The 52381-nt window shown below is 64.3% G+C and carries 34 protein-coding genes; 10 read left to right on the forward strand and 24 right to left on the reverse strand.

Annotation, left to right across the window (positions count from 1 at the left end; genetic code table 11):
• Positions 1 to 37: 37 nt before the first annotated feature.
• From HL671_RS38095 to HL671_RS34205, 7 genes are all read right to left on the reverse strand, one after another.
• Positions 38 to 2710: a patatin-like phospholipase domain-containing protein gene (locus HL671_RS38095; protein ID WP_210264215.1), complete on the reverse strand. Its 2673-nt coding sequence runs from the start codon at positions 2708 to 2710 to the stop codon at positions 38 to 40.
• A 475-nt stretch (positions 2711 to 3185) separates the two neighbouring features.
• Positions 3186 to 7406 (reverse strand): sulfotransferase, encoded by a 4221-nt coding sequence (locus HL671_RS34180; RefSeq protein WP_172242735.1) that lies wholly within the window; start codon positions 7404 to 7406, stop codon positions 3186 to 3188.
• 264 nt (positions 7407 to 7670) lie between these two features.
• Positions 7671 to 9563 carry a hypothetical protein gene (locus tag HL671_RS34185; RefSeq protein WP_172242738.1) on the reverse strand — a complete coding sequence of 631 codons (1893 nt, stop codon included), beginning with the start codon at positions 9561 to 9563 and terminating at the stop codon, positions 7671 to 7673.
• 528 nt (positions 9564 to 10091) lie between these two features.
• Entirely contained in the window at positions 10092 to 13451 is a 3360-nt protein-coding gene (locus tag HL671_RS38100) for a beta strand repeat-containing protein (protein WP_012044384.1), read from the reverse strand.
• Between the two features lie 425 nt (positions 13452 to 13876).
• Positions 13877 to 16012, reverse strand: a complete 2136-nt coding sequence (locus tag HL671_RS34195) for an autotransporter strand-loop-strand O-heptosyltransferase (RefSeq protein ID WP_172242741.1) — start codon at positions 16010 to 16012, stop codon at positions 13877 to 13879.
• Positions 16013 to 16075: 63 nt separating this feature from the next.
• Entirely contained in the window at positions 16076 to 18061 is a 1986-nt protein-coding gene (locus tag HL671_RS34200) for an HlyD family type I secretion periplasmic adaptor subunit (protein WP_172242744.1), read from the reverse strand.
• A gap of 3 nt (positions 18062 to 18064) precedes the next feature.
• Complete coding sequence (locus HL671_RS34205; RefSeq protein WP_172242777.1) at positions 18065 to 19816, reverse strand: type I secretion system permease/ATPase; 1752 nt, start codon at positions 19814 to 19816, stop codon at positions 18065 to 18067.
• Positions 19817 to 20700: 884 nt separating this feature from the next.
• Here HL671_RS34205 and HL671_RS34210 point away from each other — a divergent pair.
• The 3 genes from HL671_RS34210 to HL671_RS34220 are packed head-to-tail and all read left to right on the forward strand — an operon-like array spanning position 20701 to position 23839.
• Positions 20701 to 20877 (forward strand): hypothetical protein, encoded by a 177-nt coding sequence (locus tag HL671_RS34210; RefSeq protein WP_172242747.1) that lies wholly within the window; start codon positions 20701 to 20703, stop codon positions 20875 to 20877.
• The gene (locus HL671_RS34215; RefSeq protein WP_172242750.1) at positions 20874 to 22805 is read left to right on the forward strand and encodes an ethylbenzene dehydrogenase-related protein; all 1932 of its coding nucleotides are present in this window, start codon (positions 20874 to 20876) and stop codon (positions 22803 to 22805) included. The genes HL671_RS34210 and HL671_RS34215 overlap by 4 nt, the downstream gene beginning before the upstream one ends.
• Positions 22805 to 23839, forward strand: a complete 1035-nt coding sequence (locus HL671_RS34220; RefSeq protein ID WP_012044378.1) for a 2Fe-2S iron-sulfur cluster-binding protein — start codon at positions 22805 to 22807, stop codon at positions 23837 to 23839. The genes HL671_RS34215 and HL671_RS34220 overlap by 1 nt, the downstream gene beginning before the upstream one ends.
• 52 nt (positions 23840 to 23891) lie before the next feature.
• Here HL671_RS34220 and HL671_RS34225 read toward each other — a convergent pair whose 3' ends face one another.
• Entirely contained in the window at positions 23892 to 24749 is an 858-nt protein-coding gene (locus tag HL671_RS34225; protein WP_172242753.1) for a VOC family protein, read from the reverse strand.
• Between the two features lie 149 nt (positions 24750 to 24898).
• Between HL671_RS34225 and HL671_RS34230 the strand changes: the two genes are divergently transcribed.
• Complete coding sequence (locus HL671_RS34230; protein ID WP_172242756.1) at positions 24899 to 26209, forward strand: NAD(P)/FAD-dependent oxidoreductase; 1311 nt, start codon at positions 24899 to 24901, stop codon at positions 26207 to 26209.
• Positions 26210 to 26272: 63 nt separating this feature from the next.
• Here HL671_RS34230 and HL671_RS34235 read toward each other — a convergent pair whose 3' ends face one another.
• The 7 genes from HL671_RS34235 to HL671_RS34265 all read right to left on the reverse strand — a co-directional run bounded on the left by HL671_RS34235 (position 26273) and on the right by HL671_RS34265 (position 35490).
• The gene (locus HL671_RS34235; protein ID WP_172242759.1) at positions 26273 to 27895 is read right to left on the reverse strand and encodes a dipeptide ABC transporter ATP-binding protein; all 1623 of its coding nucleotides are present in this window, start codon (positions 27893 to 27895) and stop codon (positions 26273 to 26275) included.
• A complete protein-coding gene (locus HL671_RS34240; RefSeq protein WP_012044374.1) occupies positions 27892 to 28722 on the reverse strand; it encodes an ABC transporter permease in 831 nt (276 codons plus the stop codon). Before HL671_RS34240 ends, HL671_RS34235 begins: the two co-directional genes overlap by 4 nt.
• A 3-nt stretch (positions 28723 to 28725) precedes the next feature.
• Positions 28726 to 29703: an ABC transporter permease gene (locus tag HL671_RS34245; RefSeq protein ID WP_012044373.1), complete on the reverse strand. Its 978-nt coding sequence runs from the start codon at positions 29701 to 29703 to the stop codon at positions 28726 to 28728.
• Between the two features lie 24 nt (positions 29704 to 29727).
• Positions 29728 to 31344, reverse strand: a complete 1617-nt coding sequence (locus HL671_RS34250) for an ABC transporter substrate-binding protein (RefSeq protein WP_012044372.1) — start codon at positions 31342 to 31344, stop codon at positions 29728 to 29730.
• Positions 31345 to 31660: 316 nt separating this feature from the next.
• The gene (locus HL671_RS34255; RefSeq protein WP_172242762.1) at positions 31661 to 33286 is read right to left on the reverse strand and encodes an ATP-binding protein; all 1626 of its coding nucleotides are present in this window, start codon (positions 33284 to 33286) and stop codon (positions 31661 to 31663) included.
• A complete protein-coding gene (locus HL671_RS34260; protein WP_041750789.1) occupies positions 33283 to 33984 on the reverse strand; it encodes a response regulator transcription factor in 702 nt (233 codons plus the stop codon). The genes HL671_RS34255 and HL671_RS34260 overlap by 4 nt, the downstream gene beginning before the upstream one ends.
• A 24-nt stretch (positions 33985 to 34008) precedes the next feature.
• A complete protein-coding gene (locus HL671_RS34265; RefSeq protein ID WP_172242780.1) occupies positions 34009 to 35490 on the reverse strand; it encodes a DUF4153 domain-containing protein in 1482 nt (493 codons plus the stop codon).
• A 208-nt stretch (positions 35491 to 35698) separates the two neighbouring features.
• On the opposite strand from HL671_RS34265, the gene HL671_RS34270 reads away from it, so the two are divergent.
• Positions 35699 to 37129 carry a glycoside hydrolase family 3 protein gene (locus HL671_RS34270; protein ID WP_172242765.1) on the forward strand — a complete coding sequence of 477 codons (1431 nt, stop codon included), beginning with the start codon at positions 35699 to 35701 and terminating at the stop codon, positions 37127 to 37129.
• Here the strand turns inward: HL671_RS34270 and HL671_RS34275 are convergent.
• From HL671_RS34275 to HL671_RS34285, 3 genes are all read right to left on the reverse strand, one after another.
• Positions 37094 to 37381 carry a hypothetical protein gene (locus HL671_RS34275; protein WP_012044367.1) on the reverse strand — a complete coding sequence of 96 codons (288 nt, stop codon included), beginning with the start codon at positions 37379 to 37381 and terminating at the stop codon, positions 37094 to 37096. The genes HL671_RS34270 and HL671_RS34275 overlap by 36 nt on opposite strands.
• A 131-nt stretch (positions 37382 to 37512) precedes the next feature.
• Positions 37513 to 37704 carry a DUF3072 domain-containing protein gene (locus tag HL671_RS34280; RefSeq protein WP_012044366.1) on the reverse strand — a complete coding sequence of 64 codons (192 nt, stop codon included), beginning with the start codon at positions 37702 to 37704 and terminating at the stop codon, positions 37513 to 37515.
• A 127-nt stretch (positions 37705 to 37831) separates the two neighbouring features.
• On the reverse strand, positions 37832 to 38131 hold the full coding sequence (locus HL671_RS34285) for a hypothetical protein (protein WP_172242768.1): 300 nt from the start codon (positions 38129 to 38131) through the stop codon (positions 37832 to 37834).
• A gap of 224 nt (positions 38132 to 38355) precedes the next feature.
• On the opposite strand from HL671_RS34285, the gene HL671_RS34290 reads away from it, so the two are divergent.
• Positions 38356 to 38916, forward strand: a complete 561-nt coding sequence (locus HL671_RS34290; protein WP_172242771.1) for a type 1 glutamine amidotransferase domain-containing protein — start codon at positions 38356 to 38358, stop codon at positions 38914 to 38916.
• 202 nt (positions 38917 to 39118) lie between these two features.
• Here HL671_RS34290 and HL671_RS34295 read toward each other — a convergent pair whose 3' ends face one another.
• The 3 genes from HL671_RS34295 to HL671_RS34305 form a co-directional block, all read right to left on the reverse strand.
• Positions 39119 to 40612 (reverse strand): HWE histidine kinase domain-containing protein, encoded by a 1494-nt coding sequence (locus HL671_RS34295; RefSeq protein WP_041751540.1) that lies wholly within the window; start codon positions 40610 to 40612, stop codon positions 39119 to 39121.
• A gap of 13 nt (positions 40613 to 40625) precedes the next feature.
• Complete coding sequence (locus HL671_RS34300) at positions 40626 to 47084, reverse strand: HAMP domain-containing protein (protein WP_417903711.1); 6459 nt, start codon at positions 47082 to 47084, stop codon at positions 40626 to 40628.
• A gap of 668 nt (positions 47085 to 47752) precedes the next feature.
• On the reverse strand, positions 47753 to 48289 hold the full coding sequence (locus HL671_RS34305; protein ID WP_246579764.1) for a DUF4142 domain-containing protein: 537 nt from the start codon (positions 48287 to 48289) through the stop codon (positions 47753 to 47755).
• Positions 48290 to 48384: 95 nt separating this feature from the next.
• Between HL671_RS34305 and HL671_RS34310 the strand changes: the two genes are divergently transcribed.
• Together HL671_RS34310 and HL671_RS38850 are read left to right on the forward strand one after the other, a co-directional pair.
• Positions 48385 to 48579 carry a hypothetical protein gene (locus tag HL671_RS34310; protein ID WP_012043972.1) on the forward strand — a complete coding sequence of 65 codons (195 nt, stop codon included), beginning with the start codon at positions 48385 to 48387 and terminating at the stop codon, positions 48577 to 48579.
• A 20-nt stretch (positions 48580 to 48599) separates the two neighbouring features.
• Complete coding sequence (locus HL671_RS38850; protein ID WP_256374713.1) at positions 48600 to 48731, forward strand: hypothetical protein; 132 nt, start codon at positions 48600 to 48602, stop codon at positions 48729 to 48731.
• 18 nt (positions 48732 to 48749) lie between these two features.
• On the opposite strand, the gene HL671_RS34315 is transcribed toward HL671_RS38850, so the two are convergent.
• On the reverse strand, positions 48750 to 49655 hold the full coding sequence (locus HL671_RS34315; RefSeq protein ID WP_374050130.1) for an SDR family oxidoreductase: 906 nt from the start codon (positions 49653 to 49655) through the stop codon (positions 48750 to 48752).
• Positions 49656 to 49964: 309 nt separating this feature from the next.
• Here HL671_RS34315 and HL671_RS34320 point away from each other — a divergent pair, with 309 nt between their 5' ends.
• Together HL671_RS34320 and HL671_RS34325 are read left to right on the forward strand one after the other, a co-directional pair.
• Positions 49965 to 50195: a DUF6894 family protein gene (locus HL671_RS34320; protein WP_246579765.1), complete on the forward strand. Its 231-nt coding sequence runs from the start codon at positions 49965 to 49967 to the stop codon at positions 50193 to 50195.
• A 270-nt stretch (positions 50196 to 50465) separates the two neighbouring features.
• Positions 50466 to 50843, forward strand: a complete 378-nt coding sequence (locus HL671_RS34325) for a PRC-barrel domain-containing protein (protein ID WP_172242774.1) — start codon at positions 50466 to 50468, stop codon at positions 50841 to 50843.
• 249 nt (positions 50844 to 51092) lie between these two features.
• On the opposite strand, the gene HL671_RS34330 is transcribed toward HL671_RS34325, so the two are convergent.
• Positions 51093 to 51368 carry a hypothetical protein gene (locus tag HL671_RS34330; RefSeq protein ID WP_012043976.1) on the reverse strand — a complete coding sequence of 92 codons (276 nt, stop codon included), beginning with the start codon at positions 51366 to 51368 and terminating at the stop codon, positions 51093 to 51095.
• A 287-nt stretch (positions 51369 to 51655) separates the two neighbouring features.
• Positions 51656 to 51811 carry a hypothetical protein gene (locus tag HL671_RS34335; RefSeq protein ID WP_012043977.1) on the reverse strand — a complete coding sequence of 52 codons (156 nt, stop codon included), beginning with the start codon at positions 51809 to 51811 and terminating at the stop codon, positions 51656 to 51658.
• Positions 51812 to 52381 lie beyond the last annotated feature (570 nt).

Consider the following 52381-nt stretch of genomic DNA (forward strand, 5'->3'; position numbering starts at 1 on the left):
CGAGAGGCCCGACGCCACTGACTTCTTCAACGGCCTGCTAGGGCTGCGGCGTCAGCAGGTTCTGTCCGATGGCGTGAAACCACGGTTCGATCCAGACCTCGGAGGAGCGCGACATGCCGGGTCCGACGATCGCAGACAGGAACAGCTTGTCCCCGACATGCTCGCCGAGACTGCGATAGGCCTCGAACTGGGCCTCGGTGAAGAACTGATTGGCGGTGGAGTGGTGCGGGAAGTCCGGCTCGTCCAGCCGGTAGCGACGAATGAACTCGCCTTCATTGCCGGTCAGCGACAGCTTGAGATAGATCAGATAGCCGAAGCTCTCGCTGCCGCCGCGTTCGGCGTTCGGATAACGGATGCGGCAGAAGGCGAAATGCGAGTGGCTGAGTCCGCTCGTCTTGCTCAGCCGCAGCGCATCCAGCCCGATCTCGATGGTGACACCGAGGTCGATCGCGGCCAGCCGCTGCAGGGTCGTCAGGCCGTGAAACGTCATCTGCGCGTCCTGCTCGCCGTCGATCGCGACGATATATTTGCAGCGCCGGCGCAGCAGCTCGTACACGCCGAGATTCTCGATGTGGCCGCCATCGGAGACGTTGAGGAAGGGCCTGGTCTCGTCGGCCTGGCCTAAGACCTCCTGCAGCAGGTAGGACAGGCCGGGCGGACCCACCTCGGCGGCACGTGCGTGGCCGGGATTCCTGATCCAATGGCCGAGCCGGATGTTGAACAGCGCCAGCCAGAAGCTGAGCGACTTGATCGTGCCAGTGCCCATCTGCGGCGCCGCAGCCGCGCCGGAGATCGCCATCGCCGTCCCAATGTCGAGATCGGTATTGAGACGTTCCCACGCGTCGGTCGGTTGGTGGCCGGTGAGGGGGCTGCCGCAAAAGTCCCTGCTGAACAGGAAGAAATCCGTCAACCGTCCCTGCATGCGGGACGCCTTGGAGGCGGGCACGTTCAGCGCGCAATTGATCAGATGATACGGGCCGCGCCCGGCTTCGTTGCAGCTCGAGAGAGGGACCGACACGTTCTGCCTGAGAGGACCGAGCGGGTCGGCGGGATCGGGCTGCACGAGATAGGCCTCGGCGAGCTTCTTCTTGTAGTGGCGGTGCGGCGCGGTGAAGTTGATGTCGAACAGGTCGCAGAACAGCCAGAAGCCGATCGCGACCAGGACGCCGGCGATGAAGATGTTGCTGGTTGCTCCAAGCACCGGCAACACGGTGTTGCCATCGAGCTGATCATAGATGATGAGCTCCGCTCCGACGACGACCAGCGGCAGCGCGACCCACGACACAATGTACAACAGGATGCGAAGCGGAGCCGCCATGCGGCCGGACAGCGCGAGCAGCGCGGAAGCAAGCAGCGGTGCGAGCGGGATCAACAGATAGAGCGGGTGCCATCTGAGGTTGTGGTGAAGCCAGCCGAGCCCATGCCATGCCAGCAGGACAATCAGGATCAGGCAGAGGACGAGCAGCAGCCGGTCGGCCATGCTGCGATGAGCCGGGCGCCGCCACAGCAGGGGCAGCACGAACGGGGTGAGCAGAAGCGCAGCGCCCGCGATCAATACGGGCGTGGGCCAGAACGCGGCCGGCGGCAGAGCAAGCCGCAGCATATACTCGACAACAGCGGCGATGGCCGCGAGGTAGATGACGCCGAGCCCGTTCATCACCATGCCATAGACCTGCGCGAACGCGATCTGCAGCCGTTCGACGCCGCTGCCGGTGGCGAGGTACTTGCTATGATGGCGGACATGTCGCAACGCGGCCGCCTCGCCATCCTCGCGCTGAAACGGCAGGTCGTCGCGTAGCAGGCCGAGCGGTGGCCCGGCTGTGGTTTCGCTGCTCAGGAATTGGCTGCTCAGGAAGGTCGTCATGAACGCGCCGATATAGCCGCCGCCCGAGACCGTGGAGAGATAATCGAATTGAAACAGGAGATTGCGCCGGGCGAGGGCGACCAGGACCCCGAGCGCAAAGGTCGCCGAGCGGATGCCACCGCCGGAAATGGCAAGGGCTGCGGCATGGGGCCGTTCCGTCCAATCCTGCTCGGGCGCTGTCCGTCCCTGCGCGGCAAGCCGCGCCGCATAAAGCGTGCGACGCTGCGCAATGGCGGCGCGCTCGGCGCTGTTGATGCCGGCCGCGACCCGCGGCGGCAGGCCGCCGAACTTTTCGTCGATCCCCCAAGGGAGTGATGCGTTCATCTCCTCCGCGATCGATTTGTTATGATCCATGGCGCCGTCGATGCCGGGCTCGGCAAACGGCGCGCCGTCGCGGATGGCGACGAGCAGCGCGTCCATACGCCGCAGGATCGGCTGCAATCGGGCCAACTCGTCCCGGAATGTGTCGGTCGCATCCAGCGCCTCGAGCGCACCGCGCTCGCTCAGGCGGTGCCATTTGGCGGTGAAGGGCCGGACATGGACATTGAGAACGTGCCAGACGAGGTCGTTCAGCAGCCCGCATTGCGGGTGCTCGTCGAAGATGGTCCGGGCCTCCTTGAACAGCTGATAGACGCTCGTGAGCGCCGCGACCTCCTCGCCATCCACATAGGGCAAGGCCTGGGTCGCGATGCGAGAAACCAGCTGAATATGCAGGCGGCCCGCCGCAGTCCGGTCTTCGTCAGTCGGGTCCGGCGCAGCTGCGGCGCGCGAGGGCAGGGGCGAATTGGCGAAGAGATGGGGCCGGCTTCGATTGGCCGCCTCCAGGAGCTCGCCCCAGTGCGTCATCGCAATCCTTTCCACGCATCGCGCCACCCTCGGGCCGTCGCGCAACGTTCGAAATTCGACCGGAAACACAATTGAATGAGGAAAGAAATCTCAACGAATATCTATAGTTGCGGTTGGATGGTTTGCCAAGTCGGCTCGCGCGGTCGCGCCCGCATGCTGCAGCACAGCATCGCCTGCTGGCGGCGAAACGTGGCCTCACGCGGGCGCTTGAGAGAGGGGCGGTCCATTCTTGACCGATCACCGGACACGCTAAGCGCGAGTAGTTTGCGTCAACGTAAGTTCAACTGGAGGTAGATTATAAAAAGCGCGCTGGTGCGTAGTTCAACTGACAGCATTTCGAAATAATGAGGATAAATTTTTAAAGGGATTGGAGCACTATGTTTGTGCCGCTCCGCCGCGCGGCCGGATAGCCGGGTGCCTCGCCTGTCACCGATCCCTGGGCCAGAGCACCCGGTTATTGCGGCGTTCTCCCTCGCTAGGCTGGCGGCGGAGACGCGATGCCGAGCGCCTCGTAGAGCGGCCCGAGATGCTTCTCATAACGGCGCCAGCTGCCGATCGAGCGGCGGTAGAGTGGTTCGCGCACCTGCATCAGGCTGGCCGTCCGCACCATGCGCTCGGTCCGGTGGAAGTCGAGGCACGCTTCTTCCCAGTCAAGGTCGCAATGGGCGAGCACGCGGCGCGAGACGCCCTCGAGATCATCGACCAGATCCTCATATTGGACGTCCATCAGGACACCGGGCGGCAGCACGGCGTGCCAGTGCTCCATCACGCGCTCATAGCCCCTGTAGTAATGGCCGAGCTCGGTCAGGTCATAGGCGAAAGGCTGCGCTCCTGTGAACAGCAGCGAGTAGCAGGAGACGCAATTGTCCAGCGGATCACGCCGGGTGTTGATGATTCTGGCGCGAGGGAAGGCGGCATGGATCAGTCCGACAAACAGGAAGTTGAGCGGCATCTTGTCGACAATACGCTCGGCCTCGGGGGCCAGGACGCGCACGCGGGCCGTATATTCCCGGCCGAGCGCGGTCATCTCCTCCGGCGGCAGCAGCGCGATCAGGTCGGGAAAGGCAGGGGGCACCCTCTGACGGTTGGCGCATTCGCCCACGAGCTCCTTGAACGTCTCGAGCTCGCCGGCCCCGAATACCTTCGAATGGCTCGATAGCACCTGTTCCATGAGGGTCGTGCCGGAGCGCGGCATGCCGACGATGAAGATCGGCGCCCAGGACTCGTCGCCATGTCCGACCACCGAACGGAAGAATTCCGGCGTGAAGCGGCTGGCCACATTCTTCATCATCGCAAGACGCTGCTCCGAATCGTAGTCGAAGCTCTGGCGCTTGAGCGTGTTCGCCTGGCGTAGATGCGCGAACGCAGCATCGTAGTCCTTGAGATCGGACAACGCTTTGCCGAGCGCGAAATGAGCGGCGATCTGCTTTTCCTGATCGAGCTGATCAGCACGGTCGACCAACGCCCGCAGTCCAGGCAGCCGCCGATCGTCCGGCTTGAACTTCGCCATGTTGGCGAGGTTGAGGTGGATCGGCGCATCGTCCGGCGCCAGCTCCAGCGCCTTCTCGAACGCTGCGGTCGCCTCCTCGAAGCGGCCGAGCGCCTGATAGGCCACGCCCAGATTGTTGTATGAGCCGAACCGCTCCGGCTTCAGCTTGAGCGCGAGCAGGTTCTGCTCGATCGCTTCTTCGAGGCGATTGAGCTCGAGATAGGCATTGCCGAGATTGCCATAGGCATCGCCATAGTCGGGGCGGCTCGCGATCGCCCGCTTGTAATGCTCGATGGCGCGCTCGCGATGGCCCTGGCGCAATAGCACATTGGCAATGTTGTTGTGCGTTTCGGCGTGCTCCGGGCTGAACTCGAGAACCTTGAGGTAGCACTTCGCCGCTTCAATATCCTTTCCGGCCGTGTAGAGCAGGTTGCCCAGGGCAAAATGGGCGTCGAGATGCTGCGGCTTGTTCTCGATGGCGCGCCGCAGCAGCACCATCGCCTCCTCGCTCATCCCCTGGTTCTGGCGCACCATCGCGAAGGCGTAGAGAATGCCGGGATGGTTCGGGGACAGAGAGAGCGCAGTCTCGTAATGGCCGACGGCCGCATCGTAACGTCCGGCCGAAGCCTCGACCGCGCCGATGCTGCCATGGGCCTCGGCGGATTTCGCGTTGACGGCGACCGCCCGCTGGAAGCAATCCTTCGCCTCGTCGAGCCGGCTGCTGCCGCTGCAGATCATGCCGAGCCCGACCAGCGCGTCGAACTGGCGTGGCTGGCCGGCGAGGATCAGCCGGAAGATCGCTTCCGCATCATTGTTGTCGCCGCGCCCCTGGAGCTTCCTGGCCACCGCCACCGCGCCGTCCGCCAGCGTCTGCAAAGCTCCGAGTTGGTCGGCATCGAAAAGCGGGGTGTCGCCGATCGGTGTGGCCACCGGCGGCGCGAGGTTCGTCGGCGACGGCTGCATCGAGCCGGAGATGGCGTCGGCGACGGGCGCCTGCACCTCGGCTGGACCCAGCGCGTCGAGCAACGGCTTGAGCCGGTCGCCATACAGCCGCCAGCGGCCGACCGATCCGGTGAACAGCGGCTTGCGCACCTGGACCAGGCTCGCAGTGTTGACCGGCCGCTTGGTCTCGTGGAACGAACGGCAGCGTTCATCCCAGTCGAGGCCGGCATGGGCGACGATCTTGCGCGCGTGGGGCTCGAAATCGCGCACCACGTCCTCGTAGGCCACATCGAGCATCACGCCGTCCGGCAGGATCGCGCGCCAGTGCTCCATCAGGGCCTCATAGGCACGGTAGTAGCGGCCGAGCTCGGCCAGATCGTAGGAAAAGGGCTGCGGCTCCGAAAACAGCTGGGAAAAGCAGGACAGGCAGGTGTCGATCGGATTGCGTCGGACGTGGATGATGCGCGCGTTGGGCAGCGCAAGATGGATCAGGCCCGCAAAAAGGAAGTTCGAGGGCATTTTGTCGACGATGCGGGTCACACCTGCGGGCAGATCGGTAAAGCGCGCGAGATAGGCCTCGGCGATCGAGCCAAGATCGGCATCTGCGAGCTTGGCCAGCATGTCCGGATAGTCGCCGCGTGCACGATCGGTGAACAGCCCGGTCGCGGCCGCGAAGTAGTTCACCTCACCGGCCCCGTAAGCCGCCGGGTGACTCGAGAGGATCTGCTCGATGAGGCTGGTGCCGGAGCGCGGCATGCCGATCACGAAGACGGGGGCGGTCGACGGGTCACCATGATTGGCGCGCGCCTGCAGCATGTCCCGGGAGAACACGTCGCGGATGCGCTCCATCTGACGCAGCGTCTGGTTCTCGTCATAGCTGATGCGGCGTCGCTCGAGCGCATTGCCGGCCTGAAGGTGCCGCAATGACTTTTCGCCGTCCTTGACGTCGGCATAGGCGCGGCCAAGCGTGAAGTGCAGCGCGATGCGTGCGTCGTCGCTCAGCGTCTCTACGCTCGCCGCCAGATCCTGCAGCGCCGGCCAACGCGAATCATCGACCGTGAACGGCTTGACGACGCCGTAATTGAGATGGACGCCGATGTTGCGGGGATTGATCGCCAGCGCCGATCGGTAGGCCTGTTCGGCCTCGTCGAGCCGGCCGACGATCATCAGCACGCCGGCGAGATGATTCAAGGTCGTCGTATCGGCGGGTTCGAGGGCGAGGGCGTCGTGATAACCGGCGATGGCCTCGTCGAACCGCTTCATGTTGCGCAGAGTATCAGCGCGGTTGCGGTGCGCGATTGCGTAGCTCGGCCTGCGGCGCAGCGCCTCGTCATAATGCGCCAGCGCCTCCTCATGCCGGCCGCGTGACTGCAGCGCATTGGCGAGATTATTGTGGGCCTCCGGAAAATCCGGCCGTTCGGCGATCGCGCGCTCGTAGTGGAAGACTGCGATCGGCCAGCTGTTCATCTCCAGATGAAGGTTGCCGAGGTTGTAGTGCGCCTCGGCGAGATGCGGGCTCAGGACGAGGGCGCGTTGATAGGTGCGGACCGCGGCCTCGGTCTGGCCGATGGCCTGCTGGCAGCCGCCGATATTGAGCAGGACGGCTGGGGCATTGGGCTGGAGCGTGAGAGCGCGCTCGTAATGGGCGATGGCTTCGGCATGCCGGCCGAGCTGGCGGCAGGCGTCTCCGAGACTCGCAGCGGCGGCGGCGAATTGCGGCCGGGCCGCGAGTGCCGCCTCGTGATGCGACATCGCGCGCTCGAATTGTCCGAGGCGCTGCAGCGCGAAGCCAAGGGTCTGATGGGCGTCGGCATCATCCGCGTCGGCCGCGAGCGCAAGCTCAAGGTGCCGGACTGCGCCTGCCGGATCTCCGAGGTTGGTGAATGCGCTGCCCAGCAGGATCCGGGCCTGGATCAGCGTGTCGTCGAGCGCCACGGCGCGCTGGAGATGGACGCTCGAGGTCGCCAGGTCGCCCAGGCCAGCGAAGGCCTTGCCGAGCATCAGATGAAATTCCGCGGAGTCGCCGGCCTCGCGCGCTGCCTGATCGAGCAGGGTGCGCGCTTCGTGGACGTCGCCCAACTGCAGCCGCACCATGGCGAGGCCGCACAAGGTGCGGAAATGGTGCGGTTGGAGCGCCAGCACTTTTCGGTAGGCCTGTTCGGTGATCCGCAAAGCACGTTCATCGATCGCCGTCGCCGAAGGCGCGACGGGACCGGTCGAGGCGTTGATACTCCGAGGACGTAAGGCGAAGGCGGGCTCGTTCATGATCTCAACTTGCTGGGATGCGACGAAGGCCGTTTTCCAGGCGGATTGAAGCGAAACAGAGGCCCGAGCAGGGCAGCGATGAATCGATGGTGTAGAAGCGTTCGAGTCTGTTTGGCCGCTACGCCCCCTCGTCGTGCTGTCCACGGAGAGGGCCGCGTCTCGCGTACCTAAACGTTCGCTCCCGTGCTGCGTCCTTACGCAATGAAGCCGGCGCAGACCTCGGGTCTGCGCCGGTCGAGATCGATACGTCGTTCGAAGGCGGGGTCAGCCCCACATGTGATGCATGGCGTGGTGATGCGACATGTCGGGGCCCGTCGCGGCCGCTGCAGCCGTGTTGGCGGCCGCCGCTGCGGCATGGTGGTCTTGGCTGTGATGGCTGTGGTGGCTATGGCAGTGATGGGTCGTCGTGGTCTGGTTGTTGCCGCCTGTGGTGCCGCCGCCATTGGCACCGCCGCCCGCGTTGCCCCCACCGGCGTTACCTCCACCGGCATTACCGCCGCCGGCGTTGCCACCAGCGTTGCCGCCGTCGGTGGCTCCGCCACCGGCTGTGCCGCCGCCAGTCGTGCCTCCGCCCGCGTTACCTCCGCCGGCGGTGCCTCCGCCGGCAGCGCCACCTCCGCCGGCCATGCCGCCGCCACCGGGGGTGGTCGTGCTCGCCGGTGTGCCGCCGGTACCGTTGGCGATGTTCGGGTTGGCGCCGGCCGGCGCACCCGTGCCCATAGCGATGCCGTTGACGGCTGTGGCCGTGATGAAGCTCGTGACCGAGTTGACGTAGGCTGATCCGCCGACCGCGATGTTGTTTCCGGAGATGTCGCCGGCATTGCCGATGAAGTTCGCCGCCGCAGCCTTCAACATTGCCTGATCCGTCGCCAGGGCGGCACCGGTGTCGCCGTTCATGATGCCCATGAGGGCCTTGGTCGCCATCGCGGAGTCCGCCTGCAGCGCTCCTGCGACGAGCTCATTGTCGAAACGGCCTTGGAATACGGCACCCTGCGCCTGATCGAACTTGACGCCGAAGTTCTGGTAGTTCGCGATCTGGGTGATGATGTCCTGTGTCGCGTTCGCGGTCCCGTTTGCCACAGCGTTCAGCTTGGCGCCGAGCGTGTTGGCTTCCGCCAAGAACGAAGCCCAGAAGTTAGTCTGCACCTGGTTGTCCTGGAACTTGGTGACCGTTCCGGTGAGGCCTCCCGGCATTTCGGAAAAGCCGCCGCCATGGCCCGGCATGCCGGTGCCGCCGGCGGCCTTGTTCAGGGTCGCGTCGTTCTGGAACACGTCGATCATATCCAGAATGTTGTCTGCGGTGCCGCGGAGCGCGGTCGGATTGGCCTGTGTTTCCGGGCTATCATATTTGTTCAACTGCAGACCGATCTGGCCGACCAAGGTCTGCAGATGCAGGGTCGTCGTCTGAGCATCGACTGCGGTCAGACCGGCTTCCAGCGCCGCCAGCTTGGCGGGGTCGTTGAGGATCGCCTGCAAGCCCTGCTGCACAGCGGTGAAGTCGGCCGTGACTTGTCCCAGATTGTTGGCGCTGATGCCACCGAGCGCGAGGTCGGCCACTGCGTTATAGACTTGGCCGATGGCGACGAGATCGCCGGCGGTGGCCTTGGCGAGATTGGCGGCGCCGTCATTGCCGGCCGGGAGAGACTGGAAGGCGACGTCCTGCGCGCCTGTGTTGGCCAGGAAGGTGAAGTTCGTCAGAGCCGAGGACAGATGGGCATCGCCCTGGATCTGCTGCAGGATCATCTGCTGCACGTTGTGGATGGTCTGGTCGGCCTCGGCCAGCGTGTTGGGATTGGTCGTGTTGGGCGCCGCGTTGATCAGCGTCGTGATCTCGCTCTGCACCTGCGTCAGCACCGCCGTGTCGGTCGCATTGAGCGTGAACGCCTTGCCGCCGAGCGTCACCTGGCCGGGATTGGCGAGCATGGCGGCGATGTCGTTCTGCACGGCATGCAGATCGGTCGTGTAGCTGGTGAGGAAGGGATTGGAGTTGCCGCTGTTCTGCGGCGTCGAGAACAGGCCGGTCGAGATGCGAACCGCGTCGTTGAAGACGACGCCGGCCTGAACGAGGTCGGTGGACAAGTTGAGCGCGTCGGCGCGGTTCAGCAGATTGGACGTGCCATTCGCCAGCGCCGTCGGGTTGAAGGTATTGGCTGCCATTGATCATCTCCCCAAGTTTCAACCCGGCGTCTGCTGCTTGGCGTCTCGGCAGCACGCGGGCGTTGATCGGGATGCGACGTCTCACTCACTCCTTTCGGAGCGGGCGATTTGTCGCAGCCACAGAGCACTTGGGAATTATTTGCTCCAATGGGGCCAAAAGAAGCGGTGCAGGGTCCTCAAATATGATGTTGTTCGGGCACAGGCGCGCTGTCGCCCGCAAGCCACGTCAGCCCTTGGTAATGTTCTAACTCGTTGATTTTAGTCGTGGCCCCTCTGCAACAATGCGTTGTAATCGATGGACCGATGCACGTTATCGACAAGAAGTTGCCCTGATCTGGCGATGGTTCCTCGGCCTCTCCTTGGAACCGTTCCAACGTCCCTCGACTCGGTCCGCTGGAAGATCCTGGTTTCGGCGGTGGCGCAAGCGGCAGCCGAGCGGGGTCGGCTGGGCTCGCACCGGCGCTTCCGCGGCGTGATCATGGCGAGCGGAGCAGCTCAGGTGACTGCTCCGCCGCTCGGTCACACACCTCACGCCCACATGTGATGCATCGCGTGATGATGCGACAGGTCAGGGCCGGTCATCGCACTCTGGGCAGTCACGTGTGAGCTGTGATCGTGATGGTGATCGCTGTGGTGTGCATTGTTGCTGCCATTGTTGGCAGTCTGTCCGCCGGTTGACGTCCCGCCATTGTTAGCTGTGCCTCCGCCATTGTTGGCGGTGCCGCCGGCATTGCTGGTTCCGCCAGCCGCTGCGCCGCCATTCGCTGTCGTTCCGCCGGCCGCGCCCGCAGCTCCGGCAGCCGCCCCGCCCGCGTTGGTCGTTCCTGCCGCCGCCGTGCCGCCGGTGCCGTTGGCGAGGTTCGGTGTGGCGGTGACCGGAATGGTGCCGTGAGCGGTGCCCTTGATGGACGTCGCTGCTGAGATGGTGGTCGCCGTGCCGACATAGGTGCCGCCATTGACCGGGATGTTGTTGCCCGAGACGTCCATTGCGTCGGCGGCAAAACCCTGTCCGGCCGCGGCGATCATCGCCTTGTCCGCTGCCAGTGCCGCGCCGGTGTCGCCGTTGAGGATGCCCTGCAGGCCCTTCACGGCGGCGGCCGTATCGGCCTCCAGCGTGCCGCTCAGGAGCTCGTTGTCGAAGCGGCCCTGGAACACCGCACCTTGGGCGGCATCGAAATTGGCGCCGAACTGCTGATAGTTCTGGATCTGGGTGATCAGCGCGGCGCTGGCTTGTGCTGCGCCGGTGGCGATCTTCTGCAAAGTCGCATTGATGGTATTGCCCTCGGCCAGGAAGGCAGCCCAGAAATTGGTCTGTGCCTGATTGTCCTGGAACTTGGTCACGGTGCCGGTCAGGCCGCCCGGATCCTCGGCAAAGCCGCCGGCATGACCCGCTTGGCCATTGCCGCCGGCCGCCTTGTTCAGATTGGCGTCGTTCTGAATGATGTCGATACTGTCGAGCAGATTGTCGGCCGTGCCACGCAGCGCCGCCTGGTTGCCGGTGGCGGCGGCCGCATCATATTTGTTGAGCTGAAGGTTGACCTGTCCGAGCACGGTCTGCAGGTGGATCGTGGTCAACGCGGCAGCGTTTGCGGTCTCGCCGGTTTCGATCTGCGCAAGCTGCGTCTTGTTATTGAGGATGGCGGTCAGCCCTTGCGACACCGCCGTCAGATCGGTGTTGATCTCGGCGAGATTGCCGGCGTTGACTCCGCCGGAGGCGAGCTCGACGGCCTTGTTGAACACCAGGCCGACATCCTTCAGGCTGTTGCCCGCGGTGGCCGCAGCAAGGCTCATGGGGTCATCCGCACCGGCGGGGGACGTCTGGAACGCCACGTCCATTCCTCCCGTATTGGCCAGGAATGGAACGTTGTCGAGCGCGTTCGTGAGATGCGCGTCGTTGTGGATCTCCTGCAGGATCTCCTGCTGCAGCGCGTGGATCGTCTGGCTGGCGGCTGCTTGCGTGTTGGCGTTCGCGAACTGTCCGGCGGCCTGGAGCAGCGTCCCGAGCTGGCCCTCGACATTGGTGAGGACAGCGGTGTCGGTGGCGTTCAAGGCGAACGTCTTGCCGCCGAGAGTCACCTGGCCTGGATTGGCCAGCATCGCGGCGATGTCGGTCTGCACCGCGGTGATGTCAGCCTGATAGCTCGTCAGGAAGGCCGGCGAGTTGCCGCTGTTGGCGAGGCTGAACAGACCGAGCGAGGCGCGCACCGCGTCGTTGAAGACGACGCCCGCCTGGACCAGATCCGTCGAGTGCTGGATCGCGGTGGCCCGTGTCAGCAGGTTGGATGTGCCATTGGCCAGCGCGGCCGGATCGAAATTCACCGGCGTGGTGTGCATCCCGCCCGTGCCGGTTCCTCCACCAGCACCGCCGCCGCCAGTGCTCGGCGGCGTGGTGGACGAGCCGCCGGTGCCGTTGGCGAGGTTCGGGGTCGCGGTGACGGGGATGGTGCCCTGGGCCAGGCCGTGCACGGAGGTCGCTGTCGACACCGTCGTGGCTGAGCCGACATAGGTCGCGCCGCCAATGGCGATGTTGTTGCCGGACACGTCCATCGCGTCCGCCGCGAAGCCCTGTCCGGCGGCTGCGAGCATCGCCTTGTCGGCGGCCAGCGCGGCGCCGGTGTCGCCGTTCAGAATGCCCTGCAGGCCCTTTACCGCAGCGGCCGTATCGGCTTCCAGCGTGCCGCTCAGAAGCTCATTGTCGAAACGGCCACGGAAGACATTGCCTTGGGCCGCATCGAAATTGGCGCCGAATGCCTGATAGTTCTGGATCTGAGTGACCAGTGCGGCGCTGGCCTGCGCGCCGCCGGTTGCGATCTTCTGCAGCGTCGCGTTGATGGTGTTGCCCTCGGCCAGGAAGGCGGCCCAGAAATTCGTCTGCGCCTGGTTGTCCTGGAACTTGGTCACGGTGCCGGTCAGCCCGCCCGGATCTTCCGCGAAACCGCCGGCGTGACCGGGCTTGCCGTTTCCGCCCGCGGCCATGTTCAGATTGGCATCGTTCTGAATGATGTCGATACTATCAAGAAGATTGTCAGCCGTGCCTCGGAGCGCGGCCTGGTTGCCGGTGGTCTCGGCTTTGGCATACTGATTCAGCTCGAGATTGACCTGTCCCAGCACCGTTTGCAGATGGATCGTCGTCAGAGCTGCGGCATTCGCGGTCTCGCCCTTCTCGATCTGTGCCAGCTGGGTCTTGTTGTTGAGGATGTTGGTCAGGCCCTGCGAGATCGCGGTAAGGTCGGTCGTCACCTCCTGCAGATTCGCGGTGCTGATGCCGCCGGAGGCGAGATCGACGACCTTGTTGAAGACGACACCGACGTCCTTGAGGGTGTTGCCCGCGGTCGCGGCCGCCAGACTCGCCGCATCGTCGGCGCCAGCCGGCGTGTTCTGGAAGGCGACATCCTGGCCGCCAGTGTTGGCGAGGAAGGCGACCTTGTTGAGGGCGCCGGAAAGATGCGCATCACCGTTGATCTCCTGCAGGATCTCCTGCTGGACCGCATGTACCGTCTGGTCGGCGGCCGTGATCGTTGCGGCGTTCGCGGTCTGCGGTGCAGCTGCGAGCAGCGTCGTGATCTGCGCCTGCACATTGGTGAGGACAGCGGTGTCGGTGGCGTTCAGCGTGAAGGTTTGGCCACCGAGGGTGACCTGTCCGGGATTGGCCAGCATCGCCGCAATATCGTTCTGAACGGCGTGCAGATCGGTCGTGTAGCTGCCGAGGAATGGATTCGAGTTGCCGCTGCCGGCCTGCGTGAAGAGGCCGAGCGAGGCGCGGACCGCATCGTTGAACACCACGCCCGCCTGGACCAGGTCTGTCGACAGGTTGAGCGCCGACGCCCGCACCAGCAGGTTCGACGTTCCGTTGGCCAGAGCCGTCGGGTTGAAGGTGTTATTCGCCATAGATCACTCTCCCCAAATTCATCCGCCCGGTGGGCCCCGTGCGTGACTGCCCAGCGCCGAAGCGTTGTCAGCTCGAGCCATGTCCAGCGTCGATCGCGCTCGCGCCGGGCATGCGCCAGTTTGTCGCACTGTGCTATTTGGTCGCAGCAATCAGGCCAAAAGAAGCGTGGGAGAGTCCGCGATTGTGTTGTTGTTCGGGCATCGCGGGTTCGTGACCGCTTGCCCCGGTGGTTTGCCAAGTGCTTGATTTCGACTGGCAAGCTCAAAAGCGGGCTGCGGCGATCTGACGCGAATTACATCTTCTCGTCAAGATGCTGCCCGCATCTTGCCGGGCGTTCAGCGGCGCGCATGCGCAGCGGATCAACGGTCCGCGATCGGAATGTCGTGCGACGTCGCGTGGAACTGTGGAGGGCCGCAGCCGGTGCTCAGGAGGCCGGCGCGCCCTGGCGGAGAAGCAGGAGTGTGTTCCTGATTTTCGGCAGCAGCGTGCGGGAGAGCTGGTTCCACGCCGGATCCTGGTTGTTGGCGCTCAACGCGCGCTGCACCAGGCCGAGGCTCACCCGATAGGCGGCGAGCGCGCCATGACCATGTCCGAGCGGAATGAGCGCATCGCCCAGGCTCTGATAGGAATTCGCCAGCGCCCTTTGCAGGTTGGACTCGCCCGGAGCTGCCGCGCACATCTGCGTCGTGAGGGCGGTATTGGCGCGGCGGTGATCGAAGGCCTCCTGGTGCCGGCTCTCGGCCGTGAGCACGTCGGCCAGCAGCGCATGGGACCAGGCGAGGTCACGTTGGTAGCCGGTATTGTTAGGATAGGCTGCGTGGAGCCGCTCGGCGACGGCGAGGCTTGCGCGATAGGTGGCGTGTGCGCGTTCGAGGTCGCGCTGCACAAACAGAATTGCGCCGATCCGGTTCAAGGCCACTGAGAAGTTGCGCTGGAAACCTGGATGGTCCGGATCGGCTTCGGTCAAAGTCCTGACCATGGCTGCGCTTCGCATGTAGCTCGCAATCGCCGCAGCCAGCTCACCGGCCGTCGCGGCGCGGTCGCCTTCTGCGATGAATTCTGCAGCCTGATCCAGCATCTTCCCGGCGCCAACGGTGAGGCCGACCGCCAACCCGCCGCGGTGAACATCGCCGAGATTGCGCTCGAGCAGTTCGCTGATCGCGAGCGGCTCTTCGTCGGACGAACCGTCCGGCTCGGCCAATGCGGCGCGCGCGTCATATGCATCGGAGGCGTCGGTCGGTTCGGCCACGCCGGAGGAGGGCAGTTGGGCCGAAGGCGGCAAGCCCTCGCCAAATCCCGGAATGCTCAGCAATGTCGCCTTGACATGATCCGCGGTGATGAGGCGCGTGCATTCGAATTGTCTCGGCGTGTCCTTCAGGCGCGGACACCAGAGAGCGTCAGCATGGTCGAATTGATGGCCCGCGTCGTTCCAACAGCCGTTGCAGGCGTGATAATTGATGACGCGGAAGGGTGTCGCAAACTCGTTGGTCGGATGAGTGAAGCCGCTGATCAGCACGACCGGCGTGCCGGAGGCCCATGCCAGCCATGACAGGCCGCTCGACAGCCCGATGAAGAAGGCGGCATGCCTGAGCCATCGGGCGCGCTCCTGCAACGGCCGATCGCCGGTCTGGTCCTCAGCCGCCGCCGGGATCTGCGTCCGATACGGATCACGGGTGGTGACGGGATGCTGATCGATGCAGACCACGCGATAGCCCCGTGCTCTCAGGAAGGCGACCGTGCGATCCCAGCCTTCTGGATTGTTCCAATGCTTGCATTGGGTGGTGGCCTGCACCGAGATGCAGACGTAAGGCTCGGCGATCGGGCGGCTGTCGTCCGCGAGCGCGACAAAGGGCGGCTGCTCGGCCGGGTCGACGCCGAGGATATAGGCCGCGGTCCGGTGCAGGCCGACCTGGCGGAAATCGCAGGGCTGATAGACGAATTCAGCGTCGTCGAAGAACAAGGCGACGGAGTAGGTCGCGTAAAATCGATCTGCCTCCACCATCTCATGAGTGACGAAGGTGATGTCAGGATAGGCGCTGCGGAACAGCGCGATGAGCGGCTCGCCCATGGCGCAAGTAAGCCGGCATTGGTGTACGTCCTTGAACTTCACCGCGTAGCTGAACCAGCCGATGACGTCGCCGATCGTGCCGACCGGAAACTGGATCAGAACGTCGCGCCCGCGCGCATCGTAGTCGTGACGGAGCACGCGCTCGTCGTCCGACCAGACCTCCAGCCTGAACGGGACGAAATAGCGCTTGGCGCTGTTGACGTGGCCCGACCGCAGATCGACGTCGAACAGCACGTTCCCGGTCTGACGATCGCTCAGCCGGACGCGCCAAGCCCGTCCCGCGTCGGGCAGCATGACGCGGCAGCCGTCGTTGAAGTCGAATCGGAGTCCAGCCGGTGCTTCCTGGGTCGGTGCCGTCGTGGGCCTCGGCAGGCGCGGCTTCGGCGCCAGTTCAGCCGATGGTGCGGCGCTGATCCCGGCGGTCGACGGTTCTCCTGCGCCCTGCCACAGCGGCGCAGGGTCGGAGGGACGCGGAAAATTTGCAAAGTTCATTTTGAATGGGACAGGCGGTCTGCGGCCTCCGCGAGGAGGAACGCAGACCGCGACATCGTGGTTCTACTGCTCGACGAAGGCGCGCCGCCACTGGTCGGTGATCGGCTTCATCAAATAGCTCAGCATCGTTCGGCTTCCGGTCTGGACGTAGACTTCGGCCTGCATGCCCGGCATCAGATTGACGCCGCCGAGCCGCTGCCGCTCCTCCTCGGACAGGGTGATCCGCACCGTGTAGAAGGTCGAGCCCGATCTCGGATCGTTGGTGATGTCGGGGGCGACGAATGAGACCTGACCGCTCAGCTGCGGCGTCGTGCGCTGGTTGAACGCATTGAATCGCACCATCGCGTTCTGCCCGGTGTGGACGTGATCAATGTCCTTGGGCTGGACGTGCGCCTCGACCTGAAGCTCATCGGAATCGGGGACGAGCTCCATGATGGTCTCGCCAGGCTTGATCACGCCGCCGATCGTGTGCACGGCGAGCTGGTGAATGGTGCCGGAGTTCGGTGCGCGCATTTCGATGCGGTCCAGTTGATCCCGCGCCGCAACGCCCTTCTCGACCAGATCGCCCTCCTTGGCCTGCGCGTCGCCGAGATCCTTGACGACTTCGCTGCGGAAGTCCTGATCGATCTTGACCGTCTGAAGCTCGGCTTCGCTGATCTTGGACCTCGTCTCCGCCACGCTCGACACCAGCTGGCCGCGCTCGCCGTCGATTCGCGCGGCTTCCCGCTGCAGCGTCGTCAATCGCGTGAGTGGGACGAGACGCTTGTCGTAGAGTTCCTGAACACCGGCCAGTTCGCCCTTGATGAGCTCGATCTGCTTGTTCTTCGAATCGAGCTGTGACTCCATGCCGCTGATTTCGTTGTTGAGCTGGACGATGCGGCCCTGCAGCAGTTCCTTCTGGCTCTTGCGGGTGGTCGCGCGCGCCTTGAACAGCGCATTCTCCGATGCGATCACGGCGCGGACATGTGCATCGTCCGGACGTGACGTCAGCGATGTCGGATATTCCGGCTGATCGAGGCCGTCGCGCTCCGCCGAGAGCCGGGCGATCTTGGCGCGCTGCTCGTTCAACTGCTTGGTGATCGCCTGCAGCTGCGCCTGGCTCTGCGTCGCATCGAGCCGGACCAGCAGATCGCCGGCGGTGACCCGCTTGCCGTTGTCGACCTTGATCTCGGCGATGATGCCGCCGGTCGGATGCTGGATCGCCTTGACGTTGGATTGCACCACGAGATTGCCCGGCACGACAATGGCGCCGGCGAGCGGCACCAGGGTCAACCAGCCGCCGCCGAGCACCGCGGCCACGAGCAGCACACGCAGGCCGAGACGCAACTCGTTCTCGAACATGCGGCCGACCCGTGGCACGAGCGGTTCGTCAGATGGGTCATCGAGTGCAGCCGCCGTTCCCTGGGCCGCAATGAACGTCATGCCTGTGGTCAGCGCCGTGCCGGCGGTGCCGACGATGCGTCCGACGCGGGTTTGCGGAACGGCGTATGCATGGTCGACGCGCGCCGGAACGTTATGCTGCGGCATCGCGCGCAGGGCTCCGCCGCCGACATTGCCGTCGCGATTGGCGTTCCGCAGGTCGAGCAGAGCTGCATCATTGGTTGGCGGGCGCGTCTGCTGCTGGCGTGGCGGCGGTGAGAATTCGGGTTCGCGTGATCGCATGGCTGGCGCGTGGCCGTGCACTTGGCCTTGCAGCTGGCCTTGGGCCTGGTCTTGCCACTCCATCTCGCGGATGCCGGACGCGCGTTGCGGTCGGGCGGTCGCGCTGCGGAAGCCGAGCAGCGACAGCGACGCCCCGAGCGCCCGTCCCATCTTGCCCGGCCGCTTCTTGGTGCGGGGTGATTTGTTGCGCACCGCCGATGGCGGCGCGCGCCGCTTCTTGCGGGATCCGCGATTGTCGCGCGGATCGGCATCCGAGCCTTCGTCGAAGGCACCCTGCAGCCGCTGCAGCTCGAGGATCAGGGCATCGCCCTGCGGTCCGACCGCGCGCGTCTTCGGCCGCACATAATCTTCGTCATCGAAGGGCCGGAAGTCGTTGATGTGTTTCATTGATCAAACGCTTTCTGCTGGGGCGGCGCGACGAAGCGATCTCACGTTCGGATTCGGAGCTGGCGCAGGGGCTGCGACCCTTGGCGCAGCCGCGGCGTGCGCGACAGCCGGTCCGGCCGGCGGCTTGGCCCCGGCGACGCGTGCAAAGATCTCCTGGCAGGGACCGAATGCGATCGCCTTACCTTCGTAAAGGACCAGCGCCATATCGAGCGCGTTCAGCGCGCTCGGGCGGTGCGAGATCACGATCACGATGCTCTGATTCTGCTGCCGCATGATCTGGATGGCGCGGCTCAGCGCATTCTCGCCGTCAGTGTCGAGATTGGCGTTGGGCTCGTCCAGCACGATGAGGAACGGATCACCATAGACCGCACGGGCGAGTCCGACGCGCTGGCGCTGACCCGCCGACAGCGACATGCCGCCCTGGCCGATGCGTGTCGCATAGCCCTCCGGCAGCCGCAGGATGATGTCGTGGACACCTGCGATCTGTGCCGCCTTCAAGATCGAATCCGAACTCGCATTCTCGTCGAAGCGGCAGATGTTGTCGGCGATGCTGCCGTCGAACAGCGCGACATCCTGCGGCAGATAGCCGATATGGCGGCCGAGATCCTCGTTGCTCCACTGGTCGAGCGCTGCACCGTCGAGCCGGACCGTGCCTTGCAGCGCAGGCCATATGCCCACCAGCGCCTTGGAGAGCGAGGTCTTGCCGGACGCGCTGGCACCGAGCAGCGCAAGCCCCGTGCCCGCCTTGATCGAGAACGACACATTATGGACGATCGGGCGATCGGTGCCGGGCGCGGCCACGGTCAATTCCTGCACCGTCAGCTCGCGATAGGGCCGCGGCAGGGCGACGGGCGGTGCCTCCGGCTTGGCGGTCGCCTTGCAGATGTCGCGCAGCCTGGCGATGCCTTGCCGCGCGGCAACGAGCTGCTTCCAGCTGCCCAGGGCGAGCTCGACCGGCGCCAGCGCGCGGCCCATCAAAATGGACGAGGCCATCATGACGCCGCCGGACGCCTGGTCCGACACCACGAGCGCGGCGCCGATGCCGAGCATGCCGGACTGCAGGATGAAGCGCAGCACCTTGGCTGCCGATCCGAGATTGGCATAGACGTCGCTCGCGCGGATATTGTCCTTCAGATAGCGCTCGTTGATAGCGTTCCAGCGTACCGAGAACCGATCCATCATTCCAAGCGCGCGAATCACCTCGGCGTTGCGCTGGGTGGCGTCGGCGAGAACTTGGCGCGCGGCGCTGGTATCGCTGGCCGATCGGCTCGCCTGCCGTGACAGCCGCTCGGTCACGAGCGTCATCGAGATGATGCCGACGGTGCCGATGATCGCGGTGACGCCGATCAGCGGATGAAACAGGAACATGCCGATCAGAAAGATCGGAATCCACGGCATGTCGAGGAATGCAGTCGGCCCCATGCTCGACATGAAGGCCCGCAACTGGTCGAGATCGCGCAGCGGCTGCTGCATCAGCATCGGCTTCGTCCCGCGCAAGGGCAGGGTGGCCAGGGCGTGATGGATGGCGTCCTGCAGGCTGGCGTCGAACACGGTCGCCACCCGACACAGCATGCGGGTGCGCAGGGCGTCGAAATAGCCCTGGATGATATAGACGAACAGAATCATCACCGAGAGACCGATGAGCGTCGCCATGTTCTTGCTCGGAATGACCCGGTCGTAGACCTGCATCATGTAGATCGAGCCGGACAGCATCAGGATGTTGATGACGCCGCTGAATACGCCGATGCCGGCCATGCGCCTGACCGCCTGGCGCAGACCCCGCGTCACGGGATCATCGCTCCCGGACAGGAGGTCATTGAGGGCAGCCGCGGCTTTCGTTCGCGGGCGGTCTTGAGCCAGACTCATCCAGGCGCGTCTCCCAAACGACAATGCTTCGATCACCGCTCTTGCCTGTCGATGCCGACGAATTTCCGGCAACAATGCGACACATGGGCATTTCTGTCGCAGCACGCGGCATATAGAGAAGCGGATAGCTGTAAACAGCGGTGCCGTTCGGCGCATCTGAATGGAACCGTCGCCGGCTGTCCGAGCGGTTCGAATTAGGACGCAGTTCTCTATAGTTGCGTGTCGATGTTGAGGCGCGATGTGCTGGGGGCGTCACACATTCGTCCGTCTATCACCTTGCTTCCGCACTCATTGGCCGCTGTCCGGGCCGATTGACGCCACGAAGCCGAATAAATCTTCCTGCGGTGCAACGGACTCGCGTTGTCATCTCGACGATGCGGTAATCCGTTGCGGGTGTGAGAGCGGAAATGGCGGCGGCAACATCCGAGCACACAGGTCTGCATCATGATGAGATGATTACGATCATTCATTATGGCCACGACAGGTCGCTGCCCGGATGTGACCGGAACTCTGCAAGCCAGCGGCCGATACGCACCGGGTATCCGGTCACAAAGAAAGACGAGACCAAATCAGGGAGGGCAAAATAGGCCAGTTCATTCGTGCTCCGAAGCAACCCGTCACCGGCTTTGGGTACAGCAACTGGTCTTTGATCGACGTGATCTTGAGGATCACGCCGGACGTAGTGGGGCAACGATCGAAAGGAGAGGGCGACGCCGCCGGCGTCGGTGTCGGACAGAGAGTTGCTGAGTGAAGAGTATCTTGGGGGACGAGAGTTGCTGAACTACATCACCATCGGAACATGCGATGCGGGACTCCTATCGCGTCGAGAGCAGAAGATTGGCGCCGCAGGTTCGGCCAGCCATGCTGCTGACGACCTGTTCAGCCTGAATGCGGTGACCGGATCGGCCGCGAGGGTTTGCGTCGGCGCCGGTCGGGAGGCGCACGCATGAAGGTCCGGAAGACGGATTACGGGACGATCATTCTGCACTGGACCCTGGTCGCGGCGACCGTGGTTGCGTTCCTGACGGGACTGCGCATGGCGACCGAGGCGCCGAATCATGCCTGGATCGCCAACAACCTCGATTGGCTGCTGCCGCGGCATCGGACCTGGACCTGGCACATGCCGGCAGGCGTCGTTCTTGCGAGCGTGGCCGTCGCCTACATGATCTACATCTCGAAGTCGGGCCTTGGTCGGCGCGTCACCATCGACAAGATGCGGTTCAAGGGATTGCTCGGTCGCCGGCCGGCGCGGCTCGGCTCAATCAGCGTCATGCTGCATTGGGTTCTGTTCATCGCAATGGCGATATTGATCGTCACCGGCGGCATGCTCTTCTTCGGTGTCGCGTCCGGCTATGTGACCATGATGATCCACTGGTATGCGACCTGGGTCATCCCGGTGTTCGTGGTGATGCACGTTCTGGTTCACTTCAGCATCGGCGGGAAGATGCAGCTGTATCGCGTGTTCCGCCCGGCCCCGTTGCCGCCGCCGCCGCCGAAGCTCGATCCGGTCGAACTGCTGACGATGCTGGTCGAGCAGTCGGAGAAGCTCGAAGAGGCGGAGGCGCCTCCGAAGAAGAAGCCGGCGCCCGCCGCGCGGCCACCGATGCGCGAACCCATGCCGGCGCCGCGACGGATGGAGGAGCCTCCGCGCGTCCGTGCGGAGACACGCCCAGCTCCGGGGCGAATGCGTGCGCCGGCGCCGACTAAAGGCAATTCGCGTCGTCGCAACCCGAGCTTTCAGGCCAATCCGTTCGTCGTCGCCACGGCTGCTGCGATCGTGATCGGCTCGGCGATGTTTGCGGCCGACTACTACGCCGAGGACACGGTGACGGTCTATCGGATCGCCAGCTCCGATGCGCCCACGCTCGATGGTGATTCGTCCGATCGGGTCTGGCGCAACATTCAGCCGCACATGGTCACGACCAACCAGGGCGACAATTTCGACGGCACCGGAGAATCGCGCGTCTGGATCAAGGCCGCCCATGATGGAACATGGGTTTATTTCCTGGTCATCTGGGAGGATCCGACCCGCTCGTTGAAGCAGCTGCCGTTGATCAAGAAGGCCGACGGCTGGCACATGCTGCACAACGGATTTGAAAAGGGCGACGAGAACGACTTCAACGAGGACAAGTTTTCGCTGCTGTTCACGACGCTGCCGATCACCTTGGCCGCTGACCGAACGTTCCACATGAGCGCGCAGCCGATGCCGGACAAGCCGGCGACGCTGTCGGGTCGCGGTATCCACTATACGCCGGCGCCGAATTTGTACGCGGATGCCTGGCTGTGGAAGGCGACCAGCGGCGGTCCGACCGGCTGGATGGATGATGATCATTTCGGTCCCCCCGCCGAGCCGACGCCCGATCAGGTCAAGGGGCTCACGCCATACAAGGGAGGCTTTGCGCCGGATCCGGGCACGGCGAACTATTCGGACAATTTCGTGATCGACCGGGAGGCGGCGAGGCTTGGCAATCGCGGCGTGCGACCGAAGCGCCTGCCCAAGGACATTGCGGCGATGACCGCGGCGATGGGCGAGATCTCGCTCGATCCGAATATCGGCGAGAGCGAAGGGGCACGATGGTTCATGACCGAGGCTGAATCCGTGCCGTATTCCGCGGAAGCCGACGCGCAGACGCCGATCGGAACGGTCGTGCCCGGCGTCATCGTCAATGGTGAATTCACCGGAGACCGCGCCGACATCCGGTGCGCGGCGCGCTGGGCCGCGGGTCACTGGACGCTCGAGATTGCCCGCAAATTGGACACACACAGCAAGTACGACGTTCCGATCAAGAATGGCGTCTTCATGCGGGTCGCGGCTTTCGACCATACCCAGATCAGACATACGAGGCAGATCCGGCCGATGCGACTTGAGGTGCAGTGATGGGTAAGATTTGCAAAATCCAGTACAACAGGGAAACGTTCTACGCGAATGTGGGCGATATCCTGCTCGACGGCGCCATCAATAGTGGCGTGGATTTGCCCCATGACTGCCGCAGCGGAATCTGCGGATCCTGCAAGGTGACTGTCGTCGACGGCAAGCTGTTCGGCGGCATGGAAGGCGACATGGCGCATGCGTGCCAGGCCCGGGTGGTTTCGGATCTGAAGATCATCACCGAGCCGGTGCCCGATACGGTGACGATGAATTGCGAGGTCGGCGATCTCGTGCGGCTCGCGCCCGACGTCGTCGGCGTCACCATCGAGATGCCGAAGCCGCTGCGGTTCTTCCCCGGACAATATGCCAAGGTGCAGTATCGCGGCTTCCCGACGCGTTGCTACAGCCCGACCTATCCGATGGTCGGCGCGCCCGACAGCCATCTGCTGTATCTGCACATCCGCATTCTGAAAGACGGCCTGGTGTCATCGGCACTCGGCCGCGACATTCAGGTCGGCCACCGCGTCAAGCTGACGGCTCCGCTCGGCACGGCATTCTTCCGGCAGAAGCATCGCGGCCGAATCATCCTGGTCGCGAGCGGCACCGGCTTTGCGCCGATGTGGGCGATTGCGGTCGCAGCGATCACCGAGAATCCGAAGCGGGAGATCGTCTTCATCGTCGTCTCGCGCACGCTGCAGTCCTTCTACATGCATCAGGCACTGTGCCGGCTGGCGCGCTTTCCGAACGTCAAGATCATCCCGATCGTGTCGGAGCCTCAGAACGTATCGCCGGCGATCCGCAGCGGCCGCCCGACCGAGCACATGCCTGAGCTCACGCCGAACGACGTCGTCTATACCTGCGGCGCGCCGGCGATGACCGAGGCCGTGGCGAAGATGTCGCGCGCCGCCGGCGCAAAGTGTCATTGCGATCCGTTCGTCTCGTCGGCGCAACCCTCGGAGCAGAGCGGCGGCCTGATGGACCGTCTGGTCGGCTGGCTCGACAGCCAGCGCGGACGACCGGCGATGTTCCAGCCGGCGGAATGAGTTCGCGCGGCCGCTGAGAATGCGGCCGCGCGATCCTGCTGATGCACGCTGATCAGCTGGCCACGAAGGCGAGCAGGGTGCCGGTGGCCGCTGCCGGCGGTACGACAAGGCTGGTGCCGCTGTGCACGGCAGCGGCGCCGAGGGCCTTTGCAGTGGCGGCCAGATCATACGAGGCCAGCACCAGGCCGGCACCGCCGCGCTCCGGCAGGCCAGACAGCGATACGCCGGGATAGCGCGCCGCGAGCTGATCCCGGGTCAGGAAGACGAAATCGGCGCGGTCGCCGCCCGAGGCCACCGTCACGGCCCCATCGCTCTCGGGGCGGCCGTCGCGGTCGATCAGGCGGGACAGATGCGCCGCGTCCTTCGCCGGGTCGGGCGTGACGATCAGGGCCTGCTTGAGTTGCTTGGCGCCGTTGGCATGGCGCATCAGCTCCGGGATCCACACCGTCTCGCGGGTCTTGTGCTGGCAGGCAAAGATCCGCAACCCGCCGGGGGCTTCAGCCACCGGCCATTGAAACACGCGGAACCGGGCCGCCGAGATCGTGCCGTCGGGGAGGGGGACCGGACGCTCGAAGTCGATCGGTCCGATCGGCTCGAAGCCCTTGGCCCGGATCTCCTCGGCGCCCGCAGCGGAATCGATCGCCGTGAAGGCGATCCGCTCGATGCCCTCGCCGCGCTGTGCGAGGAAGTTGCGCGTCGGGACATTATGATCCGTCTCGGCGAGAATGCCGAGCAATTCGATGTAATCCGGATCAAGCATGATCGTGTAATTGCCTGACCCCATCTTGGCGCTGTGGGTGCCGCGCGGCGACAGCGTGAAGCCCAATCGCTTCCAGGTCTCGGCCGCCGCGTCGAGATCCTTCACCACGACGACCGCGTGATCGATACCGATGACATTCTTGAGGGCCACGCATTTGTCTCCTTGCAGCGAACTTGGCATATTGCGGCCGAACTATGCCCAAACGACCCATGCGCCGCAACCGGCGCGGCCGGGCGCCGGGCGCAAGGCAAGATCGGTCTCCACGAGGCCGGTCGGTCAGCAAGGATGAGCCGTCCACGATGAGTACGACCACAGATATCGTTCAATGGCCTCCGTCCTTGTGGGCCGCACAGACTGCGCCTGGACCGAATCTGCCGGTGTTGCACGGCAACCAGCAGGCCGATGTCGTGATCATTGGCGGCGGCTTCACCGGGCTGTCCACTGCGCTGCATCTGCGTGAGACCGGGGTCGATGTCGCGATCGTGGAGGCGATGGAGCCAGGCTGGGGCGCCTCGGGCCGCAACAATGGCCAGGTCATTCCGACGCTGTCGCGGCCCGATCCCGAGGATCTCATCGCTCGTCACGGTGCGGCCGGAGAACGCTTTGTCGCGATGCTGCGTGACAGCGCCTCGAACCTGTTCGACACGGTGCGGCGCTACAAGATCGACGCCGAGCATGAGCAGAGCGGCTGGGTGCAGCCGGTGCATTCTCCCGGCCGTATCAAGATCGCTGAGCGCCGTTTCAAGCAATGGTCGAAATTCGGCGCCGATGTCGAACTGCTGTCGCGCGACCAGGCGCGCGACATGCTCGGCTCGGACGCGTGGCATGGCGGCTTCTGGAACAAGACCGGCGGCCACATCAATCCGCTTGCCTTGGCCCGTGGTCTTGCACGGACCGTGCTGAGCCTTGGCGGCCGCATCTACGCCCGCTCGCCGGTGATCGATTTCGCGCGGCGTGGCGACCGCTGGGTGGTGCGGACCGCGCGGGGCGAATTGTCAGCGCGTGCCCTGGTCCTGGCCAGCAACGCCTATACCGGCGAATTTTCCAAGGCGCTCGCGCCTGACCTGGCCCATGAGGTCATGCCGGTGCTGTCGTGGCAGATGGCGACGCAGCCGCTGTCGGACAATGTCCGCAAGACCATCATCCCCGCCCGGCAGGCGATGTCCGACACCCATGGCGAGCTCTATTTCGCGCGCTACGACGCCCGCAATCGCCTGGTGACGGGGGGCGCCGTGATCGGCCCCAGCAACAAGGCCGAGCGGCTGAAGGCGCGCGTCGCCAGCCGCCTGCAGCTTCTGTGGCCGCAGATCGGCGAGGTTCGATTCGACTACGTCTGGAACGGCTATGTCGGCATGACCACGGACTACATGCCGCGGATTCATCGCCTCGGCCCGGATGCCTATGGCTGGACCGGCTGCAACGGCCGGGCGGTGGCGCTGACGATTCCGCTCGGTGCCGAGCTGGCCAAGGCCGTGCGCGGCGTTCCGGACAACGAGCTGGCGCTGCCTTTCACCAATGCCGTCACCATTCCCGCGCATGCGCTGCTTCGGCCATTTGCGCCGTTGATGCTGCTGCTCTACCGCTACCGCGATGCCCGCGAGATTGCTTAGCGCGTGAGGCTTGTTCGAGCCTTTCGGAAAACGGGTTCTTCGTTCCGGATCATGCTGCAGAGCTCACGGATGCGGTGTCCGGGCGAAGTCGCCGCCCGGTATGGCGTCGAGCAGCGCCCGCGTATAGGCATGCTGCGGCGTGCCGAACGCCTGATGGGTGAGGCCGTGTTCGACGACCACGCCGTCCTTCATGACCGCGACGAGGTCGCAGATCTGCGCCGCAACCCGCAGATCATGCGTGATGAAGATGATGGACAGGCCGAGCCGCTCCCGCAAGCTGGTGAGAAGCCTCAGGACCTGCGCCTGCACGGAGACGTCGAGCGCAGACACCGGCTCGTCGGCAACCAGCACGTCGGGCTTCAGCGCGAGCGCGCGCGCAAGCCCGATGCGCTGGCGTTGGCCGCCGGAGAATTCGTGCGGAAGGCGATCCGCCGCAGACGGATCGAGCCCGACGAGCTGGAACAGCTCACGCGCCTCGCTGAGCGCCTTGTCGCGCGGTGTGCCATGCACGATCGGCCCTTGAGCCACCAAGTCGATCGCCTTGCGACGCGGGTTCAGCGAGGCAAACGGATCCTGGAACACCATCTGCATCTGCTGCGTCCGCTGCCGGATCTCGCGGCGTGACATCAGCGCCCAGTCGTGGCCGTCGAGCAGGATCGATCCCGCATCGGGATCGATCAGCCGGATGATGCAGCGGGCGAGGGTCGATTTGCCTGAGCCGGACTCGCCGACGATGCCGAGCGTCGCGCCCTTGGGCAAGGTGAGCGAGACATCCTTGACCGCATGGGTCACGCGCGCGCCACGGCCGAGAAAGCCGCCGGTGCGATAGGTCTTGACCACGCCCGACAGCGCGAGAAGCGTCTGGTCCGACAGTCGGCGCGGCGGCGGCGCGGCGACGGGCGGCACCGCGGCGATCAGCTGCTGCGTATAGGCATGTCGCGGGTTGCGGAGCACCTCGCGCGCCGTCCCGTGCTCCACCACCACGCCATGCTGCATGACGACCACCCGGTCGGCGATTTCGGCGACGACGCCGAAATCGTGGGTGATGAAGAGCACCGCGGTGTTGCGACGCTGTTGCAGCTCGCGAATGAGCTTGAGGATCTGCGCCTGCGTCGTGACATCGAGCGCTGTGGTCGGTTCGTCCGCGATCAGCAGCTTCGGATCGAGCGCGAGCGCCATCGCGATCATTGCGCGCTGCCGCTGGCCGCCGGACAGCTCATGCGGATAGGCCTTGGCAGCCCGCGGCGGATCCGGGATGTGGACGTCGCTCAGCAGCGAAAGCACGCGCGACCGGATCTCGGCCTTCGCGAGACCGGTGTGGATGTCGAGCACTTCGCCGATCTGATCGCCGATCGTGCGCAGCGGATTCAGCGCTGTCATCGGCTCCTGGAACACCATCGCGATCTCGGCGCCACGGATGCTGCGCATCTCGGCGGCCGATGCGACGCAAAGATCACGACCGACGAACAGGATGCGCCCATGGTCGGTGGTGACGCCCTGCGGCAGCAGGCGCATGATCGCATTGGCCATCATCGACTTGCCGGAGCCGGACTCGCCGACGATGCAGACGATCTCGTTTTCGACGACCGACAGCGACACCTCGGTGATCGCATGGCTGCGGTCGGCGCCCTTGGGGAGACGAACGCTGAGGCGGTCGACCGTGAGAATGGGGCCCGTTGAGCTCATCGCTGTTTCAGCCGCGGGTTCAATGCGTCGTTGAGGCCCTGGCCGACGAGCGACACCGCGAGCACGGTGATCAGAATGGCGACGCCGGGGATCGCCGAGACGTACCATTGCACCCGCAGCACATCGCGCCCGAGGCCGATCAGATTGCCCCAGGAGGCGACATTGGCGTCGGACAGGCGCAGAAAGGCGAGCGCGCTTTCCAGGAGGATCGCGACCGCCATCACGACACCGGCATAGACGATGACCGGTGGCAGCGCATTCGGCAGGATCTCGCGCAGGATCAGCTGCGCGTCGGGCATGCCGAGCGTGCGGCCGGCCTGGACGAATTCGCGGCTGCGCAACGAGAGAAATTCCGCCCGCGTCAGCCGCGCTGGCGCCGGCCATGACACGATGCCGACCGCGATCGTCACCGTCGTCAGGGTGGAGCCGAACACCGCGACCAGCACCAGCAGCAGCACGAAATTCGGCAAGGTCTGGAACGCCTCGGTGATGCGCATCAGGATGTTGTCGATCCAGCCGCCATAATAGCCGGCGATGGCGCCGACCATGACCCCGATCGTGACCGCGATCAGCGTCGCGACGCCGCCGATGAGCAGCGAAATCCGCGCGCCATGAAAGATCTGGGCGGCGATGTCGCGCCCCGAATTGTCGGTGCCGAGCAGAAAGCGCGGATTGGTGAAAGGCCAGACGAGAGGACGTCCGGCGAGCGCAAGCGGATCACGCGGATAGAGATAGCCGGCGCTGATCGCCATGCCCACGACGATCAGCAGCAGCACAAGGCCGAGCACCGCGGCGGGACTGCGGAAATAGCGTTTCAGGGCGTCCATGCGCTAGCTCTCGGCCGCGATGCGCGGGTCGAGCCGCGCGTAAAGCAGGTCGGTGACGAAGTTGACCAGGATCACCAGCAACGCGGAGACGAAGACGATTCCCAGCAGCGTGTTGAGGTCGCGCTGCACCACGGATTCATAGGCCAGGCGTCCAAGGCCCGGCAGCGAGAAGACGGTCTCGACCACGACCGAGCCGCCGAGCATGGTCCCGGCCTGCAGTCCGATCAGCGTCACCATCGGCAGCAGCGCGTTGCGCAGCACGTGGCGGGTGATGATCCTTGTCTCGTCGAGGCCCTTGGCGCGCGCCGTGCGGACAAAATCGAGATTGAGCACTTCGAGCATCGATGCCCGCATGATGCGGAGATAGATGGCCAGGAAGATCAGGCCCAAGGTCAGCGACGGCAGGATCAGATGGCTGGCGATGTCGAGCACCCGCCAGATCCCGGTCCTGATCGCGCCGATATCCTCGAAGCCGCCGGCGGGAAGCCATTGCAGATAGATCGAGAACACGACAATGGCCATCAGGCCGAACCAGAAGGAGGGCGTGGCGTAGAAGATCAGACCGACCGTGGAGATCAGCGTGTCCGGCCAGCGGTTGACGCCGCGCGCGGCGATCACCCCGAACACCAGGCCGAAGAAGAACGCGAAGGACAGCGCCGAGGTCATCAGCAGCAAGGTCGGCGGCAGCCGTTCGAGGATCACGGTCGCGACCGGCTTGCCGTAGATCGCGGAGAAGCCGAGATCGAGCCGCACCAGGCGCCACAGATAGTTGGCGAGCTGCATCGGGATCGACAGGTCCAGCCCGTAGAAGCGGCGGAGCTCACGCGCGGTGGCGGCATCACCGCCGCCCATCTGCGCCATCATCGCGTCGACCGTGTCGCCCGGCGCGAGCTGCAGCAGCAGAAAGACGCCGACCAGGATCAGGACCAAAGTAGGGATCGAGGCGGCGAGCCGCCGCCCCGCGAGGCTCAAAATGCGCATGGTCTCATTCTGACCGACTTCGGCTCAGGCGGAAAGCCAGAGATCATGCCAGCTCGACGATCCCCAGCGCGGCGTGTTGGAGTGGTTGCGCGCCTTCGCCGTGATCACGGTGACGAAGATCTGCTCGATTGGCATCCATACCGGCAGCTCGGTATTGGCCTCGCGCACGAAGTCGGCATAAAGCGCCTTGCGCTTGACCGGATCGACCTCGGTTGCCGCGTCATCGATGATCTTGTCGATCTTGGCATCGTCCCAGCCCCATTGGTTGGTCCAGGGGGCGCCCTTCGGCTGGCCGGAGCGGTACCACACCGTGGTGGAGACCGCCGGGTCGTTGCGGTACTGGTGCCAGCCGGTGGCGAGATCGAAGGCGTGCTCGTCATAGACCTGTTTGAGGAAGCCGCCGCCGTCATTGCGAACGATCTCGATCGCGATGCCGACCTCGCTCAGGGATTGCTGGATGAAGGTCGACCACAGCGAGATGTCCTCACCCCATGGCGCGGGCAGCAGCTTGAGCGAGAAGCGGGTTCCCCCGGCGCCGGGCTTGTAGCCGGCCTCGTCGAGCAGCGCTGCGGCCTTGGCCTTGTCATAGGGATATTGCGGCGTATTCGCGCCGGGATAGAAATCGGTCGAGGTCGACGGGATCGGCCCGGTGCCGAGCTTGGCGAAATCGCCGAGGAAATTCTCGATGAAGAAGGGGACGTTGATCGCGTGCGCGATGGCGCGTCGCACCTTGATGTCGGACAGTTCCTTGCGGCGAACGTTGAACTCCAGCGTATTGGTGCGGGCGTTGCCCTCATTGCCCTTGGTCGAGACGATGAAACGCTTGTCCTTGCCGAGCCGTGCCATGTCCGAGATCGTCAGCCCCGAGAACGGGCTGTAATGCAGCTCGCCGGCCTCGAGCTGCGCGGCGGCGGCGGCGCGGTCGGTGATCACCTTCCACACGATGCGGTCGAGATAGGGCGCGTTGGAACGCCAATAGTCGGCATTGCGCTCGGCAATGATGTATTGCCCGCGCTCATATTTGACGAACTTGAACGGGCCGGTGCCGACAGGGGCGAGGTTGGCGGGGTTCTGCCGGATGTCGCCGTTCTCATAGATGTGCTTGGCGGAGATATAGCCGAGATCGGGCAGCGCGCGCAGCAGCAGATTGAGCGGCATCGGGCGCTCGTAGCGGAAGATCGCGGTCTGCGGATCCGGCGTGTCCACCGCCGTCAGAAACAGCTGCAGCGTCGATCCGTAATTGAGGATCTTCTTCCACATGTTCATGGCCGTGAAGGCGACATCGTCGGACGTGAACGGCTTGCCATCATGCCAGGTGACGCCCTTGCGCAGCTTGAACGTGATCGTCTTGCCGTCGGGCGTGGCCTCCCAGCTCTCGGCGAGCACGCCGACCGGCTGACCGTTGGCGTCGAGATCGACGAGGTTTTCCTGGATCTTGCCGCCGATGATGTAGACACCGGTCGAGGCCTGCAGGCTCGGATTCAGCTGCCGCTGCTCGGCGCCGTAATGGACGTTGAAAACGCCGCCCTTGCGCGGGGTCTCCTGGGCGAAGGCCCGGAAGGGGTTGACCACGTTTGCGGCGATGGCGGCAGAGGTCAGAAGAGCGGTACGGCGGTTGATCTCGAAACGGCTCAAATTCATCAAGGTCTCCCGAAGGCCATGTCGACGCTGGCCGATGGTGCAATCGCGGCGAGATTACGCGGATCGAGAGGCTGAGTCATTCCCAATCACGCAGCCGGACCTTGGCTGCGGTGACCGCCGTGCCTGCGCCGCTGGGCAATGGATCGCTCGTATACAAACATTCGGCAGCATGTTTGAGCTCTCGCGCTGTGTCGCGATAGGTTTTGCGGCTAGGCGCGCGCCGGCTGACCCGCGTCCAGTGTGGATTGATCCCGCCATCCTCCACAGCAATATGGTCGTCGGCGTTCAACCTCGAAGGAGGTTGCCAACTCAGATGCTATTTGAGGTGTACGCGGCTGGCGTCTTCGGCGTCTCGGGCCGGCATTCGCAGCGCGAAGCTGACCTCGGTCGTGTCCGGCAGGAGGTCGATCGCGCCGCCATGGCTGGTCATGATGGCCCGCACGATGGCCAGCCCCATTCCGGTGCCGCCGCTGTCCCGGCGGGTGGTGAAGAACGCATCGAAGATCCGCTCGCGGTTCCCCGCGGAGATCGGATGACCGTCGTTGCTGACCCGCAGGATCAGCTGATCCCCATGCTCCTCCGCCGTCAGACGGATGGTCCGGGCGCCGTGACGCACGGCGTTGTCGGCGAGATGCGTCAGGGCTATCAGAAGCGTCTCGCCGGAGAGCTCGACGCAACGGCTCAGCGCGCCCTGCGTTTCGAGCTGCACCGCTGGAAACAGAGCTCGCAGCTGATCGACGACGTCGGCCGGGCAGCAGGCGTCGCTCTGCGGCAAGGCTTCCGCCCGGGCCAACTCGCGCAGCCGGTGCGCCATCTGTTCCAGCCGCTCGGTATCGCCAAGAATGTTGAGAAGAAAGCGTTCCTGCTCGGTCCTTGTGAGGTGATCCGACGAGGCCCGGAGCGAATCCAACAACAGCTCCGCCGCGCCCTTGATGGAGGTCAGCGGCGATTTCAGCTCATGCGTCAGATGCGCGGAAAAGTTCTTCAGGTAGCTGGAGCGCCGCGCCAGCTGCTCGGCCATGGCGAAGAAATGCTCGGCCAGCTCGGCGAAATCCCGCGTGCCGTAATGGGCCAGCGGCCGGAATCCTGCCGGATCGTTCCGGCCGATCCTGCCGGCGCGATCGACGAGATCGCGCATCGGTCGCGTGATCGTGCGGGCGACGATCAGCCCGACCAGCAAGGTCGTCAGGATGATCGCGGAGCCCGCCGCGATGAACTTGCCGCGCTCCTGATAGAGGTGTTCGAAGATGTTGCGCGGTGTTCGCGACGTGTAGATCACGCCGGCGACGTGATCGTTGACGATCACGGGCATGGCCGAGAAGACATGGACGCCGACTCCGCGGCTGATCGAATAGATCGGGGGGGGCGATTTGTCGGGAATGCGGATGCGCAGCGCGGCGCCGTATTTTCCGGTCAGAGCGGTGGCGACCTCTTCGATGTGAGCGAGCGACTTGCCCATCTCATCGCGGCCGGCGATCACCACCCCGTGCGGATCGAGTATACGAAATCCAGCGAGGGTGACCTTCTGCGTTTCGCGGACGACTGGCCAGAGCCGTTCGCCGATTGCGATATAGGCCGGGTCCGCAGGCCGGATGGCCTCGCGGGCGTCGGGGCGGCGGACGAACAGATCATTCCCCAGGAGATCGAGCAGGGGCCGGATCGGGGTGACCTCATCTGACGCGTCGGGCCTCGCCTCGGGCGGGATCTCGGCACCGAGCGCAATTCCCGCTGGGACGCGCGCCGCAACCTCCTCGGCAAAAATCGCGGCAAGCACGCGGCTCTGCGCGATCAGCTCGGCTTGCGTCTGACGGATCAGCTGGTTGTCGTAGATGCGGAAGAAGAACAATCCGACCAGCGGCAAGGTTGCGACCAAGGCCAGCACGCCGAAGACGATCTGTCCCAGCGACGGTCGCCATTTCTCCTTCGGTTTCGGCGCGATCATGGCGCGCCGCAGCGTCCGAGCCGGAAGCCGACGCCATGCACCGTTTCGATCGCGTCCTCACAACCGGCGGAGGCAAGCTTGGCGCGGATGTTTCGGATGTGGCTGTCGATGGTGCGGTCGGAGACCTGTATATTGAGCTGATAGGCCGCCGTCATGATCTGCTCGCGGCTGAATACGACCGTGGCGCGCGTCATCAGCGTACGCAGGATGCTGAATTCGAGCGCCGTCAGCGTCAGCGGCGTCTCGGCAAAGCAGGCGAGGTGCTGCTGCGGGTCGAGGCGAAGCCGGCCATGGATCAGCTCGTCGGGCTCGACCGTGCGATGGGCTCCGGCGGTCGCGACGCGGCGGAGAATGACATTGACCCGGGCCACCAGCTCGCGCGGGCTGAACGGCTTGGTGACGTAATCGTCGCCACCGATCTCCAGCCCAAGGATGCGGTCGATCTCCTCGTCCCGAGCCGAGAGAAACAGGATCGGCACCTGCGATGTCCTGCGGATGCGCCGGCAGACCTCCAGCCCGTCGAATTCCGGCATGCCAACGTCGAGGACGATCAGGTCTGGTCGCTCGTCGGTGAACTTGATCAGAGCGGCGCGGCCGTCGGCGGCTTCCGTCACCGCCATGCCGGCCTTGCTTAACGCAACGCGCACAACCTCCCGGATATGCGGGTCATCGTCGACAATGAGGATTCGGGGGGACACGGTCGGAGGCTCCGCGGCGACACATCAGCTGGGGTTCTGCAACAGGGGATGTGTATCGAGATAGCGCTGCAAGCGCCAGCCGCGAAAGCTCCAGGAGCGCCAGTCCGCCATGCGAGTTTGCTGCTGCAGGAGGAGGCGGTCTCGGTCCGCTGTCAGCCGCCGGTCGGATGGCGACATCAGCATGGCCCGGTCGATCGCCGGCAGCGCCTGCGGCCCGAGCCAGACGAGGTAATCGCTGTCGATGGACGGGCCGCTCCGCCCGGCCTCGCGGCTGTGGGCCACGTTGTAATCGGCGATCACGGCGTCAAGATTGACGAACGTGCAGGCGTAGATCGTGATCGAAAGCATCACCAGGTTCATGCGGATCAGCCAGGCACTCGGCTTGTCGAGGGCGATCCTGAGCACGATGAGAACGAGGCCCATTGCAACCAGGATCATCCAGATCAAGGCTGCGAGTCGCCAGTAGGTCAGGGCGTAGGTGTCGACGTACATGTGCAGCCGCTGGATCGAGGAGACGACCAGCAACACATTCTGTGCCACCCAGAGATAGATCAGTGGACGAATGAGCGGCGATCCGGTTGCCGTGATTTCGGAGCGGCCTGCGACGATGACGAAAACGGCTGCAAGCAGCGCCGTGACGATCAGCACATAGGCGCCTCGGTGCGCATAGGCCGCGTAGGTCACGCCGTTCGGAAGCGCAGCATGTCCCCACAGATAGGCTCCGTCGAGAATGGTCTGGATGGCAAACAGGACGTTGAACAGGATCAACGACCGGATCACGGTCGCGGGACCGAGCACGGTGGACAGCAGGGAGGGGGCCTGATCGGGCTCGCGGTCGACCGCCGGCTGCGTCGGTTCGACACGCTGGCGCCAGCGCAGGTGGACGAACGGCCATATCATCGACAGCGCCAATAGCCAGAAGATCGCACGCGCCGTCGTCAGCTCCGAAGCAGAGCCGTCGAAGCTGAAGACATCGAGCCATTGCGCGATGACCGGATTCGCGACCGCGAACAACAGGACGAAGACCCCGCCGAGCGTCAGTGGGATGCTCCAGACCAGCAGGGCGCGCGTGAGCGAATGATCGCGCAGCATCATGATGATGTCGGGCACGAGCCGGAATGGTCCGATCAGGAGCAACTGTCGGGCGGCGGTCAGCGGCAGCGTGAATCCGCGGGCGCCTGGATCGGTCGCGAACGCCACCGCCGACAGGATCATGACCAGCATGATGGGGAATGACAGCAGGCCCAGATTCTCGACGACAGGAGCCAAGCCGGCGACGAAGAGGGCGGTCGCTCCGATCAGCCGGGCGCGCGAGGTCATCGCGACATTGACGAGGATGCCGGCCGTGGCGAGCGCGGCGAGGAACAGCGGCAGGCCAAGGCCGATCGGGCGGCCGTCGTAAAGCAGGATGTCGGCCATTCCGACGAGGCCCAGAGCGATTGCGAGTTTGAGCCATCTGGAATCAGACGCGGCTGGGGTGGCCGTCAGCTCGGCGGAGGCGGTCATGCGAAGGTCCTCGATGGAAGCGATGCGGCCGGGATGCACCAGCCGATGAGCCACCATGACGCCGCCACGTGCAGCCGCTGACGAGCGGGTCTGCAGCATTTCAGGATTTGTTTGCAGATTTCGTGCAGAGGCGACTCCGCCGCTGGCGAAGGCGGATCGGCATTGTTACGCAAAAGCCGTCTTTCCCCTGGAATGATCGGCTGCACACATGCTCGGGCGTATCAGGACGGCAGTCCTCTGGAGCCTTGCTCTGCTCTTCATCTTCATCACGTTCAACAGTAACGAGCCGTATCTCGTTCGGCTCCGCGGCACGGGTCACGCCGCCTTGCTGATCGTCGGTCTGGCGGCTCCGCTTCTGCTCCTGCTCAGCGGACGCTGGCGGCACGGTCTCTCCGGGAGGCTGCTCGTCCTCGTCTGGTGCATCCCGCTGCTCGCGCTGACATCAACGCAATTCACGTTCGCCTGGCGCAAGTACGAGACGTTCGACACTGCGCCCGAGGTCGCGCGGCTGCTCGGACGGCATTTCATGGTCGGTTACACGTCAACGGCGGATGCTGCCGCGCTGGCGCGGCAGGGCCTGATCGCCGGCATCTACGTGACCCACCACAACATCGTAGGGCGAACCGCTGCTCAACTTCGTGCTGAGATCGCGCGGCTGCAGGCCGAGCGGGTCAGCGCCGGCCTGCCACCTCTGCTGGTCTCGGCCGATCAGGAGGGAGGCTCTGTCGCGCACCTGTCTCCGGCTGTGCCGAACATGCCCGCTCTTGCGACCTTGGCCGACCTGCCGGAGGCGCGGCGGATGCAGCGGGCGTTTGAGATGGGACAGAGCCAGGGACGGTCCCTCGCGGACGCCGGTATCACCTTGAATCTCGCGCCGGTCGTCGATCTGCGGCCGAGTTGGACGCACAACAGGTTCGATTTCCACACGCTGATCAGTCGGCGCGCGATCTCCAATGATCCGGCCGTGGTCGGCGACATAGCGCTCGGCTATGTGCGCGGTCTCGAGGCCAGTGGCGTTCGCGCCGCCGTCAAGCACTTCCCAGGTCTCGGGCGCGTTGCGGCCGACACGCATCATTTCTCGGCAGATCTCGAAACACCTGCGGAGGTCTTGGAACAGGCGGATTGGCGGCCCTTTCGACAGGTGCTCGACAATTCGGATGCGGCGATGATGGTCGGCCACGTCGTGGTCGATGCGATCGACCGCGAGCGTCCGGCATCGCATTCCAAGGCCGTGCTCGACGGTCTGATCCGGGGCCGATGGAACTACCAGGGCGTGATCGTCACCGACGACCTCGTGATGGGCGCGATCTACGGCCGCGATCTCTGCAAGGCTGTCGTCGAGGCTCTCAGCGGCGGCGCCGATCTGCTGCTCGTCGCCTATGATGGCACGCAGTTTTACCGCGTGCTGGCCTGCGCCAAGACGGCGCTGGCGGAAGGACGGATCGATCTGGCGGCCCTCCGCAGGAGCGATGAGCGTCTGCGGCGCTGGATGTCACGGGAGGAGGGGCCCCTGGCAGCGAATGCCTCGACAGGCGACATGGCCGCGCCGACCCGGCATCGCAGCCTGGCCGATGAGGACACTGGTCCAACAAACGGCGCGTCGTCAGCGCGGACCGTTGCCGGTCCAGTCGCGCCATGAGACATTGGAGAGGCTTCGCAGATCCGTGGCCAGCGGCCGGCGCGCCTGCTTGTCATATTGGCCGATGACCTGCTCCGACTCGCGGATCTTGAGCTGGAGCTCAGCCACCTGCCGCTTGGTCCGTTCGATCGCCTTGGCGTCGGCGCTTTCGCCGACTGTGAACCGCGCTGTCTCGATTTGCTTCAAAGCCGCGCGGTACTTCTTGAGCTGAGCGCGATGCCAGGCAACCTTGCTGTCACTGTCCGCAACCATGGGGTACTCCCGCGAAATGCGGCAAGACTAGACGACCGAGTCCTGATTCGCGACCTTTTCAGGCTATTTTAGCCTGTCGCCGAAGCCACTGGAATACCGGTCCCGCTACTTGGTGGGCAGATCGAACGATCTCAGTCCAGTCCCGCTGCGCGCCGCATCTCGTCGATCAGCTCGGACGCTTCAGCCTTGGTCCGCACGTCCTTCGTCGGATCGGGCTGGCCTGCCTGCTCACTCAGGGTCTTCAAGTAGGAGGCTTGCGCATTGGTCACCGGATCGTCTCCCGACGCCCAATCCTTCGGATCCTTTTCAATCTTCTCGGTCATGCCGATTTCCACTCTTGGCTGCATCTCACGTGGTTGAGTCCCATGAGGTGCCAACGCGGATGATCGTAGAATGTTCCGTATATGTTCTTTGTACGAAAAGAAGGCTGGTCGTGCCAATTGCCCGTGCTCATGAGGACGTCTCTGCCGCCGTCTTCTTTCCCGTAGGCGACGGGCGTTGCTCCGCGCCGTTGTCAAGAGTCCGGTCAGCGCTGCGCGCGTCTGGAAAAACGATCTCTTGGCCAGGAGCTCCAGCAAGCTCGTCCGCCGTGGCTTCGCAAGGTTTGATCTCGAAATTGTTGTCGAGCACCTTCTCGCCGTGCGTATCCAAGGTCACGAGATCTGCACGCTCCGCGGCCTCCCAAACCTCGCGCTCGGTCCGAAACGGACGGGTCATTTGTTCGTCGTTTTCAAAGAGTGCATAGGGCACGGGGAGCTCCAGATCGGAATCCGTCGATGGAGCGTCCGGCTGGTCCGCTTGGTGAGGGCGGACAGACAGGGGCTGCTCCCGCATACAAACTGCGGCAGAGCTTCGCTGTTCCATGGCGAGCCCCCCGCGCTCGATGAGTTGTGACGATCAGTCCTGACCTGCGGCGGGAACGATGGTCGCGCCGGTCGGGTTGGCCAGCGTGTCCGTCTGAACAGGAGAGCACCATGGATATCAAGGGAAAGAAGATCGCCATTCTCGCCACGAACGGCTTCGAACAAGCGGAGCTCGAAGTGCCGCGCGATCGCTTGAAGCAGGCCGGGGCGACCGTCGACGTGATCTCGCTCGCCGCCGGCCAGATCAAGGGCTGGGACCAGAAGGATTGGGGACGCCCCGTCAAGGTCGACAAGACGCTCGACCAGGCATCGGCATCGGACTACGACGCCATCGTGCTGCCAGGCGGCCAGATCAACCCGGACCTGTTGCGCCTCGAGCCGAAGGCGCTGAAATTCATCAAGGACATCTTTGAGGCAAAGAAGATCGTGGCCGCGGTCTGTCATGCGCCATGGCTGCTGATCGAGACGGGCATCGCGAAAGGTCGCAAGATGACGTCCTACAAGTCCATCAAGACCGACGTCGTGAATGCCGGTGCCGATTGGCAGGATGCGGCGGTCGTCGTCGACCAAGGTGTCATCACGTCGCGCAATCCCGGCGATCTGGAAGCCTTCAGCGCCAAGATCATCGAGGAGGTCAAAGAGGGCCGGCATCTGCAGCGGAGCGCCGCTTGAGGCGGCTGCCAGGGCCGGGAAGGCCGGCTGAACCGGCATCTCGGCCCGAACGGGCCCAGCGCTCGAAGGGTCGAACGCTGGGCCGCAGTCCACACGGAGTTGCCTTCGGCGCGATGGGGGAATGCCGCCGGAGACAGAGGGAAAGACGTCGGCTGCGGCGCGTCGTTCCTAATTTCGTGTCACCGGCGTCGTCGGCTGCCGATCAGCCGGCGGCCCGCTGTCGGGCTGCCTTGGGCGCCGCGCTCGTGAAGGCGCTGGTCATTTCCGGCGGCATCGCGCCCGGACGCAAGGGCACGATCAACCGACAGACCAGCCCTTCGGGCCGCCAGTCAAACAAAGCCCGCCCGCCGAGTTGGCTCTCGACGCTTGCCATCAGGCTGCGGGTCCCAAATCCGCGGGAGGTCGGCACGTGGACCCGCGGCCCGCCGGTTTCGATCCACACGATCTCGAGAACATCGTCCTCGATGGTCCATTTGACCGAGAGATGACCAGAGCGGACCGACAGGGCGCCGTATTTGGCCGAGTTCGTCACCAGCTCGTGCAGGGCCAGCGCCAGGGTTTGTGCCGTCGCCGGCTGTAGCTGGAGTTCGGCACCGCCGAACGCCACCTGTCCGCCGGTCGCATAGGGCGCGAGCTCCTCGCCGATCAGCCGGCTGATCTCTGCGCCCTGCCAGCTCGAAAGCGAGAGAATGGTGTGAACGCGTGCGAGCGCGCTGATGCGGCCCTCGACTGCGCTGACATAGGTCCGCACGCTGTCGGCCTTGGTGAGCCTCACGATCGACTGCGCCAGGGTCAGCGCGTTCTTGGCCCGGTGATCGACCTCGCGGGTCAATAGGTTCTGGCGCTCTTCGGCGCGCTTGCGCTCGGTAATGTCGATGGTGACGCCGCTGACCCGGATCACGCGTCCAGCCTTGTCGGTCGTCGCCGCCGCCGTTCCAACGCACCAGCGCTGTTCGCCATCGGGCCTGTTGATGCGGAACTCGGCCTCGCAGGACGTCGTGCCCCGACCGAGCTCGGCGACCACCTGCCGCGCACGCTCGGCGTCGTCGGGATGCAAGAGGCTCATGATGTTGACGTTGTTGAGCTCGAAGGTCTGCGGCGTGACGCCGAAGATGCGGTATTGGCCTTCGTCCCACATCCAGTCGCCATTGATACCGTCCCAGTCCCAGGACCCCATCCTTCCGGCCGCGATGGCCATGCTGCGGCGCTGCTCGCTCTCCAGTAGCTGGGCCGTGGATCTTTCGAGCTCTGCGGTGCGCGCGCGAACGCGGTTCTCGAGCTCCTGGTTCAAATGTTCCAGCTCGCGCGTCTTGCGATAGAGCTCGGTGAACACCTTGATCTTCGCGCGCAAGACCTCCGGCACGACCGGCACCGGCACATAGTCGACCGCGCCCATTTCATAGCCGCGCAACCGGTCGAAATCGCTGACTTGAACCGCCGAGATGAAGATGATCGCGATCTTCTGAAACCGCGGATGCTCGCGGATCATCTGCGCCAGCTCGAAGCCGTCGAGCTCCGGCATGCAGACGTCCACGAGGATGACCGCGATCTCGTTCTTCAGGAGAATCTCAAGCGCCGCGCGGCCTGACGTGGCGACCACGAGGTTTTCGCCGAGTTCCTTGAGGATGACCTCATAGGCCAGCAGCTTCGCGGGCTGGTCGTCAACCAGGAGGATGTTGACCTTTTCATGTTCCATGATGATGCGCCGTTCAGCGGTGCAGCCACATGCGGATCGCAAGAAGCAACTGCTCGGTGTTGACGGGTTTTGCGAGATAATCGGAAGCGCCGGCTTCGAGGCACTTCTCGCGATCTCCCTTCATGGCCTTCGCGGTCAGCGCGATGATCGGGAGCCGGGCAAAGGCAGGGTTCTGCCGGATGACGCCGATCGTCTGGTAACCATCCATCTGCGGCATCATGATGTCCATCAGCACGATCGAGATCGCAGGCGTGCTCTGCACCAAGTCGATCGCTTCGGCGCCGGTCGTCGCGGTCAGCACCTTCATGCCGCGGCGCTCCAGCACGCTCGACAGCGCGAAGATGTTGCGGGCGTCGTCGTCGACCAGCAGAACCGTTTTTCCGACGAGGTCTTCGTCGGAACTGTTCAGCTTTTCGAGCATTCGCTGCTTTTCTATCGGCAGTTCCGTGATGACGCGGTGAAGGAACAAGGCTGTCTCGTCGAGCAGCCGCTCCGGCGACTCCACGCCCTTCACGACGATGCTGCGGGCCATCGTGTGTAGTTCCGCGTCCTCCTCGGCGGACAATTCACGGCCGGTGAAGACGACGACAGGAATGCCTGACAGGGTTTCGTCCGAACGCAACTGATCGAGCACGTCGAATCCGCTCATGTCCGGGAGGCGGAGATCGAGAACGACGCAATCGCAGGGCGTGCCGCGCAGCGCCTCCAGCGCGCCCGCACCGGTGTCCGCTGCGAGGATCTCGATGTCGTCATGATCAAGCAGCTGACGGATGCTTAGCTGTTCGGCCGCATTGTCCTCGACGATCAACAGGCGCTTGCGGCGCGGCTGCGCGTACTCCTTGATCTGGCTGAGCGCGGCACTCACGCCCTCGGTGGTTGTCGGCTTGTTGACGAAGGAGAACGCTCCACGCGCCAGCGCATGCTGACGGTCCTCGTCCAATGTGATGATCTGCACCGGAATGTGCCGGGTCAGAGGATTGTGCTTGAGCTGGCTCAGAACCGTCCAGCCCAGCATGTCCGGCAGGAACACATCCAGGGAAATGGCTGCGGGCTGGTACTGCTTGGCGAGGTCGAGGGCTTCCGCGCCGCGGGTGGCGACCAGGATCTTGAAGCCCTTGTCGCGCGCGAGATCGATCAGCACGCGGGCATAATGCGGGTCGTCCTCGACGATCAGAAGGGTCGTGTCGCCGGGGGCGAGCTCGAGCCTGTCGTCGGCCAGCTGTTCGGCGACGCGGTCGGAGGCCGGAGGCTGCTGAGCCGGCAGCAGCGGCGGAGTGTAGGACGCAGCTGGTGTCGGGCTGATGCGCGGAGCGACGGCCGGACCGGAATATTTCAGCGGCAGGTAAAGTGTGAACGTGCTGCCCTTGCCGGGGGCGCTCTTCAGATGAATTTCACCGCCCAGCAGGTTCGCGAGCTCGCGGCTGATGGCGAGCCCGAGCCCGGTGCCGCCATATTTGCGGCTGGTCCCGGCGTCGGCCTGCTGGAAGGCCTCGAAGATCAGCTTCTGCTTGTCCTGGGGAATGCCGATGCCGGTGTCGGAGACTTCAAAGGCGATGACGGCCGGCGCGGTGTTGAGGACCGGATGCTCAGCGCTCCACCCGCCAAGTGCAGCCGAGACTTTCAGCCGGACGCCGCCGTCCGCAGTGAATTTGAAGGCATTCGAAAGCAGGTTCTTCAGCACCTGCTGCAGCCGCTTGGAATCCGTGACGATGCTTCGCGCAAGGTTCGGATCGACATCGATATTGAAGGACAGCAGGCGGTTTTCCGCCTCGTGCCGGAACGGACGGCCGACCGTCTCCAGGAGGTTGGCGGTGAGGATCTCCTCGGCGTCGACGGTCACCGTGCCGGACTCGATCTTGGACAGATCGAGAATGTCGCTGATCAGGTTGAGAAGGTCGGTGCCTGCGCCATGAATGGTGCGGGCGAATTCGACCTGCTTCATGGTGAGGTTGCCGTCGGGGTTTTCGGTCAGCTGCTGGCCCAGGATCAGGATGCTGTTGAGCGGCGTGCGCAGCTCGTGCGACATGTTGGCCAGGAACTCGGACTTGTACTTGGAGGTGAGGGCAAGCTCCGTTGCCTTTTCCTCGAGCGCGCGCCGGGCCTGCTCGATCTCCTGGTTCTTGCGTTCCACCTCGACGTTGCGCTCGGCCAGCTGCTGGGCTTTCTGTTCGAGCTGCTCGTTGGTCTGTTGCAGCTCGCGCTGCTGCGCCTGCAGCTCTGCCGCCAATTGCTGGGACTGTTTGAGCAGGCCCTCGGTCTGCATGGTGGCTTCGATCGAGTTGAGCACGATGCCGATGGAATCGGTGAGCTGCTCCAGAAACGTCATCTGCGACGTCGTGAACGGGCTGAGCGACGCCAGCTCGATCACCGCCTTGACCTGGTTCTCGAATAGCACAGGGAGCACGACGAGGTTCTTAGGGACGGCGCGAAGCAAAGCAGAGCCGACCGGAATGACGTCGGACGGAATCTCGGAGATCAGCCGTTGCCGCTTGTCGATGGCGCACTGGCCGATCAGCCCTTCGCCGAACTGGACCGACTGGCGATGGGGATACACGCCGTCATCGGCGTAGGAGGCGAGCAGGCGCAGCTGCGGCGAATACTCGTTCTCGACCTGGTAGATCACGCCGCGATGCGCATTCACGAGCGGCGTCAACTCACTGAGCAGCAGGCGGCCGACGGTTGTCAGGTCGCGCTGCCCCTGCAGCATGTTGGTGAAGCGGGCGAGGTTCGTCTTCAGCCAGTCCTGCTCGGTGTTGAGGTCGGTCGTGAGCCGCAGGTTGGTGATCATGGTGTTGATGTTGTCTTTGAGCTCGGCCACCTCGCCGCGCGCATCGACCTGAATGCTCCGCGTGAGGTCGCCCTTGGTCACGGCAGTCGCGACTTCGGCGATGGCGCGGACCTGCGAGGTCAGGTTGGCCGCGAGCAGGTTGACGTTGCCGGTCAGATCCTTCCAGGTGCCGGCCGCGCCAGGCACGTTGGCCTGGCCGCCGAGCCGCCCTTCGACGCCGACCTCACGGGCCACGCTGCTGACCTGATCGGCAAAGGTCGCGAGCGTCTCGGTCATGTTGTTGATGGTGTCGGCGAGGGCTGCGACCTCACCCTTGGACTTTACGGTCAGGTTCTGCTTGAGATCGCCATTGGCCACGGCCGTGACCACCTTGACGATGCCGCGGACCTGCTCGGTCAGGTTGGCCGCCATGAAGTTCACGGTGTCGGTGAGGTCCTTCCAGGTTCCGGCGACACCTGGCACCTGGGCCTGGCCGCCGAGCTTGCCTTCGGTGCCGACCTCGCGGGCCACGCGTGTCACCTCGCCGGCGAAGGCGTTGAGCTGATCGACCATCGTGTTGATGGTGTTCTTCAGCTCGAGAATCTCGCCCTTCACGTCGACGGTGATCTTGCGCGACAGGTCGCCGCGCGCAACCGCCGTGGTGACCTCGGCGATGTTGCGAACCTGCGTGGTGAGATTGGCCGCGAGCAGGTTGACGTTGTCGGTCAAATCCTTCCAGGTGCCGCCGACGCCGGGCACCACGGCCTGGCCGCCGAGCCGGCCCTCGGTGCCGACCTCGCGCGCCACGCGCGTCACCTCGGCGGCGAAAGAGCGCAACTGCTCGACCATCGTGTTCAAGGTGTCCTTGAGCAGCAGAATCTCGCCGCGCACGTCGACGGTGATCTTCTTCGACAGGTCGCCGCCGGCGATGGCGGTCGCGACCTCGGCGATGTTGCGGACCTGCGCCGTCAGGTTGGAAGCCATGAAGTTGACGCTGTCGGTGAGGTCCTTCCAGGTGCCGGCGACTTCAGGCACCTCGGCTTGGCCGCCGAGCTTGCCTTCGGTGCCGACCTCGCGGGCGACGCGCGTCACCTCGGATGCGAAGGCATTGAGCTGGTCGACCATGGTGTTGATGGTGTTCTTCAGCTCGAGAATCTCGCCCTTCACGTCGACGGTGATCTTGCGTGACAGGTCGCCGCGCGCCACGGCTGTGGTAACCTCGGCAATGTTGCGGACCTGGGCGGTGAGATTGCCGGCCATCGAGTTGACGCTGTCGGTGAGATCCTTCCAGGTGCCGGCGACGCCGGGCACGTTGGCCTGGCCGCCGAGCCGGCCCTCGGTGCCGACCTCGCGGGCGACGCGCGTCACCTCGCCGGCAAAGCGGTTGAGCTGATCCACCATCGTGTTCAGCGTTTCCTTCAGGCTCAGGATCTCGCCGCGGACGTCGACCGTGATCTTGCGCGACAGGTCGCCACCGGCGATGGCGGTGGCCACCTCGGCGATGTTGCGGACTTGGGCGGTGAGATTGCCGGCCATCGAGTTGACGCTGTCGGTGAGATCCTTCCAGGTGCCGGCGACGCCCGGCACGTTGGCCTGGCCGCCGAGCCGGCCCTCGGTGCCGACCTCGCGGGCGACGCGCGTCACCTCGCCGGCAAAGCGGTTGAGCTGATCCACCATCGTGTTCAGCGTTTCCTTCAGGCTCAGGATCTCGCCGCGGACGTCGACCGTGATCTTGCGCGACAGGTCGCCACCGGCGATGGCGGTGGCCACCTCGGCGATGTTGCGGACTTGGGCGGTGAGATTGCCGGCCATCGAGTTGACGCTGTCGGTGAGATCCTTCCAGGTGCCGGCGACGCCCGGCACCTCGGCCTGGCCGCCGAGCTTGCCGTCGGTGCCGACCTCACGGGCGACGCGCGTGACCTCGCCGGCGAAGGCGTTGAGCTGATCGACCATCGTGTTCAGCGTCTCCTTCAGCTGGAGAATCTCGCCTGACACATTGACGGTGATTTTCTTGGAGAGATCGCCCTTGGCGACGGCGGTGGCCACTTCGGCGATATTGCGAACCTGGCCGGTCAGGTTGGAGGCCATCGAGTTGACGCTGTCGGTGAGGTCCTTCCAGGTTCCCGCAACGCCGCGCACCATGGCCTGGCCGCCGAGCTTGCCCTCGGTTCCGACCTCGCGGGCGACGCGCGTGACCTCGCCGGCAAAGGCATTGAGCTGGTCGACCATCGTGTTGATGGTGTCCTTGAGCTCCAGGATCTCGCCGCGCACGTCGACGGTGATCTTCTTCGACAGGTCACCATTGGCGACAGCGGTCGTCACCTCGGCGATGTTGCGCACCTGCGCCGTCAGGTTCGAGGCCATCGAGTTGACGCTTTCGGTCAGATCCTTCCAGGTGCCGGCAACGCCCAGCACATTGGCCTGGCCGCCGAGCCGTCCTTCGGTTCCGACCTCGCGGGCGACGCGCGTGACCTCGCCGGCAAAGGCGTTGAGTTGGTCGACCATGGTGTTCAGCGTCTCCTTCAGCTGAAGGATCTCGCCGGAAACGTTCACGGTGATCTTCTTCGACAGGTCGCCGCTCGCGATGGCTGTCGCCACGTCGGCGATATTTCGGACCTGCGCCGTCAGGTTCGACGCCATGAAGTTGACGTTGTCGGTCAGGTCCTTCCAGGTGCCGGCAACGCCGGGAACCTTGGCTTGGCCGCCGAGCTTGCCTTCGGTGCCGACCTCACGCGCCACGCGCGTCACCTCGGACGCGAAGGCATTGAGCTGGTCGACCATCGTATTGATGGTGTCCTTCAGCTCCAGGATCTCGCCGCGAACGTCGACCGTGATCTTGCGCGAGAGGTCGCCGCGCGCGACCGCCGTGGTCACATTGGCGATGTTGCGGACCTGCGCGGTGAGGTTGCCGCACATCGCGTTGACCGAGTCGGTGAGATCCTTCCAGGTTCCGGCGACGCCGGGGACAATGGCCTGGCCGCCGAGCTTGCCGTCCGTGCCGACTTCGCGCGCGACGCGCGTCACTTCTGAAGCAAACGATCGCAGCTGGTCGACCATCGTGTTGATGGCCTCCTTCAGCTGCAGAATTTCGCCGCGGACATCGACCGTGATCTTCTTTGACAGGTCGCCATTGGCGACCGCGATCGTCACCTCCGCGATATTGCGGACCTGACCAGTCAGGTTGTTGGCCATGGAGTTGACGCTCTCGGTCAAATCCTTCCAGACGCCTGTCACCTCCGGAACCTGCGCCTGACCGCCCAGCTTGCCTTCGGTTCCCACCTCGCGCGCGACGCGCGTCACTTCCGAGGTGAAGACGCTCAGCTGCTTGATCATTGTGTTGACGATGTTGGCCGACTGGAGAAACTCACCGCCGAGCGGCCGGCCGTCGACATCGAGTTTCACCGTTTGCAGAAGATCGCCTTGGGCCACCGCGGCAACGGCGCGCGTGACCTCGCGGGTCGGCCAAAGAAGGTCATCGATCAAGGTGTTGATGGAGCTTTCCATGTCGGCCCAGGAGCCGCTGGCGATGCCGAACCTCACGCGCTGGCGGGTCTTCCCCTCGCGACCGACAACCTGGCCGACGCGCTCGAGCTGCTGCGCCATCCGCTCATTGGCGGCGATGATCTCGTTGAACGTATCCGCGATCTTGCCGTCGATCCCGAGATAATCGCCGCTCATGCGCACCGAGAAGTCGCCGGAGCGCATGGCCTGGAGAGCCCGAAGCAGATCCTGACTTGCATCAGCGCTCTCGGTCCCCTGGCCATTCCGGCCGAAGCCTTGTCGCTGCGGCAACGGATTGTCGGCGCTATCGAGATCGCTCATCAAGTTCCCCCGAGGAAGAAACAACCACTCGCCGTATCCGAGACTCGCATAGTCGCAGAATAGAAGCCGCGGCAACTCGCCAAATCAAGCCAGATACAGATAATCCCTCTGATGGAACCGCACCGATCCGGCACAAGCGGCTCAACTTCTCTCCACGAATAATGTTCCAAACATTTTCGTCCTCCATGTGTAACGGCATTGGAACAGGCGCTGCTCCACGGGTTTGATTGACGAGGAGGAACTGATCATCAGGCCCCTCGCGATCAGTCTTGTTATGTTCCTGTCACTCGCGTCGACGGCAACAAGCATGGCTCGATCTGGGCAACCCAGCGGACCTGGATCCGTTACCGGAGACCCAGCAGCCGGCTCGGCCAATCCGCGATCCGCGCCACCCATCAGCGCCGGGCAGGGAAGTCGGAGCGGAAGCGGCACTTCGTCGTCCGGTGGCCGCGATGACAACGGCGACCAGGGCCGGGACAAGATGCCGGAGAGCAATTCCCGCGTCAGGTCGCCGGAGCAGCAGAACAAGACCGGCCGTTGACACGATCGGACTATTTCGTCGCAAGAGCCGCCTTCATGTCGGCCAGCTCGTTCTGCAGCAAGCCGAGTTCGGCTGAAACAAAGCGCTGAAGCTCGGCATTATCGGGTGACTGAAGGTACTTCGTCAGGATGGTGATGGTTGATTCATATTCTGCGACTTGCGCGGCGTAGAACTGTCGTACGAAACTGGGGCCGTCGGCCGGGTCGACGCCGGTCAACATGGTCTCGCGGCCGAGCGACTGCTTCGATGCTGGCTCAGCCTTGAGGCCTGTTCGGGTCTGGAGTTCGACCAGGGCGCGGGCTCGTCGCGTGGCGGCATCGGTCCGCATCGCCGCCGCGCTCGTCAAATCGGCGCGGCCGAACGCGGACGTCCGGTCGCTGGCGGATTGCTGAAACGCATCCAATTCGTTCAGCTTCGCGATGACCTGAGCCGCGCCGGGCAAGGGTGATTCCGCGAGCCTTCCCGCTTCGCTCTCGGGTTGAGCAACGCTCGGCGCGACGGATGTCAGCAAAAGCGCACTCGCGAAAAGGGTGACGATGCGAAGCATCCCTCGACAATAACGAAACCGTCTGCAGGTTCCAGGCTGCATTAATATCGCGTAACGCGGTTGCGTGCGTCGGGCAGGCTTCCCAAGTCATCGAAATGAAGCAATCAGACATCTTCAGAGAAAACGCCGACAATTGTCTTCACCTTGCGGAGCGCGCCGAAAGTGATCCGGCATTCCGCCGCTTCACGCGGATGGCTCACGGCTGGCACGCGCTTGCCCACGAGCAGGATTGGCTGGACGGTGAGGTCGCGCCGGTGACCGCCCGCAAGGCCGAGCCGCTCGGCGATTAACCTGCGAAAGGAGACCCGCGATGACCCCACGTACCGTGCTCATAGCGCTCCTGACCGCCTTCAGCTTGGCCTCGGCGGTCGCCGCATTCACGACGATCCGCCAGGTTCATACCGAAGCGTATTCGCTTCCGCAGCCGGTCACCCATATCTGATCTGATAAGGTCGCCGTGTCAGGGTTGGCCGGATCCGCCGGATGCGCCGTAGACCTGACCATTCGCATAGCTCGCGTCGGCTGCGGCGAGCTGAACGTAGATCGAGGCCAGCTCGGCCGGCTGGCCCGGGCGCCCGAGCGGCGTGTGGCCGCCGAACTTCTCCAGCTTCTCCATCGTTGCTCCGCCCGAGACCTGCAGCGGCGTCCAAATCGGCCCGGGGGCGACGGCATTGACGCGAATCCCCTTCGGTCCAAGCTGCTTGGCCAGTGATTTTACGTAGTTCATGGTCGCAGCCTTGGTCTGGGCGTAGTCATAGAGATCTGGCGACGGGTCATAGGCCTGCTCGGACGAGGTGCCGATGATCGCAGAGCCTGGCTTCAGGTGAGGGAGAGCGGCCTTGATGATCCAGAAGGGTGCATAGATATTCGTCTTCATCGTCGCGTCGAAATCCTCCGACGAGACGTCGAGGATCGACTGACGTGCCTGCTGCCGCGCGGCGTTGCTGACGATGATGTCCAGCCCGCCGAGCGCTTCGACAGCCTGCTGCACCAGCTGCTGGCAGAACCGTTCGTCGCGCAGATCACCAGGGAGCGCGATTGCCTTTCGTCCCTCTGCCGTGATGAGCCCGACCACCTCCTGCGCATCGGCCTCCTCGGTCGGATAATAGTTGATGGCGACATCGGCCCCTTCGCGCGCATAGGCGATCGCCGCCGCCCGGCCCATCCCCGAGTCGCCGCCGGTGATCAGGGCCTTGCGGCCGGCAAGGCGCTCGGAGCCCTTGTAGCTGGTCTCGCCGTGATCAGGTCGCGGCGACATCTTGCTGGCAAGACCCGGCCAGGGCTGCGACTGCCGTTCAAATGGCGGCCTGGGATAGTTGTTCGTCGGATCGATAAGCCCTTGAGGGGCCCCGGAGTCACCCGCCATCCTGCCTCGTTCTGTCGCTGCAGCTGAGGTCAAAGAAGCAGCTGCGAGCGTTGCCGTGCACCCAACCATCCGGCGTCGGGATATCGAAGATCTGTGCTCATCGGCCATGCGCTTGCTCCTCATGATGGTGCTCACCAACCAGTTCTGCCGACGAACGTTTCGACCCGGTATTGGAAATTTGGCATGCGTAATCGTGGATGAGGTGAGGCCAATTGGCGCGATGCGGATCGACCGGGGAACGAATGCCGGCTGGCCGCGTCGTGTCAGATCACGGCTGGACACACATCGGGCGAGGACACGAAGCTGAACATGGGCAATGAGATGCCATTCTATCAATTTGATTTGACAAACAACGAGTCGGTCGCGGCAGAACGCGACGTCGAACTGCCGGGCGACGTCGAGGCGATGGATTCGGCGGACGTCATCGCGCGTCAACTGATCGCCGTTTATCCCGAACTCCGCAGCCAGAATTACGCGCGGCTGGTTACCAACGAGGAGGGAGACGAGATCTGTCGTGTCCCGCTCGCCTTGCTTCACTAAGCGAACCAAAAGGAGACACGCAGATGACCCGAGATAGCCAGGGGATTGTGAGAACCGAACGCGGCGAGGAGCAACCGGCCGACAAGGAGCGGGCTCAGGCAGCTCACCAGACAACATCGCCCCAATCTCCCTCCCATGAGGCGACGCGTCATCCAGAGCGCAAGGACGATACGACAGCTTGACGTAAAGAGCTGCTTGAAAAGGGCCGGAACATCGCCCCGCAGGGGGCACGTTGCAGGTCTTCGAAGTTCTGAAGAACGGAGGTTAAGGATGACGCTCGACACGTCCATGTTGGACCAGCGCGAATATGGCAATCTGATCGGGAGTGATAAGGTCGAAGGCACCGCCGTCTATGGCGCTGACGACAGCAAGATTGGCACGATCGAACGCGTGATGATCGACAAGCTGAGCGGCCGGGTGTCGTATGTTGTGTTGGCTTTTGGCGGCTTTCTCGGCTTGGGCAACGACCATTATCCGCTACCCTGGCAATCGCTGAAGTATGACACCCGTCTTGGCGGCTATGTGACGGGCGTGACCGAGGAGCAGCTTCGTGGTGCGCCGAAATATTCCGACGAGCGCGAATGGGACTGGGGCGACCTCGCGACAGGTCGCAAGGTGGACGATTATTACGGGATCAAACTCGCTTAGGTGATGTGCGCGGCGTCATCGCCCGGGAACGAAGCGTCGGGCAGTTCGCTACGCTGCGCATGCGCCGCGGCATCTGCAAACCGCACCAGCGGTTCGACAGGAGTCGGCCGATGGACGACGCTGCGCCATCTGCGCTGGCGCTGCTCGGCCTGCTCACGGTCCCGGTGGTGCTGGGTCCGAAGTCGATCCAGCTCCGTGCACCCCAGCGCGGACATGAGGTGCCCCGGGAAACGTCCGAGACAGCCGGCCTCAGGCGGCCGGCGACGATTGTAGACCGCTCTCGGGCGCCGCGCCCACGAGGCTCCGCTTGCTCGACAGCCAGACCGGAATCTCGCGATAGCAGGTGCCCTTCTCGTTCATCTCGGCGACTGTCCAGCGGCTCGGGTGCCGCTCCTTGCCGACGAAGACCCAATCATCCGCCGATGGCGGCGGCTCATTAGGCCGGGTTCGCAGCCAGGCCGAACGGGCTCCCTTGGGCAGGCGGTCCTGCTTCATCTGATAGAGATCATAGACTGGCGAACGCATGACGCTACTCGTCCTCAAGCAACCGACTCACCTGCTGAGCGTGTCGAGCGGTCGCGGCGAAATTGTGGGAGCGTTGCGACCACCTTGTGCATAACTCGCATGGTAAAAAAACGCGCACGCGCTGGTGGGCTGGTCCACGCCGCCACCGTACCACGCATCATGGCAGATCGATTTGAAAGAAAGACGACGCGCGGGGTGGTTGAACAGCCCCGCGAGCCGAATTCTGCAAATTAAGATGGTATCGCGCAATGGATGACCCGCCGGGATCCCCAGCGGGGGAGCTTGCATCAGAAGAAAGCGTAGCTGAGATCGAGTCCGTAGGTAGCGTGAAGAATGAAGCCAAATGCAGTGGCGCCGCATAGCATCAGGATGGTCCGCAGCTTCTCGGAGTCGATGCGGGTCTCTTCGAGATGGGTCGGGAGAGCCTTGGTCAGTGTTGTCATTGTGGACCTCTGTACGCGAAACGAAGACTGAGATTGAGGCACGAAAAGAATATACGGAGATGATTAGAAGCCCTTTCGGGGCGAGTTCATGTTGAACCCCAGAAGAGCTCTAATTGTGAAAGTGGAACCCAGCATCGTGCAGAATTTGGGGCAAAGTTGCGGAAAGTAAATGATCCGCAAACTAAATCTCAGGTTGCTATTAGTTGCGCAAAGTATTGTTGCACGTCTCGGCTGTCTAATAACGGCGACAGGTTGTCGAGCGGTGAGGCTGCACCCTTTTAGGCTGAATTCCGATGGAAAAGCTGCTGGACGAGTCAACGCCTGCTTCAATCTGGCCGTTGTGACAACTGCTCGAAAGGTGTCGAGGCGCCCGGTTGCAAAAGCAACTCGAAGTATAGGCCCAGCGCGTCCCGGCGTCGGCCAATTTGCGGCGAAGCGTGGGCGAGTGTGGCGATCTCGCCACGGGTTTGCAGAGGTTGATGGCCTGAGCGGTATTATATGAAGGATGGTGGCGGAAGCCTCCCGCCGAGTGCAGTGAGACCGAACTTTGGACCACCCATAACTAGAGTT

The organism is Bradyrhizobium denitrificans (assembly GCF_013179005.1).
Classification (GTDB): Bacteria; Pseudomonadota; Alphaproteobacteria; order Rhizobiales; family Xanthobacteraceae; genus Bradyrhizobium; species Bradyrhizobium denitrificans.

Excerpts from the sequence above, each read along its gene's own strand:
- HL671_RS38095 (WP_210264215.1), bottom strand. The coding sequence starts at position 2,710 with ATGACGCACTGGGGCGAGCTCCTGGAGGCGGCCAATCGAAGCCGGCCC.
- HL671_RS34180 (WP_172242735.1), bottom strand. The coding sequence starts at position 7,406 with ATGAACGAGCCCGCCTTCGCCTTACGTCCTCGGAGTATCAACGCCTCG.
- HL671_RS34185 (WP_172242738.1), bottom strand. The coding sequence starts at position 9,563 with ATGGCAGCCAATACCTTCAACCCGACGGCGCTGGCGAATGGCACGTCC.
- HL671_RS38100 (WP_012044384.1), bottom strand. The coding sequence starts at position 13,451 with ATGGCGAATAACACCTTCAACCCGACGGCTCTGGCCAACGGAACGTCG.
- HL671_RS34195 (WP_172242741.1), bottom strand. The coding sequence starts at position 16,012 with ATGAACTTTGCAAATTTTCCGCGTCCCTCCGACCCTGCGCCGCTGTGG.
- HL671_RS34200 (WP_172242744.1), bottom strand. The coding sequence starts at position 18,061 with ATGAAACACATCAACGACTTCCGGCCCTTCGATGACGAAGATTATGTG.
- HL671_RS34205 (WP_172242777.1), bottom strand. The coding sequence starts at position 19,816 with ATGGCCGGCATCGGCGTATTCAGCGGCGTCATCAACATCCTGATGCTG.
- HL671_RS34215 (WP_172242750.1), top strand. The coding sequence starts at position 20,874 with ATGAAGGTCCGGAAGACGGATTACGGGACGATCATTCTGCACTGGACC.
- HL671_RS34220 (WP_012044378.1), top strand. The coding sequence starts at position 22,805 with ATGGGTAAGATTTGCAAAATCCAGTACAACAGGGAAACGTTCTACGCG.
- HL671_RS34230 (WP_172242756.1), top strand. The coding sequence starts at position 24,899 with ATGAGTACGACCACAGATATCGTTCAATGGCCTCCGTCCTTGTGGGCC.
- HL671_RS34235 (WP_172242759.1), bottom strand. The coding sequence starts at position 27,895 with ATGAGCTCAACGGGCCCCATTCTCACGGTCGACCGCCTCAGCGTTCGT.
- HL671_RS34240 (WP_012044374.1), bottom strand. The coding sequence starts at position 28,722 with ATGGACGCCCTGAAACGCTATTTCCGCAGTCCCGCCGCGGTGCTCGGC.
- HL671_RS34245 (WP_012044373.1), bottom strand. The coding sequence starts at position 29,703 with ATGCGCATTTTGAGCCTCGCGGGGCGGCGGCTCGCCGCCTCGATCCCT.
- HL671_RS34250 (WP_012044372.1), bottom strand. The coding sequence starts at position 31,344 with ATGAATTTGAGCCGTTTCGAGATCAACCGCCGTACCGCTCTTCTGACC.
- HL671_RS34255 (WP_172242762.1), bottom strand. The coding sequence starts at position 33,286 with ATGATCGCGCCGAAACCGAAGGAGAAATGGCGACCGTCGCTGGGACAG.
- HL671_RS34265 (WP_172242780.1), bottom strand. The coding sequence starts at position 35,490 with ATGACCGCCTCCGCCGAGCTGACGGCCACCCCAGCCGCGTCTGATTCC.
- HL671_RS34270 (WP_172242765.1), top strand. The coding sequence starts at position 35,699 with ATGCTCGGGCGTATCAGGACGGCAGTCCTCTGGAGCCTTGCTCTGCTC.
- HL671_RS34275 (WP_012044367.1), bottom strand. The coding sequence starts at position 37,381 with ATGGTTGCGGACAGTGACAGCAAGGTTGCCTGGCATCGCGCTCAGCTC.
- HL671_RS34280 (WP_012044366.1), bottom strand. The coding sequence starts at position 37,704 with ATGACCGAGAAGATTGAAAAGGATCCGAAGGATTGGGCGTCGGGAGAC.
- HL671_RS34290 (WP_172242771.1), top strand. The coding sequence starts at position 38,356 with ATGGATATCAAGGGAAAGAAGATCGCCATTCTCGCCACGAACGGCTTC.
- HL671_RS34295 (WP_041751540.1), bottom strand. The coding sequence starts at position 40,612 with ATGGAACATGAAAAGGTCAACATCCTCCTGGTTGACGACCAGCCCGCG.
- HL671_RS34300 (WP_417903711.1), bottom strand. The coding sequence starts at position 47,084 with ATGCGCTCCGGCGACTTCTCGGTGCGCATGAGCGGCGATTATCTCGGG.
- HL671_RS34305 (WP_246579764.1), bottom strand. The coding sequence starts at position 48,289 with ATGCTTCGCATCGTCACCCTTTTCGCGAGTGCGCTTTTGCTGACATCC.
- HL671_RS34310 (WP_012043972.1), top strand. The coding sequence starts at position 48,385 with ATGAAGCAATCAGACATCTTCAGAGAAAACGCCGACAATTGTCTTCAC.
- HL671_RS38850 (WP_256374713.1), top strand. The coding sequence starts at position 48,600 with ATGACCCCACGTACCGTGCTCATAGCGCTCCTGACCGCCTTCAGCTTG.
- HL671_RS34315 (WP_374050130.1), bottom strand. The coding sequence starts at position 49,655 with ATGGCGGGTGACTCCGGGGCCCCTCAAGGGCTTATCGATCCGACGAAC.
- HL671_RS34320 (WP_246579765.1), top strand. The coding sequence starts at position 49,965 with ATGGGCAATGAGATGCCATTCTATCAATTTGATTTGACAAACAACGAG.
- HL671_RS34325 (WP_172242774.1), top strand. The coding sequence starts at position 50,466 with ATGACGCTCGACACGTCCATGTTGGACCAGCGCGAATATGGCAATCTG.
- HL671_RS34330 (WP_012043976.1), bottom strand. The coding sequence starts at position 51,368 with ATGCGTTCGCCAGTCTATGATCTCTATCAGATGAAGCAGGACCGCCTG.
- HL671_RS34335 (WP_012043977.1), bottom strand. The coding sequence starts at position 51,811 with ATGACAACACTGACCAAGGCTCTCCCGACCCATCTCGAAGAGACCCGC.